The sequence below is a fragment of the Acidithiobacillus albertensis genome (assembly GCF_001931655.1).
In the GTDB taxonomy this organism is placed as follows: Bacteria; Pseudomonadota; Gammaproteobacteria; order Acidithiobacillales; family Acidithiobacillaceae; genus Acidithiobacillus; species Acidithiobacillus thiooxidans.
Genome location: NZ_MOAD01000001.1, coordinates 1701870 through 1750695, shown reverse-complemented (window position 1 = coordinate 1750695; position 48826 = coordinate 1701870). Strand labels below are relative to the sequence as shown.

Annotated in this window: 53 protein-coding genes; 33 read left to right on the top strand and 20 right to left on the bottom strand. The window is 53.1% G+C overall.

The genetic code is table 11. The features are described 5' to 3' along the window. Positions 1-19: 19 nt before the first annotated feature. The 7 genes from BLW97_RS09140 to BLW97_RS18725 all read right to left on the bottom strand — a co-directional run bounded on the left by BLW97_RS09140 (position 20) and on the right by BLW97_RS18725 (position 3874). Positions 20-253: a hypothetical protein gene (locus BLW97_RS09140; RefSeq protein ID WP_139110713.1), complete on the bottom strand. Its 234-nt coding sequence runs from the start codon at positions 251-253 to the stop codon at positions 20-22. A gap of 131 nt (positions 254-384) precedes the next feature. Next, positions 385-1035 (bottom strand): HpnM family protein, encoded by a 651-nt coding sequence (locus tag BLW97_RS09135; protein ID WP_024894960.1) that lies wholly within the window; start codon positions 1033-1035, stop codon positions 385-387. A 908-nt stretch (positions 1036-1943) separates the two neighbouring features. After that, positions 1944-2225, bottom strand: coding sequence for a hypothetical protein (locus BLW97_RS09125; protein WP_024894959.1), 282 nt, complete (start codon positions 2223-2225; stop codon positions 1944-1946). An 81-nt stretch (positions 2226-2306) separates the two neighbouring features. Then, positions 2307-2615: a hypothetical protein gene (locus tag BLW97_RS09120; protein WP_024894958.1), complete on the bottom strand. Its 309-nt coding sequence runs from the start codon at positions 2613-2615 to the stop codon at positions 2307-2309. Next, positions 2596-2772: a hypothetical protein gene (locus tag BLW97_RS19450; protein WP_158006064.1), complete on the bottom strand. Its 177-nt coding sequence runs from the start codon at positions 2770-2772 to the stop codon at positions 2596-2598. Before BLW97_RS19450 ends, BLW97_RS09120 begins: the two co-directional genes overlap by 20 nt. After that, entirely contained in the window at positions 2762-3016 is a 255-nt protein-coding gene (locus BLW97_RS09115; protein WP_024894957.1) for a hypothetical protein, read from the bottom strand. Before BLW97_RS09115 ends, BLW97_RS19450 begins: the two co-directional genes overlap by 11 nt. Before the next feature lie 171 nt (positions 3017-3187). Further along, a complete protein-coding gene (locus tag BLW97_RS18725) occupies positions 3188-3874 on the bottom strand; it encodes a LexA family protein (protein WP_024894956.1) in 687 nt (228 codons plus the stop codon). A gap of 71 nt (positions 3875-3945) precedes the next feature. Here BLW97_RS18725 and BLW97_RS09105 point away from each other — a divergent pair, with 71 nt between their 5' ends. Both BLW97_RS09105 and BLW97_RS09100 read left to right on the top strand, forming a co-directional pair. Then, positions 3946-4173 carry a transcriptional regulator gene (locus BLW97_RS09105; RefSeq protein ID WP_075322965.1) on the top strand — a complete coding sequence of 76 codons (228 nt, stop codon included), beginning with the start codon at positions 3946-3948 and terminating at the stop codon, positions 4171-4173. A 6-nt stretch (positions 4174-4179) separates the two neighbouring features. Continuing rightward, on the top strand, positions 4180-4488 hold the full coding sequence (locus BLW97_RS09100; RefSeq protein ID WP_024894954.1) for a hypothetical protein: 309 nt from the start codon (positions 4180-4182) through the stop codon (positions 4486-4488). A 229-nt stretch (positions 4489-4717) separates the two neighbouring features. On the opposite strand, the gene BLW97_RS09095 is transcribed toward BLW97_RS09100, so the two are convergent. Continuing rightward, positions 4718-5059: an HVO_A0114 family putative DNA-binding protein gene (locus tag BLW97_RS09095; RefSeq protein WP_024894953.1), complete on the bottom strand. Its 342-nt coding sequence runs from the start codon at positions 5057-5059 to the stop codon at positions 4718-4720. After that, positions 5040-5336, bottom strand: coding sequence for a toxin-antitoxin system TumE family protein (locus BLW97_RS09090; RefSeq protein WP_024894952.1), 297 nt, complete (start codon positions 5334-5336; stop codon positions 5040-5042). Before BLW97_RS09090 ends, BLW97_RS09095 begins: the two co-directional genes overlap by 20 nt. 346 nt (positions 5337-5682) lie before the next feature. Here BLW97_RS09090 and BLW97_RS09085 point away from each other — a divergent pair, with 346 nt between their 5' ends. The 14 genes from BLW97_RS09085 to BLW97_RS09020 all read left to right on the top strand — a co-directional run bounded on the left by BLW97_RS09085 (position 5683) and on the right by BLW97_RS09020 (position 18590). Continuing rightward, the gene (locus BLW97_RS09085) at positions 5683-6378 is read left to right on the top strand and encodes a BRO-N domain-containing protein (RefSeq protein WP_051488135.1); all 696 of its coding nucleotides are present in this window, start codon (positions 5683-5685) and stop codon (positions 6376-6378) included. 18 nt (positions 6379-6396) lie between these two features. Next, complete coding sequence (locus BLW97_RS09080; RefSeq protein WP_024894950.1) at positions 6397-7266, top strand: ATP-binding protein; 870 nt, start codon at positions 6397-6399, stop codon at positions 7264-7266. Between the two features lie 89 nt (positions 7267-7355). Next, positions 7356-7952 (top strand): DUF669 domain-containing protein, encoded by a 597-nt coding sequence (locus BLW97_RS09075; RefSeq protein WP_024894949.1) that lies wholly within the window; start codon positions 7356-7358, stop codon positions 7950-7952. A 140-nt stretch (positions 7953-8092) separates the two neighbouring features. Next, entirely contained in the window at positions 8093-11662 is a 3570-nt protein-coding gene (locus BLW97_RS09070; RefSeq protein ID WP_075322964.1) for a toprim domain-containing protein, read from the top strand. Beyond that, the gene (locus BLW97_RS09065) at positions 11652-11984 is read left to right on the top strand and encodes a hypothetical protein (protein ID WP_024894947.1); all 333 of its coding nucleotides are present in this window, start codon (positions 11652-11654) and stop codon (positions 11982-11984) included. The genes BLW97_RS09070 and BLW97_RS09065 overlap by 11 nt, the downstream gene beginning before the upstream one ends. Then, a complete protein-coding gene (locus BLW97_RS09060) occupies positions 11974-12732 on the top strand; it encodes a thioredoxin domain-containing protein (RefSeq protein ID WP_024894946.1) in 759 nt (252 codons plus the stop codon). The genes BLW97_RS09065 and BLW97_RS09060 overlap by 11 nt, the downstream gene beginning before the upstream one ends. Next, positions 12725-13201, top strand: a complete 477-nt coding sequence (locus BLW97_RS09055) for a hypothetical protein (protein WP_075322963.1) — start codon at positions 12725-12727, stop codon at positions 13199-13201. Before BLW97_RS09060 ends, BLW97_RS09055 begins: the two co-directional genes overlap by 8 nt. Continuing rightward, a complete protein-coding gene (locus BLW97_RS09050) occupies positions 13173-13865 on the top strand; it encodes a DotI/IcmL/TraM family protein (protein ID WP_024894944.1) in 693 nt (230 codons plus the stop codon). Before BLW97_RS09055 ends, BLW97_RS09050 begins: the two co-directional genes overlap by 29 nt. Then, complete coding sequence (locus BLW97_RS09045) at positions 13862-14974, top strand: DotH/IcmK family type IV secretion protein (RefSeq protein ID WP_024894943.1); 1113 nt, start codon at positions 13862-13864, stop codon at positions 14972-14974. The genes BLW97_RS09050 and BLW97_RS09045 overlap by 4 nt, the downstream gene beginning before the upstream one ends. Then, complete coding sequence (locus BLW97_RS09040) at positions 14971-16194, top strand: DotG/IcmE/VirB10 family type IV secretion system protein (RefSeq protein ID WP_024894942.1); 1224 nt, start codon at positions 14971-14973, stop codon at positions 16192-16194. The genes BLW97_RS09045 and BLW97_RS09040 overlap by 4 nt, the downstream gene beginning before the upstream one ends. A 27-nt stretch (positions 16195-16221) precedes the next feature. Continuing rightward, complete coding sequence (locus tag BLW97_RS09035; protein WP_065973448.1) at positions 16222-16743, top strand: sigma-70 RNA polymerase sigma factor region 4 domain-containing protein; 522 nt, start codon at positions 16222-16224, stop codon at positions 16741-16743. Then, positions 16740-17588, top strand: a complete 849-nt coding sequence (locus tag BLW97_RS09030) for a DNA adenine methylase (protein ID WP_024893732.1) — start codon at positions 16740-16742, stop codon at positions 17586-17588. Before BLW97_RS09035 ends, BLW97_RS09030 begins: the two co-directional genes overlap by 4 nt. Then, positions 17588-18055, top strand: a complete 468-nt coding sequence (locus BLW97_RS09025; protein WP_024893731.1) for a hypothetical protein — start codon at positions 17588-17590, stop codon at positions 18053-18055. Before BLW97_RS09030 ends, BLW97_RS09025 begins: the two co-directional genes overlap by 1 nt. 25 nt (positions 18056-18080) lie before the next feature. Then, positions 18081-18590, top strand: a complete 510-nt coding sequence (locus tag BLW97_RS09020) for a hypothetical protein (RefSeq protein WP_024893730.1) — start codon at positions 18081-18083, stop codon at positions 18588-18590. A 58-nt stretch (positions 18591-18648) separates the two neighbouring features. Here the strand turns inward: BLW97_RS09020 and BLW97_RS09015 are convergent, their stop codons facing one another. Together BLW97_RS09015 and BLW97_RS09010 are read right to left on the bottom strand one after the other, a co-directional pair. Continuing rightward, a complete protein-coding gene (locus tag BLW97_RS09015) occupies positions 18649-19170 on the bottom strand; it encodes a GNAT family N-acetyltransferase (protein WP_226831150.1) in 522 nt (173 codons plus the stop codon). Between the two features lie 68 nt (positions 19171-19238). Next, on the bottom strand, positions 19239-19559 hold the full coding sequence (locus tag BLW97_RS09010; RefSeq protein WP_024893728.1) for an isochorismate lyase: 321 nt from the start codon (positions 19557-19559) through the stop codon (positions 19239-19241). Positions 19560-19654: 95 nt separating this feature from the next. Here BLW97_RS09010 and BLW97_RS09005 point away from each other — a divergent pair, with 95 nt between their 5' ends. Beyond that, on the top strand, positions 19655-19801 hold the full coding sequence (locus BLW97_RS09005) for a hypothetical protein (protein ID WP_226831152.1): 147 nt from the start codon (positions 19655-19657) through the stop codon (positions 19799-19801). 218 nt (positions 19802-20019) lie between these two features. On the opposite strand, the gene BLW97_RS09000 is transcribed toward BLW97_RS09005, so the two are convergent. The 5 genes from BLW97_RS09000 to BLW97_RS08980 all read right to left on the bottom strand — a co-directional run bounded on the left by BLW97_RS09000 (position 20020) and on the right by BLW97_RS08980 (position 25181). Further along, a complete protein-coding gene (locus tag BLW97_RS09000) occupies positions 20020-20313 on the bottom strand; it encodes a hypothetical protein (RefSeq protein WP_024893727.1) in 294 nt (97 codons plus the stop codon). A gap of 59 nt (positions 20314-20372) precedes the next feature. After that, a complete protein-coding gene (locus BLW97_RS08995; protein WP_024893726.1) occupies positions 20373-21182 on the bottom strand; it encodes an alpha/beta fold hydrolase in 810 nt (269 codons plus the stop codon). Between the two features lie 156 nt (positions 21183-21338). Then, positions 21339-21887: an SCP2 sterol-binding domain-containing protein gene (locus tag BLW97_RS08990; protein ID WP_226826112.1), complete on the bottom strand. Its 549-nt coding sequence runs from the start codon at positions 21885-21887 to the stop codon at positions 21339-21341. 316 nt (positions 21888-22203) lie between these two features. Then, positions 22204-24432, bottom strand: a complete 2229-nt coding sequence (locus tag BLW97_RS08985) for a putative bifunctional diguanylate cyclase/phosphodiesterase (RefSeq protein WP_024893725.1) — start codon at positions 24430-24432, stop codon at positions 22204-22206. A 266-nt stretch (positions 24433-24698) separates the two neighbouring features. Further along, entirely contained in the window at positions 24699-25181 is a 483-nt protein-coding gene (locus BLW97_RS08980) for a transposase (RefSeq protein ID WP_139112054.1), read from the bottom strand. Positions 25182-25422: 241 nt separating this feature from the next. Here BLW97_RS08980 and BLW97_RS08975 point away from each other — a divergent pair, with 241 nt between their 5' ends. The 10 genes from BLW97_RS08975 to BLW97_RS08930 all read left to right on the top strand — a co-directional run bounded on the left by BLW97_RS08975 (position 25423) and on the right by BLW97_RS08930 (position 35647). Beyond that, the gene (locus tag BLW97_RS08975; protein ID WP_024893723.1) at positions 25423-25806 is read left to right on the top strand and encodes a DUF6750 family protein; all 384 of its coding nucleotides are present in this window, start codon (positions 25423-25425) and stop codon (positions 25804-25806) included. A gap of 109 nt (positions 25807-25915) precedes the next feature. Next, positions 25916-28945 carry a hypothetical protein gene (locus BLW97_RS08970; RefSeq protein ID WP_075322961.1) on the top strand — a complete coding sequence of 1010 codons (3030 nt, stop codon included), beginning with the start codon at positions 25916-25918 and terminating at the stop codon, positions 28943-28945. Positions 28946-28996: 51 nt separating this feature from the next. Continuing rightward, on the top strand, positions 28997-29887 hold the full coding sequence (locus BLW97_RS08965) for an antA/AntB antirepressor family protein (RefSeq protein ID WP_075322960.1): 891 nt from the start codon (positions 28997-28999) through the stop codon (positions 29885-29887). 139 nt (positions 29888-30026) lie between these two features. Beyond that, positions 30027-31325: a hypothetical protein gene (locus BLW97_RS08960; RefSeq protein ID WP_143214868.1), complete on the top strand. Its 1299-nt coding sequence runs from the start codon at positions 30027-30029 to the stop codon at positions 31323-31325. Continuing rightward, complete coding sequence (locus tag BLW97_RS08955; RefSeq protein WP_024893719.1) at positions 31322-31591, top strand: hypothetical protein; 270 nt, start codon at positions 31322-31324, stop codon at positions 31589-31591. The genes BLW97_RS08960 and BLW97_RS08955 overlap by 4 nt, the downstream gene beginning before the upstream one ends. A 2-nt stretch (positions 31592-31593) precedes the next feature. Then, positions 31594-31986 carry a hypothetical protein gene (locus BLW97_RS08950; RefSeq protein WP_024893718.1) on the top strand — a complete coding sequence of 131 codons (393 nt, stop codon included), beginning with the start codon at positions 31594-31596 and terminating at the stop codon, positions 31984-31986. A gap of 3 nt (positions 31987-31989) precedes the next feature. After that, a complete protein-coding gene (locus tag BLW97_RS08945; RefSeq protein ID WP_024893717.1) occupies positions 31990-32457 on the top strand; it encodes a lytic transglycosylase domain-containing protein in 468 nt (155 codons plus the stop codon). Then, positions 32454-33479: a secretion/conjugation apparatus DotM-related subunit gene (locus tag BLW97_RS08940; protein ID WP_139110735.1), complete on the top strand. Its 1026-nt coding sequence runs from the start codon at positions 32454-32456 to the stop codon at positions 33477-33479. Before BLW97_RS08945 ends, BLW97_RS08940 begins: the two co-directional genes overlap by 4 nt. Next, a complete protein-coding gene (locus tag BLW97_RS19445; protein ID WP_024893715.1) occupies positions 33469-33675 on the top strand; it encodes a hypothetical protein in 207 nt (68 codons plus the stop codon). The genes BLW97_RS08940 and BLW97_RS19445 overlap by 11 nt, the downstream gene beginning before the upstream one ends. Further along, a complete protein-coding gene (locus BLW97_RS08930) occupies positions 33665-35647 on the top strand; it encodes a type IV secretory system conjugative DNA transfer family protein (protein WP_024893714.1) in 1983 nt (660 codons plus the stop codon). Before BLW97_RS19445 ends, BLW97_RS08930 begins: the two co-directional genes overlap by 11 nt. A 61-nt stretch (positions 35648-35708) precedes the next feature. Here BLW97_RS08930 and BLW97_RS08925 read toward each other — a convergent pair whose 3' ends face one another. The 4 genes from BLW97_RS08925 to BLW97_RS08915 all read right to left on the bottom strand — a co-directional run bounded on the left by BLW97_RS08925 (position 35709) and on the right by BLW97_RS08915 (position 39309). After that, complete coding sequence (locus BLW97_RS08925) at positions 35709-36002, bottom strand: integration host factor subunit alpha (RefSeq protein WP_024893713.1); 294 nt, start codon at positions 36000-36002, stop codon at positions 35709-35711. A 48-nt stretch (positions 36003-36050) separates the two neighbouring features. Next, positions 36051-36680 carry a hypothetical protein gene (locus BLW97_RS08920; RefSeq protein ID WP_226831156.1) on the bottom strand — a complete coding sequence of 210 codons (630 nt, stop codon included), beginning with the start codon at positions 36678-36680 and terminating at the stop codon, positions 36051-36053. Between the two features lie 634 nt (positions 36681-37314). Then, positions 37315-37551: a hypothetical protein gene (locus tag BLW97_RS19080; RefSeq protein WP_143214867.1), complete on the bottom strand. Its 237-nt coding sequence runs from the start codon at positions 37549-37551 to the stop codon at positions 37315-37317. Between the two features lie 1068 nt (positions 37552-38619). Next, the gene (locus BLW97_RS08915) at positions 38620-39309 is read right to left on the bottom strand and encodes a Crp/Fnr family transcriptional regulator (RefSeq protein ID WP_075322958.1); all 690 of its coding nucleotides are present in this window, start codon (positions 39307-39309) and stop codon (positions 38620-38622) included. 215 nt (positions 39310-39524) lie between these two features. On the opposite strand from BLW97_RS08915, the gene BLW97_RS08910 reads away from it, so the two are divergent. From BLW97_RS08910 to BLW97_RS08885, 6 genes are all read left to right on the top strand, one after another. Next, complete coding sequence (locus BLW97_RS08910) at positions 39525-40685, top strand: CmpA/NrtA family ABC transporter substrate-binding protein (RefSeq protein WP_075322957.1); 1161 nt, start codon at positions 39525-39527, stop codon at positions 40683-40685. Between the two features lie 265 nt (positions 40686-40950). Further along, the gene (locus tag BLW97_RS08905) at positions 40951-42357 is read left to right on the top strand and encodes an MFS transporter (RefSeq protein ID WP_024893709.1); all 1407 of its coding nucleotides are present in this window, start codon (positions 40951-40953) and stop codon (positions 42355-42357) included. Positions 42358-42475: 118 nt separating this feature from the next. After that, complete coding sequence (locus BLW97_RS08900) at positions 42476-43720, top strand: alginate export family protein (protein ID WP_075322956.1); 1245 nt, start codon at positions 42476-42478, stop codon at positions 43718-43720. A gap of 241 nt (positions 43721-43961) precedes the next feature. Further along, positions 43962-46406 carry a nitrite reductase large subunit NirB gene (gene nirB, locus BLW97_RS08895; RefSeq protein WP_075322955.1) on the top strand — a complete coding sequence of 815 codons (2445 nt, stop codon included), beginning with the start codon at positions 43962-43964 and terminating at the stop codon, positions 46404-46406. Between the two features lie 10 nt (positions 46407-46416). Further along, positions 46417-46737: a nitrite reductase small subunit NirD gene (gene nirD / locus BLW97_RS08890; protein ID WP_024893706.1), complete on the top strand. Its 321-nt coding sequence runs from the start codon at positions 46417-46419 to the stop codon at positions 46735-46737. After that, positions 46734-48826 (top strand): molybdopterin oxidoreductase family protein (locus tag BLW97_RS08885; protein ID WP_242947831.1); only part of this gene is annotated, 2093 nt, incomplete at its 3' end. The genes nirD and BLW97_RS08885, both read left to right, overlap by 4 nt.

The following is a 48826-nucleotide window of genomic DNA, read 5'->3' as shown; positions in this document are numbered from 1 at the left end:
AACCGCCGTGTTGGCAATACTAGCAATAAGCAGCGTGATCCGCATGGTGGGGGTAACCACTGAGCTTCATCTGATGGCGGATCACCACCCCTCCGGTGGGGCGGGACAAGGTCACATACCGGAACTTGACCAGTTCCCCCTGCATCCAGCGGTAGCAAGTATCCTTTTCGCCCATGAACGAAAAGGTCACCGCCTGAGTGCCGGACAAGAAAGTGTCGAGTTGATCAATCGTCTTTAACTCTTCAAGTTTCATGAAGATCTTCATTCCTCCATCATGAACGGTACCCGATCACGTTGCAGCTCACTCCAGACGCATTTCATATCGGACAAGGCTCAAGTACAGAATCGGCAAAGACGCTCCCGAGCAGCCAGCCCAATGTGCCATCAATGTTTCCCCTTCGCGTATTGAGCGATTTGCGCTTTTAAATGCGCAATCAAGGCTGAAAAACCCTTGGTTTCAATGGTTTTGTCATATTCAGAACGTTTCAGGGAAAGATCACTGACCCCGTCTGCGACAACATTCACAATGCGCCACTGTCCATCCTGCTGCTGGAGCAGGTAGTCAAAACGATGGATTTTACCATTGCGCATGGTCAGTGTGCTGAACACGCCCACGGTCCCAGGTTGCATGGTTTTACTGCTGACCACGGCAAAATGCTCGCCTTCATAATTATCAAAACGCGCCGCATAAGTGGCTACAGTATATTCTGCCAGCACGCCTACAAATTCTTTTCGTTGCGCGGGAGTCAGTTTAGACCAGCGGCTTCCCAGAGTCAGGCTGGCAATTCGATCAAAATTATAAACCTTCCGGACTACAGGAGACACTATGGCATAGCGGCCACTGTAACCTATCCTGTTACCGCCCCGCATGGCTTTCAATAAGGCTGCATCGAGCGTATCAATCGTGGCTTTTGGTGTCACAGCTTTGGCCGGCGCAACGGCCGAAGATGGCGCGGCAGCGGCTACGGCCGGAATCATCGGGGACACGGACAAAGCCGCCACCACCGAAAGCAACACAGCATTTTTCATAAGCATAAATCTCCCTCCTCCTCACTTGTTGGTCCAACTTTTGACAGTCAATCGCTTACTAAGGTTCCACCCGTAACTGATGCGCAAAGGTATTATTGACGGCTGTCAGCTCAAGACCCGAAGGCGTTAATCAGCGTCATGTGTTTGCATCCTGCATTTACCGCACACTTTTATGAAATGTAGATAGTTAAAAAACAGATAAAATGAAATGATCTACGGAATTAGGAGCCAGGTCATGGACAAACCATTTTTGTGCTATTTTCTGTTAAAAAAGGCACGAGAACACATAACCCGCACAACTATTTTGATCTATGACAGCTATGATTTACGGGTTTTTGGCTTCCAGAATAGAATCCGTTTAGATAGACGAACCGTTTGCGGTATAACTCTCCATTACAAAATATACATTGCGAGTTGATATAAAAAGAAAAACTCTGCAAATATCCCCAAGTCGAGTATAACCAGCACATGCACCAGATCCCCAAAAAGCCGGGAGAAGTCGATTTGCAGGCGAATGATCTGCTTAAAATCTTTCGCCGCAGAAAAGTACAGCAAAGCACTACCAGAAACGGGATGCCAATGATACCGAGTGGCCAGATCATATATCCTCCTTTTTTAACGGACATTGCGATAATTGGCAGGCCTCAAACACCAGACCCAACCCACCGCCCCCAATCCAGCGCGAGGCTCCCACTTTTTTTTGCGAACAAACTCCAATGCTCAGGCACTTCCAATATACAAGAAACAAAAGGTGAAACAACCTCAACCCGCAAAACGTTTGACTGCCTGGGTATGCTTTTTGGTTCTATCTGGTAATTCATCTTGTTTTCGATATACTGGCCTCATTTTTTCTAAAAAAGCCCGCCCATCAGACGGGCAATACAACCACCACAGGAGATTGTGGCACCGCAAAACTAATGCACGGAAAAGGCTCCTGGCTTCGCCTGGTCTGAAGCGCAAATCACCCGACTCCAGAGATCCCAGATAGCAGGCTTTGCACACAACAGCCAGTATCCCCGGAAATACAGTTCTTCGGGCGTTGCCCAGAAGTCCACAACAGAGCCCTGGATATGCAGCTTCGTGAATCCATCCACCATATCTATTTTCAGAATCGGCAGGATGATTCCCTCGTGACGACGCACGATGCCCGCAAACTGTTTGAGTTTGTGCGCGTTGATGCTTTTAGAAATTTGCATATCCAGTTCCCCCTAAAAAAGCCCGTCCCGTAAAAAAGACGGGCAATAGCCGCAAAACAACCGCTTTACAACACTTGAAACTTAAACAATCTGGCAGATTGAATTTGCATATTTATGGAGCGATTTTGTTTCGTTACCCTGAAAAAATTCGCTCCATACACGATCCGCAACATGGGTGGGAATTGCCATAACCCGGTCACGAACAGGTGAAAAAACCTTTTCAGCCATCCACCGGATCACCCGCAAATCCCTGATGGTCGCAAAAAGTGCGATGCTTGCACGAGTGCGCTCAACGCCCTCGCTGGACTCGCCCTGCGCATGCAGGGCATCAAACAGAGCGCGGGGATGTCCGGTAAGAGCGACCGCCAGCTTAACGGTCAGTACCATCATCAAAATCATCATTTTCATAACCATAACGATCCCCCTCGCGCACCTGAAACTTCTCGCCATCCCAATGCGCTTCCCAACCCAACTCATCCGCCATGCGACGCACTACCCGGGTCACTTCCACCAGCGGAAGGTCCGCACCCACAATCTCAATGTGCATGCTGCTCCTCCCTTTCAGGCTGCGAGCCTTTCGCAGGCTGCAAGCCCTCCTGATAGACGTGCCCCGGAAAAACCCGAATCTGCCCGGGAGCCAATTTCTCACCCATCATGGGACCAATATAAAAATAGACGCGACCGAAACGGTCCTGCATCCGCTCCGGTACGGGCGTTGCCATGGATAAATGCGGACGTACTGCAGGAAAATGTTCATGAGGCAGCGGAGAGAAAGCGTGAAAGTCGTACATAGTTTGCTCCATATCTATTGCTATGGAGCATAGATTACTATAATAACCGCCTTTGTCAATAGCTGATGCTATGCTTAGGGCGCAACGGTATCCATTCAGGAATCACAAAGCGTTATTTGACTCCATATAGGAACCAATCAATTCCAAAGCGGATACTTGAATGAGGGCGACTTAATGAAATTGCTGAACAGAAAGGACCACAACGCCGACAATGGTTGAGTCCGCCAGCGGTTGAACCGGATAGCGTGCGTTTTCAGGAACCAGAAACCATTGCCCGCCATCATTTTTGAGGCGTTTGACGCTGCCTTCATCGGCGTGATTCCTGACTACGACAACATCGTTATGTTTCGGTGACCAGTCAGGGTCCACCAAAACCAGCATACCTTCCGATAACAGGGGGCTCATACTGTCACCGACCACACGAAGATAGAAAGAGTTTTCTCCATACTTCTTGGATACCGCTATATATTCAGTATCTTTGGATAGTCTGGCATTTTCTATGCACAATCGAGGTTCACCTCCTGGAACGCGCCCCAAAATAGGATAATAAACTACAATATCCGGGCCAATCGTAACAGAATCAGTCGCACCCGAACCGATTTTGTACCGTTCAATCTCAAAATCTTCCCGATCTAACGAATAAGCCTGCAAACTGGAATTTCTCTCTATTTTCCTTGCGCTTTGCTCCCCTATCCCGCGTCGGCTGGTTTTCCACTGGCTGACCTGCGCATCGGCCACTTCCCATTTTTTAGCCATATCACTATCGGAATAACCTTGCGCAGACGCTTCGCGCAACAAGATCATCAAATTTTTTCGTCTTACTTGCTTTAGTCGGCTCTTATCCATACGCATCATCATAGCAAATGCTCTCTATTTAGGTATGCACACAAGATATTTACAAACTGCATAGCCTGAGCTATTCTGATCGCATGGACCTTAAAACTTATTGCAAGCAGCATACACAACGTGCGCTGGCGCGCGAACTCAGGATGACGCCCGGCATGGTGTATCAATGGCTCACTGGCCGACGCCCAATCAGTGCTGAGCAGGCCATCAAAATAGAAAAGGCGACTCACGGCGAAGTTCCGCGTTGGGCATTGCGGCCCGATCTTTGGGATGATCCGCAACATAATAAAACGACCTCCAGGTGTGGGTGATGATGCGTGTCCCTACTGTCGGCCTCACCACAGGAAAAGGCGAGAAAAGCCCACGCCCAGGTTTTGCAGGCATTGCGGGAACCGGGACGGCAGGCAGCCCTCGCCGCCTGTCTGGGCACGTCCGAATCAACCGTCTCCCGGATCAAGAACGAGCGGCTGGAGGACGTACTGGCTTTTCTCTATGCGGCGGGCTTCGAGATATGCCCCGCCGGAAGCCTCACCATCAAGGCAGAGGCCTGGGAGTTCATCCGCAGCACCCTGGCAGAAACTTTTGCGGACCCCGACATCGCCCGAAAAATGCTGCTCGAATCATGAAACAGACCCAAAAAACAGAAAATTTATTTATTGAAAAACCAGAGGCTTACAGCGTTTTAAAAAACTTTCAAAGCAAATGGCGGCTTTCGGTGCTTCAAAAACGGCATCACTACAGTATGGAAAGCCATTTTCAAAATTCGCATTCAGTATTACGCCTGTTCCAGCAGGTCAGCGATCCATTGATTGATGCTTTTTCCGGCCAGTTGCGCGGAAGCGGAATGAAACCGATTTATCCCGCCTTAAGCAGAAAATCTACATGCACGGCATCGTATGGGAAGATGAACCCATTCTCGCGCCGGTCAATGAGCCCGGCGTTAAGCAAGGCATGGACATCCGCGTGGACGGATTTTACATCGCGTTCCACGCGCCGGGCGATCTCGCGTAGTGCCAGCGGACCGGTCCCGGTCATGGCTTTCAGAATCCCCCATCGCCTGGCAGTAAGCACCTTCCAGAGCAATTCCGGCGATTCAAAACTGATGCGGGGCGCGGACGCTTCCCCGGTTTCCCATGCCTGGGTGAAGTCAGTCAGGGAATCCGCCAGGGTACGGACATCAATCGTCACAGTGCGCATCCATCCACCTCTTTGCGTCATGAAAAAAATCCGCCACCAAGTCCTCTACTGTTCTGAATGTATAGGGCAGTTCGGACTCGCCAATATGCCGATGGTCACCTTTGCCACGCTCGTTGTCGTAACGCACTACACACCGTCCGCCAAAGACCAGTGCAAGACGGTATTTGTAAGAGTGGTCACTGGGCGGCACCGGACCATCGAGTTGCCAAAGCACCATTTCAGCGAAAGCATTGTCACCTACGGGAATCCGCCGTCGTATCAGTTCTCTGGCCTGCATGGTTCGAAGAGTAACCCCATCTGCACATGTTGGCAAATATACCAACCAACACTCTTATTTGTCAGCCATTGGCTTGACAATATCCGCCGCACGGGTCTACGCTCAATTCGTCATCGGGGTTCCGATGATCGGGTTTGAGAGCCCGGAAAGTAGGCGGATAGCCGCCATCCCCTTGCGGGAAAGCGGTATTTTTATGTCCGTGGTTCGGTACTGCTCCTATGGGCGGGCCGGACGGGGAGCCGCAAGGCTCGCCGGTGCCTACTGCCGGTCTCTCAACCCGTCCGGTTCCGCCCACCCTTGTGAGAGGGGGTTGGCGGTAATACTGCCGATCAGTAGGAGTTTGACCATGGACACCCATACCCCAGGCGCGTCCGCGCCCTTGCAGGCTGTGAAGCCCGCTGTCTTTCAATTCCACTCTACCGAAGTCCGCACCATCGACCGCGACGGGCAAATCTGGTTCATTGCTGGCGACATCGCCAAGGCGTTGAACTATGCCGACGCCGTGCAAATGACCCGCGTTCTGGATGATGACGAAGCTGCTCTGCATAGTGTGCAGATCAGGTCCGAGAACGGCACTATTCAAACCCGCGAAGTCACCATCATTTCCGAGTCCGGCCTCTATCACGCCCTCTTAAAAAGCCGCAAGCCCGAAGCCCGGGCGTTCCGCCGTTGGGTAACGCAGGAAGTCCTGCCCGCCATTCGCCGGGGTAGTCTGCGAGAGGTTGCACCCCGGCAAGGGCTTGGCACCCGGCAAGGGCTTGCACCCCGGCACGAGTCTGGGGCCCTCTCCTTCTTGCAGGGGCGGTTCCTGCTGACCTTCGACCTGGACGGCAAAGCCTGCCTGCAACCGTTACCGGAAGATGCCTGCATCCTGTCGCCCTCTGATCCGCTCAGTATGGCCACCCTGATCCGGGAAATCCTGCCCCGCGATCGCCTGGCGGATTGCCTGCAAATCGGCATTGAACGGCTCGCACAGCAAAAAATGCCAAAAAATTCTGAACCGACCCTTTCAAATCGGCACCACCCTGGTAGGGAAGCATAGGACAGGAGCAAAAAAACGATGGGTATTCTCGACAACATTCAGGCCAACAGCGGTCCCCGTGCCCTCAAGGTCGTGATTCATGGCGAAAACGGCATCGGCAAAACGACCTTCGCGGCGGGCGCGCCACGGCCCTTGATCCTGGCCGTAGAAGACGGCATCGGCGTTCTGAACGTGCCCTTTCTCCGTATCCGGAGCAGCGACGAGCTGCAAAACGCCCTCATGGAACTCCTGCAGGGGTTCCGCTCCGGGGTTGGCACCCCGCAGGGAGTGCGACCCTTTGATTCCGTGATTGTCGATTCCCTGGATGCCCTGGAAGCGATGGTCTGGAAAAAAGTCTGTGAAACCGGCCACAAGAAAAACATTGAGGATTTTGGTTACGGCAAGGGCTATATCTTCGCGCTCCAAAAATGGGCGGAAATCCGCGATCAGATTCAGGCCATCAATGATTGCGGGATTCATACCATCGCCATTGCCCAGAGCAACAACAAGACCAATAACGATCCCGTCTATGGCAGCTATAACCGCACGATCCTGCGCCTGCACGAAAAAACAGCGGGCCTCTGGCGGGATTGGGCCGACATTATGGGCTTTGCCACCCAGAGACTGACCCTGAAAGGCGACGACAAGGGCGCACCCCGCGCCATCGCCATGGGCGAGCGCGTCCTGGAAATCGGGGCCAGTCCCGCCTACTGGAGCAAAAACCGCTTCAACATGCCGGGCACCTTACCTCTGTCCTGGAACGCCCTGACGCAAAACTATCTCGCCGCCTTTCAGCAGAAACTTTCACATGCTGCAAGTCTTTCGCAGAGTGCGAATCCAGTACAAGCGGGAAACCTTCACGCGGAATCGGCACCACCCGTAAACAATTTACCTTTCCTGCGCCACTGATGGTGTCAGGAACGGACGGGGAACCGGGCACCTTTCCCGTCTGACCTCTTTCCCAGGTGTCCTGCTTTGCAAAGTAAAGGAGCAATACAATGGGTAATCTCAGTGGTTTTTATCAAAATTACGGCAACATCAAGGAAAGCAGCGGCTCTTTGCCGCCCGGTGATTACAATGTCGGGATCGAATCGGCGGAAGCGAAACCGACCAAGAACGACCCCAATCAGGGCTACCTCGAACTCAAGCTCAAGGTCCTGGACGGTCAGCATCAGGGCATGTATGCCCCAAGTATCCGCCTCAACCTCTGGAACGCTTCGGACAAGGCGCGGGAAATCGCCGAGGAATCGCTGAAAAGCATTACCCTGGCGACCAACGCCGGGGCCATTGACGACAGCTCGCAACTCGTCGGGAAAACCATGCAGGTCACCGTGCGGCCGCAGAAAAACGCCCCCGAATACAACGAGTCCGTCAACCCCAAGCAAATCGGCTCCGCACCCGCCATCCAGAACCAGTTCAACCCTCAGGGAGGGTTCAACCCCAATGGCGGCAATCAGGGCGGTTTTAATCCCAACGGGGGGAATCAGGGGGGTGGCAATCAGGGCGGCGGCGCAGTGCCCGCTTTCATGCCTTCCCAGGCAGCACCCGCTCCCCAGGAACAGCAACCGGCTTATCAGCCATCGTTCCGGCCTTGATGCGTTTGTCCTTTTTTCCCTCATGACCTTGCGGGGCTTTGCGCCCTGCAAGGGGGAAAAGCGGACAAAAAAATACCGCTCAAAAATGCCTTTTGAGCGGGTACCCAATATCGCTTAACAACCTTAACCGAGAGCATTATATGTCTATTGTTGCATTGAAATCAACCCCAAAATCTTTTAACGATGTCGCTACCGAAATTGAACCCCTGGTACAGAAATTCCGGCGGTCCGGAAATTCCAAGGCCACTTTCCTCTGTCCGAATCATGACGACAAAAATGCGTCTGCCTGGATCGCACAAACGGAAAGCGGCTGGACCCATGCCCATTGTTCCGTATGCGGAAACCTGCGCGAACATTTCAACCAGCAAGGCGTGTTTTTTTCGCAGTCCGGCTCCCGTGGGAAGCGGCGTAGCGCCCCGGATCGCAGCGGCGCATATTACGACCGCCTCAAAAGCAAGACACCGGAAAACAAGAACTACAAGCAGCGACAACTGGAAGTGCTGTATTATGGAGAACCGGAAGGCACCCTGACCCATGACGTGTATCCGCTTGATAGCGGCCTGTCGCGGGGAATAAATCCGCAACACGCCATGTTTGCAGAAAACCTCTGGCGTTATACACCGGAAGCCGTTGAACAGGCCCACAAGCTGACCCTGCATTATCTGCAATCCGAAAGAAAACTCGAAGGCCCGTTCCATGACCTGCTGTTTTCAGCCAATACCCTGGATAACCATCTGGGACAGGATAAACGCGCCCTGTTCGACAGCCGGGTAAAAGCCGTACTCATCACGCCGCTGAAAAATCCGGCGCACTTCCATGAACGCGCCTGGCAGGAAACCTGGCTGGACGCCAAAGGCCGCAAGATCGCCCGCCATTTCCCCGCAGGTGTCCCCCAGAGTGGCCACGTTTTTTACAGGAAGCAGGCCGCTGCGAAAACGCTGATCATCGGCGAAGGACTGGAAAGCACCCTGTCCGTACCCGATCACTTCGGCAAGACCGACCGGATCGCCGTCATGAGTCTGGCGAATTTTCCCCGGCTGGAACTCATCAAAAGATACGAAAACGTCCTCTTTGTGCCCGACCTGGAAGTACACGGCAAGGGACTAAAAGCTGTATTGAACCTGGCTGCCCAATGGCTCTCCACGTCACCGGCCCGTCTGTACCTGATGCGTCCCGATGGGAAACCTCTGCTGGACCCGATCACGGACAAGCTGGATGCCAATGACCTGACCCGCGAACAACTTCAAGCCTTGCGCCCGGTTTTTCTGGATGCGGATAACCTGCTCCCGAAAGACCATCCCATGCGGCATTGGAGCAAGGAATCGACAGATAAAATCTACAATGACCTAAAAAAACAACTGAAACACGATCTGAACCAGCCCGGCTCCGGCAAAAAAAACCTGATCGCCGTAGGCACCGGCGTCGGCAAAAGTCACGCCCTGGGCGAAATCCTGCCCCGTCTCGACAAAACCGCCATCGCCTGCACGACCACCCGCGAGGGACGCTGCAATCTCGCCCGCAACCTGACCCCCGAACAGGAACATCACGGTCGTGCCGAACCCCTTGCAGGGTGCGAACCCCTTGCAAATGACTCAGAAAAACCTGCCAGCCCTGAACAAATCGTGGAAAACCCGCAGACCTGGTGCAAGATGTATTTTCATCGCTTTGAAAATGCCACTTACATAGGCCGTGGGCATATCACCATCGACGCCGATACCGTACCGGCCCCTGCCATCATAAGTCCCCTGGGCTTTCCGATTGCGCCCGTCTGCAACCATGAATGTCCACATGGACTCACTACGCTCCATCACCTGACCGACGGACAGAAAGGTGCGAATACCGGCGCTGACCTCTGCCCGCACCTGCTGAAACGCCTCGAACACTGGTATCAGGAAGATCATCTGGTCAGTACCCATGCCGGACTGAATGGCGATCCCCTGCTCCTGAAAAGCGCAAACCATCTGCGCGATCAGGTCATCATCGACGAGGCCCCGGCACTGACCGACAAGTTCACCTGGGTCCGCGAAACCCTGGATCACCTTCGACATGGCGTTTTCTGCAATCACCAGACCGATCAGCGCTTTTATTCCGGCGCTGACCGCGAAGAGCGGTTGAACGCCTACCATCAAATAACGGCCTGGGTCGTTCATATCCAGAACTGTCTGCAAACAGGGTGGGAAAACGGCGATATTCCTCCCCTTTCGGGGCATGGTGACTGGCAGGAATTTTACGATCTGGTCAAAAAACACAAACACTTCGGCTTCGTCACCATTTTCGAGCGCATGTACCGGGACGCCACCGAAAGAAAAAAACCGGGCGAACCGCTCAAAAAACATTACGGCCCCGTCCTGCTGGACCGCCTTTCCCAGGCCATCCAGCAACACACCCTTTTTTATCAGCCATCCGAAGGCGCATCAGGCGCCATGACTTCCGTACTTCATACGGAAATTGGTCAACGACTCAAGACAGCAACGAGGAAACAGGACATGATGATTATGACCGCTACTCCATCCAGAGCCTTAAAAACCCTTTGTCCGAATATCATCGAAAAATATCCGGCGACGCCCAATCTTCATATCAACTGGACACGCGGACGCGCTTTTTCGGCAACCGCCCTGGCGCGTAACCCGGAGGAAACTATCCGGGATGCGGTGGACATCCTGGAAGCCCTGCCGGAAAAAGGCGCCGCGCTGATGACAAAGGCTCACGAGGAAGCCATCGGCACGGAAACCTTCCCGAATCTCATGATAGGACACTGGAACAGGGACCACGAAGGGCAAAATCGCTGGAAAGCAGCCAAACACCTGGAAATCATCGGACTGCAATACAAGTCCTGCTTTGACTTGTGGATGGAATACGAGGCGCTACGCCGACTCTACAACCTGCCCTGGCAGCCCGCGAAGCAAAATGACCCCTGGGAAAACCAGAATGTCGGTATCAGCTATCTGCCCGGCTCAGAAAATACCGTCTATCTGCCCAAGGACAATCCCGATTTTGCCTTCTTTGTACGGGAACAGTACACCATAGAGGTCGCCCAGGCCGTAGGCCGTCTGCGGGCCTCGCGCCGCCTGGACGAAACCCTGACTGTCAATCTGCGGACCAATATTCCGCTCCTGCCCCTGTTCGGCCTGGTCGTGAACAGCTTTGACGGTCACGCCCACAAGCAGCTTATCATCCACGAGCGAGCTGTCGATCATGTCGCCGAACTCGTCAAGGCCGCCCTGGACGCCGGATTAAAACCCACTTTCCGCCAGATCGACCAGCTTGCAAAAACGCAAAGCGGTAAGGGAATCCGTTACACAAACTGGAAAAAAGTTGTTGACTACTATGTAAATGGCGATAAGAGCCTGACTGTCAACGCCGTACAGGCTGATCCCGATACCTTCATAGACATTGAGCAACTCTGGCTGCTCAAATCCCAACCCTTTATCGACGCCGAGGCGCGACGACGCGGCGACCGGATACGACGCCGGGAAGCAGCCCTGCCGGGACGCGGCGACGGACCGGAAGGACAGGCCCTGCTCAATGTCATGGCCATTATGGACCGGGAACACTGCGATTCTGCAAAAGCTGCCCTGAAACTTTTGCAAAGTGGTTCGCAAAATCGGCATCACCCTGGTGATGAATACGAAAAAGCACTGGAGAGGATCATTGCACATCCCATACCGGATTATTACTGGCTCGATGAGGACAACACCCATGTTGGCTGATACGCCCAAAGGAGGGATTTTCTACTTTAGTGTAGCTCTTGTAGCCATTATCGGCCTGATAACGGCGGCGATCTGGCAGTATGTATCCCATACAGTCAATCACCACTGGCAACAGGAACTGATCCAGGACACGCATCATACCGTCACCATCCAGGGTTCGCTCCGGCACGACGGAATCGCCATTGTGCGCCTGAAAACGCCGCGAGGTCCTGAAATCGCTTATCTGGTCGACCACGGAAAATATCTGGCTATTGGTCCGCTCATGGACCTGAAAAACGGGAAAAATGTGACCCCCATCTGGGAGAGGAAATATGTTTCTTGAAAAAATGGCCCCATGCCGGGGTGCAGCCGCCCTGCTCATTGCGTTCCTGTTCGCTCCGGTCAGCGCCTGGGCAGAAGTACCCGTACCGCCGATACATCGGGTGATTATTCCCAAAGTACCGCCGGTTTCCTGGCACACAGTGACGGGCGACTTGACCGTCCGCCCATCGGACATTCCCCATGCCGAAACCGTTCCACAATCTGCCCGGGTTTCGCCCCGCGCCCTGCAAGGGGTTAGCACCCTGCAAGGGACAACTCCGTCATTGACGCCGCTGACCGCAAGGCAACAAGCCCTTCTGCAGAAAGTCCATGGTTTTCTTTGGGGAGCGCCCTCTGCCCCGGAAAAGGCGATCATCTTTTTCGATCCGAACTGCATCTGGTGTCATCGCTTTTTCGGGCAGGTCCAGGCCGGAGTCGCCCAGGGCAAGGCCCGTTATCTGATGATTCCGGTCGCCATCCTCAAAAAGAGTTCCGTACCCAAGGCCGAACGTATTTTAAGCGCCCAAAATCCACAAGCGGCTTTTTTGACGAACGAACAGCATTTCAGCGTGGTGAATGAATCCGGTGGATTGTCCGGCAAGCCTTTTCAGGCATCGAAAACCATTCAGGACATTCTGGCCATCAATACGGCGGTTTTGTCCGACCTGGAAAACCATGCCCCGGAAACCCCCACCATCATCGTCCATACCCCGGGCGGCATGGCGCTTCATGCGGGTTTTATCGGAACAGGAGCCCGTTCCAATGGGTAAGATGCAACGCGACAAAGGCGCTCGAGCCGAACGCGAATTATTTGCCTTACTCTCCGACGAATTGGGCACCATCGTCCAGCGCAATCTCGTACAGACCCGCGATTCCGGTGCCGATTCCCTGAGTATTCCGGGCTTTGCCATCGAGGTAAAACGCCATGAAACCCCGTTCCGGCAAGCCTGGTGGGATCAGGTCAATGCTACCCGCCATCAGAACGGGTTCGCACCCTGCAAGGGGCTCGCACCCTGCAAGGGGCTCGCGCCCTGCAAGGGGTTCGCACCCGGCAAGGGCGGCCTGACACCTCTGCTGTTTTATCGGCAATCGCGGCATCCCTGGACGGCGGTTTTCGATCTGGCCGACTTTCTGCCCAACGTCGATGCCGACTCACTCTGCCATACCAATTTATCCACCATCTGCCAATTGATCCGGGAGGAATTGCCCTATGTTTGGCAAAAAGAAAAAAGCGCCTGAGAAAAATGAAGCCCCAACCCGCAAGGCGGTTGAGCAGGAAATGGACGCGGCACAAGCCCATTGGGAAAGTAATGTGACCCTGTTCCGGCTGTATAGTCTGGCATCCCGGATCAACTGGACGCTGCTGGTCTATTCCGCCGTCCTGACCCTGGCGCTGGTCTGGGTCGAAACCCATCCACCGCTGCCGACCTATTTTGCGACCTCCAAGACGGGCCGGATCATCCCTCTGGTGCCTCTGGACAGGCCGTATGTCACCGATCATACCGTCATAGCCTGGGCGATGCAGAAAATCCCCGACGCCCTGAGTTTTTCGGCGCTCAACTATCGGCGCGACCTGCAACGGGCCAGGGCTTATTTCACGGAAAACGGTTATCAGGGATTCCTGGCGGGCCTGAAAGCCCACGGTGAACTGAAAGCGATCCGTAACCGGAATCTGATGGTGTCCACCATTCCCACCGGACCCGGCGTAGTCGTCTGGCAAGGGCATCTGCCCAATGGCATTTTTGCCTGGAAAGTGCAGTTTCCGGTCAAGATGATTTTCCGCTCATCCAGCGAGATCAACGAACATGCCTATGACGCCACCGTACTGATCCAGCGGGCCGTCACCCTGAAAAATCCTGCCGCCATCAGCATTCAGACTTTCTATCTGGGAGAACCCCAATGAGCATCAAAAAAACGGTTTTACTGGCCCTTGCCTTCCCCGTTCCGGCGCTTGCCGGTGTGGTCGTACCACAAGTACCGGTCCCACCCGTACGACCTGTCACCACACCCACCGTGCCGACCTTGCCACAAACGCATCAAGAGTTGCACGCGGCTCCCGCTGTCATGCCGAGCCCAGCGCAAAACGGGCAAAATACAGAGGATGCGCAAACCGAAGAGAGTTCGCCGTCCGCAGAGAATTCGCCGTCCGCAGGACTGCCGCCCTTGCCGCCGGAGAAAAGTCTGTATGCGTCAGCTGCACAATCCTTGTTGCCTTTGCAACCCCGGGACCTGATGCGCTTCCGTAAAAAGTTGCAGGCGACACAAAAAGCCTCGGAAATGCCGATGACGCCGCCGCTGGCGAAAACCGAAGTCATCACCATTCATCCCAACCGAGGCGGTATCCCGGTCATTCCCATGTCGGCGGGTTATGTTACCGATGTGTCCTTCGTGAATGAGTGGGGCCAGCCCTGGCCTGTAGCCGATGCCACGGTCGGCAATGGCGCGGCTTTCCAGGTCATGAATCCGATCGTTCCGGGCAGCATCCAGGCGCAAACAGCTCTGGGCGACAAGACGGGAAAAGCCAGCGGCGGCAATGCCCCTCTGAAAACCAGCACCCTTATCGTCGCCGCCAAGCAGAAATATCGGGATTCCAACCTGTCCGTACTACTCTACCGTCTGCCCACCCCGTTACTGTTCAGTCTGCAAACGGGCGTTAAAAAGGTGGATTACCGGATCATTGTGCGCGTCGATGCCCTGTCACCCAATGCCATGCCACCCATTGGCGGTCTGGGCAGAGCCCATGATGCCGCAGACGCCCTGCTGATGCGGGCCCTGTACGACACCATGCCGCAATCAGCCAAAAGCATCCCTTTCGGTTACGGGGAAGCCTGGACCCTGAACGGCAAAATCTGGCTGCGCACCCGGCACAGCATCCTGGCTCCCGCCTGGCTCGCTACCATGCAGTCCCCGGACGGCATCCATGCCTATGAAATTCCCGCCACGGAAAGCGTCATGCTAACCCTCAACGGCGAACCCCGGACGATTGTTTTTGAGAAGGAACACCAATCATGAGCGACGAAATCCAGAATGATTCCGAGAACCAGACTCCAGCCAATCTGCAGGGTGCAGACCCTTCGCAGAGTGCAGACCCCACCCAGGATCAGGAACCGCCTGTCCGGAAAAAGGTGACCTTCGCGGGGAATCTGAAACGGTTTTATACCAGTCCGGAAACCCGTTTCAATGCCATTTTACTCACGGCCATTGCCGGGGCGATGATCGCCTTTGGCCTGTATAGCCTGACAGGTGACAGCGGAAAAGCAGTCATAAGCCGTCCGGGGTCCGCCCATCACGTCAAAAATCTGCCCGGCGGCGATCAGGGTGGTGCGCTCTACGACCAGAACCTGAACAAGCTGAACGCAGAGCGCGCCAAAGAGGCGGCCCAAAACCATCAGACCTTCATCCCGACCCTGGGCGCTTTGCATCCCGTAGCCCCGGTACAAAGTGCTGCCGTTCCCAAACCAGCGGCAAAAAAACCCGCACCAGCGCCTGCACCGGCTGCACCCGCTGCGCCCAAGGAAACCGCCTGGCAAAAAACCGAAGCCAAAGATGCCCAACTGGAATTGATGCGTTTTGTCCATGCGCCTGTTCCTGTCCCACTGACGACCAGTTTGCGCGTTGCCCCCGCCAATACCCACTTCTCTCATGATGCACAAAATACCGGGCCCTTGCGGGGTGCCAACCCCTTGCCGGGTGCGAACCCAATCCTGGCAAATCCGGGGCATATCGCTTTCGGGGAACTGCTGACCGCGCTGAACAGTAATGAACCCGGACCCGTCGAGGCGGAAATTGTCTCTGGCCGCTTCAAGGGCGCGAAAGTGCTTGGCAATTTCAAACGCGAAAAAGACCGTCTGGTGGTCGCGTTTGATGAAATGACCTGGAATCGTCAAAGCTATCCCATATCCGCGTATGCCATCAACGCCAAAACCGCCCGTACTTATGTCGCTACCAGCGTCAATCATCATACCCTCGCCCGATGGGGATCACTCATTGCGGCATCCTTTTTAGGCGGCGTCGATAATGCCCTCGATATGGCCAATGAATCCGAAACATTTGGCAATGGTTATGCCGTAGTCGCCAATCAGATGTCCGACGGTCAAATCCCACTTTATGCAGCGGGAAATGTCGGTAATGTCCTGACGCCCATTCTTGCCAAACGCTTTAACGAACCGCCGACCGTCCGCGAGGCACAAGGCGCAGCCATTGGACTTTTGTTCATGAAACCAGTAAGATAACTGCATAAAAAGAAAGGAGACAGCGCATTGGCTAATGCACCTTTAACCTGGGCTACCATTCTCGCGGACGAAGTGATCGCAGCGCGCTCTTCGCCGGAAATACTGCAGGAATTACTGCAAAGGGCGGACCCGTTTTTATACCGTCTGGCTGAAAAACATCACCGTTATCATCCCTGGGATGAAGTCGAGGATATTTATCAGGAACATCGGGAAACTTTTATCCGGTGTATTCATAAATATGATGTTTCGCGGTCATTTGAGGGACGCGGATTTATTATTTACCTGAACTGGCAAATTCGTACGGATTATCGCAGTCATTACCGGCGCATTGATGCTGAATTTTCCCTGCGTGAACCGGATGCGGATACGGATAATACGGCGGGATTCTGTGCGGATATGGAACCCTATCTGCAAAAAGCCCTGCTCTCCCTGACCCCCGAAGATCAGGATATCTTCCTGCGCTATCTGAACGGCGAACATTATCCACTGCGCATGATGGACCGGATTCAGCGGGAAATCCGTTATTTTATGCTGGAGGAAATCGCATGAGCGTAACACCCGCTTTTGCCTGGTTGGGTGGAAAGAACCGCCTGCGTGACCGGATTGTGTCTTATACCGTCGATGCGCCCCTGTATGTGGAACCGTTTGCCGGGGCCTTGAATGTCCTGCTGGCACGGCCCGCCAAAAACCGGGAAGTCGTCAACGATCAGGACCGCCGGATCGTGAATTTTTATCGGGTGTTGCAGGATGACACCCTGCGCGGGCATTTGCTGCAAAAACTCAAATACACCCCGTATGCCCGCGCGGAGTTCGGGCGGGCGCTGCAAATCCTGCGCACATCGGACGAAAAAAACAGTGTGGACCGCGCCTGGGCTTTTTTCGTGGCCCAGAATCAGGGGCTTTCCGGTAATGGTTGCAATGCCTCCAATGAAAATAATTGGGGGATTTCCAAAGAGCGTGACATCGCGGCCCGTTTTCGCTGGCATGTGGCGGAACTGGAAAAACTCGCAGAACGGCTTTCCGGCGTGATTATTGAAAACCGGGACGCTCTGGCGCTCATCCAGACCTGGGATGCGCCCTATGCCGTTTTCTATTGTGATCCACCCTATGTGCCCGATACCCGTAAAATGGGGCACCGCTCCCGCTATCAGGCCGAAATGACGCGGGAAGCGCATCACCAGCTCATTGATATCCTGCTGAACCTGAAAGGTGAGGCCATCCTGTCCGGGTATCGGGACAAACACATCCATCAACCGCTGGAAAATGCCGGCTGGCAACGCCTGGATATGCAAGTGTCCCTGCATGCCGCCGTGCAGGACAAAACTCAGAAGCGCATAGAATGTCTCTGGCTGTCTCCGGGTATTCAGCGGCAGCAAATGGGGTTGTTTGCCTGATGGATTATCGTAAGGCTGCCTGGGAACTGGCGCAAAACGGCCAGATCGATGAGGCCATCACCGCCTGGACCCTGGCGCAACGTAATGGCGATACCAGCGCTGTTCTCCGGGAAAACCTGGAACTGGCCCAGGCCTGGTTAAGCGGCACCCCCAAAGACGGTTTTTTGCGGAAAGACGGCGATACGCGCCTGTTGGATCATTTGCTGCATCTGCAAAAAGAGATCGGCAACCAGGACGATTTGGATATTGCCATTCAGGCCGCACTCAATGAATGGCGGATCTCCCCGAACAGCAACCTGTATGACTGGACTCTGAACCAGATACGCAGCGGCGTAGGTTCTCCGGCAAAAATCCTGGTGCTTTCGGCTATCGGGGAATACCTGGAACAATCCGTCGAAAAAGCCTGTTCTGCGCAACTCGTCCTACCTTCCGCAAAAAACGGCACCACCCTCAGATCAAAGTGCTGATCGGAAAATCTGAAAGGGGGTCGCCGTGAATCTCATTACCATGTTTGCCCATCTGGGCGGCAGTCTGCCACCCGTACTGAAAATGGTATTTGGTCTGTCCTATGTCATCGGGGGCGCGTATGTGTTCATCGCACTGCGCCGTCTCTGGAAAATGGGAAGCGGTGATCCGCATATCCATACAGAAAGCATTGTTATGGGCATGGCGATTGCCGGTTGTCTGATTGCTGCACCGACCGCCGTAGGTGCGGACATCGGTACCTTTTTTGTGACCAATACCCCGTCTCCCCTGCAATACACCGGACCCGGCGGAACAGAAATGACCACAGCCGTCAAAGCCATTGTCCTGTTCATCCAGATTGTCGGCGTCATTGCCATTATTCGCGGATTCATGATCCTGCGGGCCACCGCGCACGGCAATTCCCGAAGCACAGTAAGCAAGGGGGCTATACATATTATCGGCGGCGCCTTTGCCGCCAATGTAGTCGGCGCCGCCCTGATGCTAGGCAATACGGTCGGCATCATTCTGCCTTTCTGAAAAAATATTCAGAGACAAAAAAGTATCATCCTGACGTTTGAGGGCCTACCTGTTCGCGCTACATTTCCTGTGACGACAACCGCATGTGAATAAGAGCAACTCGAACTCCTTTCCTGTCTTTCCGCTCCTCAACCGCATATGGATGAAACCCCAATTGCGTGTAAAGCAGGAGGCCGGCAACGTTTTGATTGAAGCACGACACCGTAACCTCGGTGGCCTGATGCTTTTCGAAAGCAAGTCCAATCATCTGTTCGATGAGATAGCGGCCTACGACGCGCTCACGAGTTGCAGGTGACACGATGACATTACCGATGGAACAACAACCGCCAAACTCCCAGCGGTAGAAATTTGCAAAAGCAATGACTTCACCATCAAGCTCGGCTACGGATGAATCTGAACGTTGCGCTACGGCGTCCCACAACTGCGAAAAAGACAACGGGAATTTCGCCTTGGGGAACATGAAAAATAGTTCGTCTTCACTTTGTGGAAATCCGCAAATGAAATGAATGTCTTTCTTGTCAACGGGTCGATGCGTCAGTGACATGCGCTTAAGCCCTTCACCGGGATAGCCAGTAAACAAACCCTCACCACCCCAACACCGCTGTACTCAGCCCGTAGATCATCAAACTCGGCCACTGTGGCAATTTGCTATATCGTCCGTTGATGAATCTTCCATCGTTTCATCTCCTCTTCGATAAAGTGGCTCACCAAATCACTGTATAGCCTTGCGATTGCATCCGGATTCAGGCCTTCCAATTGTGCCCATTCACGGCGCAGCTCCAGCATGGCCTTAAAGCGTTCTGGTGAACGAACCGATATTTCGGAGGTTTTGAACTTTGATGCCTCGACAACATATTTGAACCGTTTCCCGAGCATCGCAATAATTGCGCGATCAATGCGGTCTATCTCTCGGCGAATATCATCCATCCCGGAACAATCCTCTGGCTCTACTTGATTTTGAAAATCCATTCATTCAGCTCCATAGTTGTTTGGCCGATAAATCAGCTATCCTGATACCTTGTATACAGTGCATCCATTGGATCACAGATCCTACCACGGTAAATTTGTTCTCAGCCACTCCGCATACAGTCAGCACCATTGTCGCCAATCTGGAACGCGCCGGGGCCATCTTGCGCCATCCGCATCATTACCATGGTCGTATCCAGCAAATTGATCTCAGCGAGACAGGCAAGTCCTTATTGGGGATGTAAGCCCAAACCGCCGAAATTTCCGTCTGTATCGCCTTAAGGTGTTATCTACCGTAAGACAAGTCCGCAGTGTATCTGTGTTTACATCTATTTGGCACTCACACCCTGATTGTGTCTTAATGAATGTCAAAATCATACAGTAGGATTTTCATTGGGTTACGCTGTAGGCGGAAATTTCGGCGGTTTGGACTTACATCCCCTACATGCTTCAGGATGAAACTTTATTGACGGATGATACTCCATTGTCCTTTAACAGCGAGCTTGGGATATTCCTTGGCCAACGCCGATCCCGGACCCGCATTCTTCCGCCAGAAACCTTTGTTGTCGAGATTAAAACTGTAGAGCATATACTGATCATCTACGCAATAAATATGCGTTCTGGCCTGACCCCGGACTTCGTAGGCAGCCCCCCGCTGCTCGGCCCCTAACAAGGGGCCGGGCCGATAGAAGCGGTTAAACCGGCCTGGACTACGATTGGGACCCGGATCGGGATCGCCACCCGCTGTGGCGTCCACCTCGCGGCTTAATTGGGAGGTCCTCAAACGTCAGGATGATTTTTTTGTCGCTGAACAAGTTAAGTGAAATAATCTTCGACTACTCCCTTCAATTGTCTTGCAACATATTTGTCTTCCATGGCCATAAAATGGCCGCAATCGATCTCAATCTTGTCACTTTTTTCGATGTGAATGCAGGCTTCGTCAACGGAAGGAGATGACGTATACCGGTCTTTTCTGCCATTAATAAACAGCGTTTCGGTATCAATATTGGAAATCGCCCGAATAGCTTCGTCCTTGTCGATAGACAAGGTTCGCTGGAAATGCTCGTGCAAATAGGTAACCTCGCTGTCGGTCAACGCGGACAGGTATTTCTTGTTGGCTATTTTGAGTCGATCAGGCAGGAATTCCCCCAATGTTTCATTCACCAGGTCGGAAAATTCATGCATTTCGCCCGCGTTCAGGCGATGAGCCATTCTGTGGATGAGTGATTCCATGTCGTTTGAGACACCGAAAGAAAATGCTCCGACAATGGCCTTTTTGACAGCAGCCGGGCGATTCGCCAATGCGAGCAAGGTGGAGGCCCCGCCCCATGACATGGAACAAAGATATTCCGGTTGGTAGCGTTCACACAGATCCAACAGGATGTCCGACTCGGTTTGTCGTGTCGGACAATCGGCCTCAATGTTGTATTGGCGAGACCGCCCAATGCAGGGAGAGTCGAATAAAATCAGATTAAAATCGTCCAACGCGGAAATGGCCCATGAGAAAGAGGCCGTAGTCGACATGGCACCGTTCACCATCATGATGGTTTTGCGCACGACAGGAACACGTTGGACCTGGGTGACGTGAATCGTGTAGCCACAGGAAGCGAAGGTGCTGCTGGTCATCACTCGTTTTCTTTTCATCAGTATATTTACTCTTGAATTCACTTCAAAACATAGTGGCATCTTAAATCGAGTGCGGACGGTTTTTAAGCCATGCCGGTCTCGGCATCCACGACTTAAGATGCCCCTTTATTGGTACAACGATTGTAGTTTTTGGGTTCAGGATGCAGGAACAGTGGCAGGCACTTTCTTGATCAGTTTCAGAAACTCAGAAAAAGGTCCCATGTTTTCCATGGCTTCCATTTTCGGACCCTTGAAGTTGAGGCGCCCAAACATCATGGCCATTGCAGGTGAGCCCATGTGATGCCAGTCATGCGTCGTTGCCCACATTTTGTAGTCATAGTTGTAATTCAGGTCTGCAACCTTGATTGCACCACCATAGGTACACTCGGCCTTGCCATCTTTAGCAGCGATTTCTAACTGAACAGGAGGCGTACTCTTCATGCTGGAGTCATATATTTCCATGACTTTATAGCCTTTGCCACCATTGTTTTTGATCCATGAACCTGCAAGTTTTTCTGTAAGGGTTTGGTTATTGTTCCAAGCCGTACAAAGCTCCTTAGCCCAAGCCGGTGACATGAAAGCTGGTGTTGCTGTTGTGGTACTACTAGCCTTTGTGGAACCACTCGAATCTGCAGCAATAGCTAATGTAGAACCAGTGAGTCCCAATCCCAAAGCAGACACAATCATCATTTTTTTAAACATCATCTCTCCTTCTTAATAAATCATGAAATGCTTACATTGAGCATCAATTCAAGTGTATCTCTGATGTTTCATAGCCGAAACCAAGGTATTTTAATTTGGCGATAAATAATTATAAATTAATCAAATGCTGATTTATAAATGCGATGACGCGACTGGCCACACGTTTCAAAACCCGTCCTGCAGCACCTGGAATCGAGAAGCTGAATCAAGAGGAATTATCGAGAAAGACAACGGATTGATTGCCGGTGTTACCGTAACGGACACATCTGGCACCTCAAAACGGCTGTTTGGGGAAATCAGAAAGATTCCGATTCTATCCTCATGATATCTGCCGCTTTTTGCTTTTTTCTTCAAAATAAGTCTCCACTATAGCCTGTTCAAAATCCTCTACAGCTTGATCTACTGCGCTCCAGTCCGCTCCGCTTGGAGTGGCCAGCAAAAGAGCATCCATTACGGCAATGGCGCGATGGTACTCTCGATGCAGATGATCCAGTTTGTCCGAATTATCACATCCCAAGCGTTGGATATCTTTATGAAGGGGGCAGGCAGCGGCATCCGCCAGCGTTAAGTAATTTACTGCGCACGGAGATCGGCTAATGGTTTTTTTCAGTGCCTCGTGTTGCGCAAGGCGTGCAGCATATAGTCCAAGCAAGCTGAGCGGTCGATGTCGGTGCGGAAAAATGGTGTTTTTGAGGAATGCCTGCAATTCCGCGAACGGCATAGGCTTGGCAATGGCGTAACCCTGCATAAGCGTGCTTCCCATAACGGTGACTGCATCCAAAACATCTTCAGTCTCTACACCCTCTACCACGAGATCTACCTTCATGCCAGTGGCCAGGTCCTGAATGGCGCCTAAAAAATGAAGATCCTGCGGGCGCTGTTCAAGGGTGCGAACAAAACCCTGGTCGAGCTTGATTTCGTCAATAGGCAGGTCTTTCATGCGGAGCAGAGAGCTGTAGGCGCTTCCCACATCATCGAGCGCCAGGCGAAAGCCTAGTGCTTTTATTTCCAGGAGCAGATCCAACACGGTCTGGTGTTCCAGAAAATCCTCTCCCTCCAGAATTTCCAGCGTGATGCGCGATGCATCTACCGTGCTCTCGCCGAGTATTTCACGTAAGTAAGAGATGCAGTATCCCGACAGAGAGCGTGGATTGAGGTTGACAGACACCCATAAAGGCCATCCTTGGGCATCCAGCATCGAAATATCCTTCAATGCTTGGGTTAATACCAGTTTGTTGAGTTCAGAAAAGTCTTCACCGTGTAATTCCGGCAAAAACCGGGCTGGAGGCCAAACAGCCCCGTCTTTATCCCGCAGGCGTGCCAAAGCTTCGATGCCGACTATCTTGCCAGTGCGGCTATCCAGGATGGGTTGATACCAGACCGCCAATGCGCCCTGATCCAACAGAATCTGTGCGGGATTACGCCGATCTGCAAGGATTTCCTCGCCGAAAAGTGCCCAGCAACTTTTTCGCTCCGCTTTGTGGGCTTTGATTGCGTAGAGCGCCTGATCAGACCAGCGCAGCAGCTGATCCGCTTGGTCCGCGTCGGCAAAAGGATAAAGCGTTACACCCATGCTTGTCCCAATCTGAACGCTTTCACCATTACTCAAGAGGATGGGTGCGGGGATAATTTTTTCGATCTTTTGCAGGACGCGCGTGAGGTCGGCATGATCTGCCAAATCTTCCAGCAGGAGCACGAATTCATCGCCTCCGTAACGGGCAATAAAATCGGATTGACGTAACACGTTGGACAAACGTCTTCCCAGGATCACCAACACTTCATCGCCTATCTCATGACCGTAGGTATCATTGATGAGCTTAAAATCGTCCAGATCCAGCATGCAGACCGCCAGCAGACGATTGTGACGAATGGCGCGGAGCATGGCTTGCTCCATTTGCGTTTCCAGCGCCCGCCGATTGGGAAGATCGGTTAAAGCATCAGTATGCGCCAGACTTTTGAGAGTTTCCCGATACTGCTGTTCATTCCGACGTGTTTCCAGATGTTCCATGGCGTCAGCCATGAACACAGCCATCTTTTCCGCACTTTCAATCATGAGTTCTGGCGGTTCATGTTGTAAGCCGCTCAGAATAAATACCCCCCAGACAGAGGCATGTCGATGGATCGGCGTAGCCAAAAGCCACTGGATACCAGCGGTTTCAATCATCTGTCGCCATTCAGTCTGATTGGGATGTTGCAAATATTCGCTATGCGCATAATCAGCTACGAGCAAGGTGCGATTCTCAATCTGAGCACGGGTCGTAATGCTGCGCGCATGCGGATGGTCTGGCGGAAATAGGATTGCCACATTCTGTAGAACTATTTGTTGCAATGGACCGGAAACCGCCAAAGGCCGCAACATGTGATCGGCATCGGCCCGAGCGATGGCACAAGTATGAAACAGCCCGCTTTGATCCAGGCTGGCCAAAATCTGATCCAGAAGTACCTTTTGGGCTTGGTTCCAGGGCAGGTTTATACTCACTGTTAATGGGGCCTTGCTCATGCTGGAAAAAATATCCAACCAGATTTTTAGGGGGGATTGATTATCCATCTACTCAGGCCCTCTGCGAGTTTCTCAAGAATGTTACCCACTATATTCGTAAAAACGCTGCAAACAACAAAACTTCTCTTTAGGACGGGTTCACGCAGAACTAGGCACCTGCACTTTATTTCGTTTTCTAAAGGCGCCCTTATATTACGATTATGCCTCAATTTAATCAGTAAAAATACCTGACTATGAATTTTGCTGTCAGGGGGCAGAAATTTGTCTCGTGGATGCTACCGGTCAGGTCCGTCGGGTTTTGATTGGACTCGACCCTACTGCTGGATAAATGGGGCCTTTATAAGACAAAAAGCCGGGGCCGCACATTTTGTACTTGCCCAGGACAATTTCAAGCGCCATCGCCGCATGCATTGCCAAGGAACCGTCACGAAGCTCACATCAACGATTTGCCCGACCCTGGCCGCGTAGCCCGCTTCCCGCAGAAACGTATGAAAGGTCGTGAACAAGCGCTCTGTCAGTCGGGTCTCGGCGAGGGATTCACGGAATAGGCATAAGCCCGTGTGATCGGGGACCGCTACTTCTAACCCAATCCCCAGAAAAGGTTGAAAGCTGAGACGATCCCGAATCTGGTAGTCAGTCTGCTCATCACTGAGATTATGCAGCTGCTGCAGAACCATCATCTTGAAGAACCGTATCCGGTCATAGGGCTTCCTGCCACCCAGCCCTTTGGTCTTTGCCTTCGGCATGATCTCCAGAGTCGAGCGGAAGCGTTCCCGGGAAATCAGTCGATTCAGCAAGGGCAGACCATCACCCTATAAATCCCGTTCTCTCAACCGGCGATCTCCGGAGAAGATCCTGTTTGCCCAACCAATCCTGCCATGGCCGCTCTCCAGTTCAATCAACCACCTATATTTTACCAGTAAAAGTTTTTCGAGCTGCCCTATTTTGTCTGTTAACAAAAAAACTGAAAAAAAATTTCAGACCGTTTGTGAAAATCGGCACCACCCGGGTGGTTCAATCCCACAAGGAAGGTGTTCTATGAAGAAAATCGCAGCAAACAAATCGCGTCTCGTTACGCTCGCGGTCGGTACGGTCGCCCTGGCGTCTCCCTTACTGGCTTTTGCGGGCAACCAGGACCTTGCAACGGTTGTCAACCACGTCTCCAGCAACTATTCGGCCACATCGAAATTCATAACTGGCGGCGCTTATGTGATTGGCGCGGGTGCCATCCTGCATGGTATCCATCGCTGGTGGCAGAAGGCGCACGATAATAACGGCCAGATCAAGATGCACAGCATCGCTGTTCCCATTCTGGCCGGGGGTGCAGCCATTGCCATTGCTTATACAGCGGGCGTCCCGGTCGCTACCCTGTTCGGATCGGGAGCATCCAACGGGTCCGATTCGGGTACGACCAGCTATTAAGGCCCACACCACGATCCTGTTCAGGCTCTACCGGGTCTGGACAGGTTTTTTTGTCCGACAACCGGAATCGGCATCACCCGGATAGGTGAACCCGATAGAGGAAAAAATCATGAGTCTTGCCAAAGGTCTTTTCCGGGCGCTGAATCTGCCCCTTGAATCTCTGAGTGATCTCCATGCCCCCGATTATGCAGGGGCACAGAATCTCCAGAACGTGCCGCTGGATGCGGTTCTGGACAGTGGCGGACTGATCCGCTTCGGCATCATTCAGGGGGATTATTCCACCCCCGATCCCGAATTGTATCAGGCCATGCTCCACAAACTGCAAATCGGTCTGGTCACCCTGTTCCGTCAGCCGGGGCATACCCTGGACATCAGCTTTCATGTGGACCCTTCCCGATCCGCCGAATTTCTGGAAAGTCATCTGGCACCCTATCGCCAACAGGCAGAAAAGCATGGGTTGGATTTTGGCGCCATTTTTGACGCCCGCGTTCGGGACTTTCCCCGACACATCGCCCCGGAAGCCGTCATAGTCGCTTTGCGCACCGATCCATCCATACTGCTCCCGAATGAACAGAAACGCGCCAATGCCGCCCGCACCAGGCGCCGTGCACAGGCCCGGATGGGCGACTGGATACGCAACGGACAGGATGTGACTGCCGTTCTGCCGGAACTCCGGCATATCCATGACCAGGCGTGGAATACCCTCCTGAAAAGTCTGGATACCTGCGGCAATGTGATTATGGATGAGAAAAGCCGGAATAACGGGCTGCGCCTGGATACCCTGAGCATCGACCAGGCTATCGACTGGATGCGCAATGTCCAGCGCTCCGGTTTTCCCACCCTACCCGTTCAGGCACCCCTCTGGAAAAGCGCACTGGCGCGGCCCTCTCTGGGCAGCAATGGCACCCTGACCGCTACCGCGCCTCGTCTCGGCCTTTCCGCCATCCCTGAAGAACTGGAAATCCGCAAAGACGGCATCGTCCAGTCGGCACAAGGCATGTGCTTTGCGCCGGTCGTCATGAACCTGGGACCCGTCCATTCCTTGCCTTTTGCAGACCTGCTGGAAAATCTGGTCAAGGCGAATATTCCGGCGCGCCTCAATTTCCGGCTCATGCCCGGCAACTCCGGTGGTCTGGGTCTCAAAAAACTCGGTGCTGAAATGCTTTTTTTGACCACCAAGGTCACCGACAACGGGAACAGCCTGATCAAAGAGGCGATCCACGAAATGCAGCGTCACGCCAATCATGATCCGGTGGTTTTAATGCGCTCGGTAGCCGTCACCTGGGCATCAGGCACCAATGCAAAAGGTGAAAGTGCCGAAGAACAGGCGCAAATGCAGCAACAGACCCTGTTGCGCATGATCGAAACCTGGGGCAACCAGGAAGCCACTACCCGTTGTGGCGATCCGGTACATACCGTGCTGTCCAGCATACCGGGCCTTGTGGAAAAAATGGCCGCACCCGTCTGGCCCGCCAACCTGTCTGATGTATTGCCCCTGATGCCCCTGGATCGCCCGGCTTCACCCTGGAACCATGGCCCGTTTTTCCTGCGCGATCCCTTGCGGAAAATGCTGTCGGTCGGACACGACCTGAAAACCCCGATTATCAGTTTTACCGGAGCACCCGGGAACGGTAAATCCATGAGTATGGGCCTTCAACTTCTGAGTTTTTTATGGGATGCGGGCCAGGCGGAATTACCGTATATCTCTATCATCGACGTGGGTTATTCCAGTATCGAGTTCATCAAGGCCGTGCGGCAGGCTTTGGGCGAAAAGGCTTATCTGGCCCAGGGTTTTACCCTGTCTCTGCATGGCAGGACCATCAATCCTTTCGATACGCCTCTGGGCTTCCGCTTCCCAACCGCCAATCATCTGTCCTTCCTGAAAAACCTGATCAGCATAGTTTGTGGCGAAACCAGAGAGCGGCCCATCCTGAAACTGGCTGAGGCGATTACGGCGGCGGTCAACGCCTGTTATCTGTCCGTGGCAGATATGGGCCAGGGAAAACCCAAATTGTATCAGCCTGGCGTGGATGATCAGGTGGATGAAGCGATTGCCGCCTACAGAATCGGTATCGACAAGGCGACATCCTGGTGGGAGATCACCGACGCCCTGTTTGCGAAAGGCGATCTGACCATGGCCGGACGTGCCCAACGCTACGCAGTACCCGTTTTTCTGGATTTCATCAGCACCTGCACATCTGACAAGGATTTGTTTGCCAAGTACGGCGACCTGAAAGTCGAAAACCAGATGTCGCTGATTCCTTTTATCAACCTCAGCGTCAATGAAGCCGTCAGGAACTGGCCGGTCATGGCGGCGCCATCCACATTCGATTTCGGACAGGCCCGCATTATTTCCCTGGACCTCGCGGAAGTGACCCAGGGGCAGGATGACGCCTCCATTCGTCAGGCGACTGCCATGTATCTGCTGGCCCGCTTCAAAACATCCCAGAGTTTCCTTTTTACGAAAGAGGACGTGGAAACGGCCATCCTGACGCCTGAATACCGGACGTATCATGAAAAACGCGCCGAACAAATCAAAAGGGATGTCAAAATCAGCGTATGGGATGAATTGCACCGGACTGGCGGTTTACCGCAAATCCCGGATCAGATTGAACGGGATGGCCGCGAAGGCCGCAAAAGTGGACTGCGTATTCTTCTGGGCTCCCAATCTTTCCGGGATATCCCCCCTACCATTCAGGACATTCTCGGAGCCGCCTATATTATGGGGCTTGATGGAAAAGAAATTCAGACCGTGGTGGAGCGTACCGGCGTGGATCCGATTCTGGCGGCAAAAGCCGTCGATCACTGTATCGGGCCCGGCGAAAAAGGCGCGGGTGCACTGGTGTACTGGAAACGCGAAGATCGCCGCTATACCAGCCTGTCTTATGTGATTGCCGGTTCGGTCGAGCTTTGGGCGCTGACCACCCATCCGGAATCCCGCACCGTCAAGGAAATGATCCTCAAGGAAGTCCCCTATAGCGATACCCTCAACCTGCTTTCTGCCCGTTATCCTTCGGGCACTATCAAAAAAGAACTGGCCCGCCGCAAAGGGCTGGCAACGGGCGGAGAAGATTTTCTGACCGAAATCGCACAGGAGATCATCCGCATGTACCAGACATCCTTGTTGGAAAGGCGCTGAAAAAATCGGCATCACCCTGGTGTCAGTTACTCATCAGGAGATTTTTTTACCATGCCCCATCAGACCATCGGAACCTTGTTGCCTCTGCACACCCGTCAAATAGACGACAACGCGATCCAGACCGTCAATGCCCGCGACCTGCATACCTTTCTGGAAGTGGGCAAGGACTTCTCCACCTGGATCAAGGACCGTATCGATAAGTACGATTTCATTGAAAACGTAGACTATGTTCCCCACTCCCCAAAATTGGGGAGTGGGGAAAATCAACAAGTTACAGGATTTACTCCCGGCATTCTGCGCAAAGACTATTACCTTTCTCTGGATATGGCGAAAGAACTGGCCATGATCGAGCGTACCCCCAAGGGCAAGGAAGCCCGGCGCTATTTCATCGCTTGCGAGAAGCAGCTACGGGCACAATCTCTGGCCGGTGAGCAAGGCTCTGGCCTTGGCACGGTGCAGTCCGGCGGCATCCCCTTCCATGAACAAGCAGACCAGAATCGGTTAAAGGCAAACTGGAACCGTTCGGTAGCGGAACTTGCGAAATCCTATTCGGCCATCTATGTGGCTCTGGGTATTCGTGGCCCGCAGCGTCTTTTGGCTGTTGAAAACGCCATGCGCGAAAAGGAAAACATCGAAATCGGCCAGATCGCGCCGCTTCCCGGCCCCGCCCAGACCAGCAACAACAGTTATGCCGCTATCGTCGAGGATCGGTTAATTTCCCCTACACAAATTGGGCAGGCCATCGGCAAGAATGCCCGTCAGGTCAATCTGCTGCTGGAAGATTTGGGCTTGCAGGTCCGCGAGGGCAAGGACTGGATACCGACACCGGACGCGAAAGGTTTTTATGAGTGGGTGGAAACCGGTAAGCGCCACCATTCCGGCGCACCCGTTACCTGCCTGCGCTGGCGCGAAACCGCCATCCTGGAAAAATTCCCGCATTAGAAAAAGCACCATCGAAAAACGGCATCACCCTTACAGATGCTGAGCTTTTTCGGGCTGAAAGCCCTATGCAGGCTGCAGGCCCTTTCAGGCTAAAAGCTCTTCAAGGGACATGGTAAAAAAACGGAAAAAGGGAAAAAAGATGGACTATAAACAGCATATCCGGGAGAACTTCCCCCAAGGGGCTTTTCTGCCCGAAGAACGCATCGACGCTTTTTTGAGTTATGCCAAAGACAGCGCCGCGCAGGAACTGGAACGGCTGGCCGAAGCCATTCAACGGCAACCCTGGCTGGCCCAATGGTATCATCCCAGAGACGATATACAGTTTCAGATCGACCACATGCTCCGCATTACCGGCTCCCAGGCCATCACCCTTACTTCGGAACAGGGGATGTGGGAAAAATCCCGGCAAATGCTCCTGCTGGAAGCACCGGGAACCGGCAGCGATGATACGGTACGGGGTACGTTGTACGAGGGCTGGATTCTGGCCCAGGCCGACCAGATGCTGCGTTCAGCAGAGCTGGCCATAACGGCACTCCCCAATATCATGGAAAAAATGGGTGAGCCGATCAATGGCCTCTCAGCGGCCCCGGATAACCTCTATTGGGCGAAAGACCATTTTGTCATCCTGGACGCCAAATGTCCCCGTACTCCGCACGTCTCACCGCCCGACGCCTATGTCGCCCAACTACATTTTTATGAGGCCGCCTTGCGTGATCTCATGAAGAAAAACTATCCGGAATGGGCGGATGCACCCATTCACAAGGTGCTGGCACAAGGCAATATACTCAATGGCAGAGTCACTTTTCTGGACATCCCGACCGTACCCGGCATGAGCAACACCCTCTGGAACAATGCCCAGGTCCTGTTCCAGCATGTCATCCAGAACCAGGCACTTTGGCCCATGCCGCCGCAACCCGTTTTCGACGCACAAAAGATGCCGGAAGTGGAAAGTCTGACGCAGCAACTCCTGGAAATCCGCGATCGCAAGAACGATCTGGACGTCCAGGAAAGCGCCCTGAAAGAACGCCTGCAGGCCTGTCTGGGGAATGATCCCGAACAATGGCCCAAACTGCCCAAAGCCATAGGCGGCGCGATGCGCCCCAACTGGCCGCGCACAGCAGACGACAAACTGCTGAACGCTTTACGGGAAAACGGTATCTCCATACCGGAAAAGACCGTGTATGACGTGGACGGCATGGCCTTGGCCTTGGGCGAACGCGCTACACCCTTTATCCGGGATCGCATTGTGGACGTGTCCACCGCAGTCAAGGCACTGGAAATCGCCGGGGTTCCCCGTTCCGAATTTCAGACGCCGACCATCACACTGCTGGATAAACGGCCTGCCAAACCGAAACCCGCTCTTGACGCACCCCTTGCAGAGTGCGAGCCCCTTGCCGGGTGCGAACCCGCTCCAGTACAGGCGAGGGCGCGGCCATGATGAACAAGCAGGATATGCTGGATATAGCTAAAAAAGCCTTTCCGGTTGAAATTACACGCGGAGAAGCCTTGCTGGATGCGGCCATCTGGACGCTCAGCGAGCGGTTCATTCGCTGCATGGACCCATCCTTTCCTTTACCGGACCCTGCAAACGTCCCGGAAGACCCCTGGTTTACGGTGGTCATGGCCGTGACGGAAATGCTGTTAAAAAACCGCCATGGCCGTCTGTATTTCACCCAAAACAGTTTTCCTTTTTTGAGGGATTAAGCATGGGCCTTTGGAAATGGATCAAAAAAGATGTGGGCTATTTCAAGACAATTGTTCACACAGAAAGACAGTTTCATCAATTTTTATGGCTGTTGGTGCACGATCATGCGTACTGGCAGGATACCAAAGCGAGACGCCGCCCCTTGTCGCAACTGACGGATGCCGTCAAATCCAGACGAAAAAAACAGGAAGAAAAAATCCTTACGGTTTTGCTGCTCATGTGGCTCGCGCTGACAGTCTGGCTGATACAAACGGAAAACTGGCAAGGGTTTGCCGTCTGGCTGCTTTTCGCGGTGCTGGTCCTGCGCTCCATTGTCATTATCCGGGGGTTAGCACCCGGCAAGGGGTTAGCACCCGGCTTGTCCTCTGATTCGCCATTCACCGGGGAGAAATAAAAAATGCATTGTTACGATGCGGCTGCGCAATATTATCAGGTGCCCGCGATTATTCTGAAAGCCATTCATCGCGTGGAAGGTGGTAAACGCGGAGATCGCATAGCGGACGCCAATGGGACTTTCGATCACGGATTCATGCAGATCAACACCTGCTGGAAACCGCTTTTGCATCAGGAAGGCTGGACCATGCGCTTTATCACTCAAAACGATTGCGCGAACATTTTTGCCGCCGCCTGGATACTCAGACAACACTGGAACCAGACCCATAATCTCTGGCTGAGCGTGGCCGACTATCACTCGGAAAATGCGGCGTATGGGTATCCTTATGCCCAAAAAGTCTATCAACAGGCGCTTTCCATCGCACAGAAAAAAGTCGGGTCAGCGCAATTTTCAGGGCGCAAGGGGTTATTACCAACGGCTCCATTGAAAAAGAACGTATTGGCTCCACAAAACGTGAGGTTCGTCCCATGAGTAGTCAAGGAAACGGTGGGGATGACGCGTCAGGTGTCATCACTATGGTCATTCTAGCCGGATTGCTGGTCTATTTTTACAAGTACGCCATATTTTTTATCTGGATACCGACCAAAATCGTGGAACTCTGGATATGGTCCCAATTCCATCCCCATTACACACAAAATTTGCGGCATTTCGTCGATACGGTCACCGTCCTGAACCTGCACTGGCGCGATGCCGAGTATATCAATGGGCAGGTTTTATCCATCGGCGGCAAGGGCTGGATGAAACCGGTCGCCTTTCTGCAAACCGGCCTGTCGCTTCTGCTGGCCGGGCTGGTCTGGCACAAGGTCCGGCAACATGGCATGAAACGGGTAGCGAACGTGCCCGAACTGGTGGCTTTGCAAAAACAGCAATTCCCCTGGGGCTGGTACTGGCTGCAAAAACCCCGAAACCGGGACACCATGCGCCGTCCCCATGAGGTATTCGGAAGCAATCCCGCTTTTGGAAAAACTTTTGAAGTCCTGAAAAAACAGTGTGGCCGACGCCATATTGATTTTCACGATCTCCCCTCCAGGCTGCAAGCCCTGTATGGCGCTTTTGTCCTGCAGAACCAGGGAAAAATCGAGGAAGCCCAGGCCCTGCTTCGCGCACTGGCTTTAGGCAAAGCCCAGACCAGCGTTCCTGCAAGCGCGGAAAAGGATTGGGAAACCCGGCAGAAAAAATTTCATTTTGAGCGAAGCATCTTTGCGGATGCCCTGTTTCATGCCCGCGCCCAGAATCTTCTGCCCTCTTCCTGGTTTACCTGGCTCAAGATCGAGGACCGCGCCTTGTGGATGACGCTGAACAGTACGCCGCCCTACCGGAAAGTCATCAAACCCTTCCGGGTAGCGGCAGAAGCCATGGGGCCGCTGTCCTGGTGGGTTTATACGCAATATCGCAGGGTTGACCCGGACCGCCTGGATACCACCCTGGAAACCGCATTTGGCAGCATTACGACGCTCGAAGAAACCTTAAAGGAGGTCGATTATGCGGGGTAACCTGAAAAAGGAACACCGCCTGTTCCCTATTGTGGAATTTCACGCACCCGACACCCTGATCCTCAAGGGCAGTCTGGTCCTGTTTGAGACTTCCCTGAAAAAAAGCTACGACAATGGTTACCTTCTGGAAAACTGTGATGATTCAGAATTGCTCCACATCTGGAAATCCCTGGAGGAAAACCGTCATGACCGATAATGTCGCCATGGAACGGGACAGCCAGTTTGTCTCCCAGAATACCGGCTTTTTTGCTTCCCTCAGCCATTCGTGGACGCGCCCCAGTTTGTACACCTTTCTGGTATTCGGGATCATTCCGGTCATCACCAGTCTGCTGATTCCGCAATGGGATGATATGATGGTCTGGTTATCCTGGCTGCTGGCCATCCCGATCTTTTTTCAAAAACCGCTGTGGCCCGCCTGCAAGCCCGCTTATCTGGGGGGACTGGATTACAATATGACCGATACCAACGACCAGCCGACGCCAGCCAAGGGTATTTTTTATCTGGGCTATCTGCGTTCCCCGTTCAACCAGTTTGGTCGCCCCGTCTGGCTCAGTGACACCATGGCCCGGTCCCATTTTTACTTCATGGGGACCACCGGCGCGGGAAAAACCACCGCCCTACTCTCTACCATCGTCGTCAATGCCCTCACCCAGGGGTCCGGGCTGGTGTATATTGACGGCAAGGCCGATATCAAGACCTTTCATGAACTTTATACGTTTGCGGCCCTGTATGGCCGGGAAGATGACATCCGGATCATCAACTATGTGACCGGCAACCGGGACGTGTTTGATGCACCGACCTTCAAGATTTCCAGTACCTACAATCCCTTTGCCCAGGAATCGGCAGGCACCATTCAGGAAATGCTCAAGAGCATGATTGATTCCGGCGAACGCGGAGACAAGATGTGGGAAGGTCAGGCGGGCGCCCTGGTTTCCGGTGCGACCCCGGTTTTTGTCTATATGCGCGACAAATTCAATTTCCCCTTGTCGCCCCGGACCTATCGGCGCGGACTGGATTTGAATGTGCTGTTTGATCTGGCCTTTCGCGGCAAGGTGTTCAACAGCGAAGGCAATCTGGTCGATGGCACCATTCCCGCGTCCATTCTCGGCCCCCTGCGCGGTTTCCTGTCCCTGATACCGGGCTTCATTGATGAAAGCATGGACTTGAAAAAATTGCCGCCCGGCAATGATTACGTCAATCAGTACGGCTATCGCGTCATGCAGTTGACGGATGTTTTAGGACTGCTGGCAGATCAGTTCGGTTATATCTCCGGGGCGGATGTCGGAGAAATCGACTGGCAGGACGTGATGATGAATCGCCGCATTGTCTGGGTCGCCCTACCCGCCCTGGAAAAATCCGAGGCATCCATCCAAAGCTTAGGAAAAATCGTGACCGCCAATATCAAGGGCATGATCGCGGGCATTCTGGGGTCCAGCATCGAGCGCGACAGTGGTGCCCAGGAAGAACGGCGCCCTACTGAAGCCGATCACCCGTTTTATCTGGTCATGGATGAAAAAGCCTCCTATATCGTCTCCGGCGAGGACGCCATCCTTTCCCAGGCGCGATCTCTTGGTATCTGTACCAGTATCGCCACCCAGGATCATGACCGGATCGAATATTCCGACCAGAAATATGCGGCTGCTGTGGAATCCAACACGACAAATAAAATCGGCATGTTCCTGGAGTCCAAAAAAACCATCGACCTGCTCATCAACCGGGCGGGCAAGGCGTTTTTTCAGCGGCCATCCAGCTTCCGCAAATCCGAAGGCGGCAGTGCCATCGACAGCATGATGGATGGCAATACCCCCTATACCGATTCCTGGACCAATGAATATCTGGATAAGGTCGATATTTCCGACTTTACCCGTCTGAAAGAAGGTCAGGCGGTCGTTCTGATTAAACACCATGTGCTGAAACTGAATCTGTTTTACGCACAAATTCCCAAAAAACAGAAACCCGTCCTGAAACATCTGGGACGACGCATACCGCATGGTGTGCCCCTGCTGATTCCCGCCGCGCAAAGTGCCGCCATGCCAGCCATGCCGGACGATGGCCGCCTGCAACCCTTGCAGGCGCCTGCGTACCAGCCGCCGCCACCAACCCCGCTCAGTATGGCCGATCTCAAAAAGCTGTTTGACAGCCTGGACGAAACCCGTAATGCGGCATAGCATCGACTTATATGGACAGAATGCATCCCCTAATGGGGATAGCAGGAACTACCAAAGGGGTTTATCCCTCAATAGGGACGTTTCTGCGTTCCTTGAGTTTCGGGCTGAACTTAAACGTCACCACCCGTCTGGCCGTGATGACATGGGGTACGCCGGTCTTGGGGTTCCGGCCCTCTCTGGCAACTTTATCCCGTAACGTGAAATTCCCGAAGCCGGACAACTTCACGTCTTCACCGGACGCCAGCGTTTCCCGTATCGTATCAAATAGACCGTTTACCAGTTCCAAACTGGTTAGACGAGTCAGACCCATTTCATCCATCAAAAAATAAGCTATTTCTGCTTTTGTAACGGTCATAGTTCTTTCATCACCTTATTCATTGCGCGTTGTGCCGAGGCCAGTTCTTTACAACAGATAGTCGTGGGCGTTTATGTGTATTTGGCAATCCTGAATCACTTCCCGATAGGCATCCCGAAAGTCGATCATCATCGTTTTGCGCCGGTCCTTCTTGGTCTGAATGAAATTTTCGTCATAGTAAACCAGAAGGTCTTCCGCAAAATAACTGACCACCAGCATGGCGGCATTGGTGGCATATTCCGCCATGAAGTCTGGTCCATAACTATTTGAAGAAAGAATAAATTCATCCGTTGGAAGCATTTCATCCAGCTTACGCATCACCTTGTGCGTGGACTTGGCTCGTTGAACCAGCCAGTTTACCTTTTCCTGATCCGTTAATTCCGGATATCTCTGGGCTTCATAGATCAGCACATTGGCCGCTTCCGTCAGGGCATTCATGCCTTGAATGGTCCGCAGGAACTGGGCACAGGGAGAAGCTAATTCATCCGCAGTAGGTTCCTGACCGTCCTGTGCAAGGTACAGGCTACCCGCCTGAATAATGGCGTCGAGCACATCTACTGGTTGGCTATCAATGTCTTGCAGCAACAGAGCCGGACCATAGGCGGTCAGGCGTTTACGTTTCTTGCGCGAGGGTCTGGCGGATTTACCGCCTGCGGGGAATGGGTGAACATTGCTCATTGCCGGAATTTAGCATATTGAGGGCACCCAGAAAATAAGTGCTTTGGGTTGCCATCACGGATTAACAGATTTCGTCATATATCTTTTTTAAGGTAAAGTACGGGCCATAGATGAGTGCGCCATCATTATCTTTTTTCACTTCGACGATTCCCGTTGTGCCAGAAAATAACGTTACTTTTTCAATCATGCTTTTATAAAAGCTGTCATCTGTCCCATACAGTTTCCCAACAGGGATGAATGATACGCTACTATCCCCATTTTCGACTTTTTTATAGCCGTGGGAAAAACCGTAAAAATTTCTTTCCTGTCCAATAATGACGGGTAATCCTTCAATAACAGATTCTACATTCCTGACGACATAAAAATAATTATGGGGGGTGAATAGATATTCTGGTAGGCTTGTATCTCTGCAATATCCAAAATCCGCCTACAAAAGAACTCATGGTGACCCATGTCACCCACAATGTTGGGCGATTGTCCGCGTAATGGAATGCTAAGACCTCAAAGATCAGGATAATTAAAGCGATAGAACCGTAAGCATAGAAAAATCTAAAGGTTATATTTGGCGAATAAAACGCTTTGATATCACTGCCTGCCATTGATTCGCACCAGAATAAGCAGTTTTAAAATAAATTTAATTTGTTTTTTTATGAAAATCGGTATAGTTTTCTTCATCTTTTGTCTTTATGCGGGTTGCGTGCTGAGACAGTAATATCACTATGCTAAGAAGTAAAAATAATCCATATGCAGATACTTGCATAATGGTTTTCATTGAAAATAGCGCGACAAGAGCGATTGTATCCACTGTTATAAATTGAATAATTTTACTCAATTGGTATTCATAATTTGGACCAAACAACGCTGGAAGCACGATTTTTCTTTTTTTTGAATAACAGAGAGAACGGCGATATCAGCAAGCCAGCAGAGACCACATAAAACAAAGGGGTTACTGAACCGTAAACAATGCCAATAGCAAGAACCACCAATGATACCATGAACAATAGCCCTGCCGTAAATGTCGCAGAAAGAAAAAATTCTCGTGTAGTCATGTTTTGCCGTCTCACATTTTGAAGGATTCACAAGGTCTTTTATGCAAGGCTACAACTGATTGAGTTCTAGTCCAACCCTGCACCTAATTCCAGTCATGACCACTCACCCCATCCCATCTTTTTATGATATAACAACACAAAAGTAAAAGAGACACCAGCAGCTCTGGGCCACCGCCGACTACAAGCATGCGGTACTGGGTCAGACAATGATTCCGCCGTATAGGGAATGGGCAACGAAGCCCTTAAAATAATAGCCAGGAAATTAGCCAATATCGTGTGCCAAAACACATGCATCGACTGATCTATCCGTACAAGTCTTACAGAAACGCGGTTATACGCCCGACATGCAGGAAGTGTTAACGGACAATAGAGTATCATCCTAGCGTCTCCCCTAAATTGCGGGGGGCTGGATCTGCTTGACAGACGCACCCGGCTCTACCGCGAATAATGCAGGCATAGTCAGGGGGGGGTGGTACTCGGCGAGGCCATTGCTCACGGACGACTTGTTGCCATAGTATTCTCTATGATCTGATGACTGATAAAGACTGATAGCGGTCATTCATTCCCGGATATCCGCAAAGAAGCCATCACCAGTCGCCCATTGCTGTTGTCCGCCATCGGCCGGAGCACCAAACACGCGGGACAGACCCATCTGTATTTGATCCCGATGCACGCCGCACAAAAAAGATCGAACGCGGAATCGAAAATATTTGCAATGGGTTAATGACCATCCAGCAGACTGCGGAGCGGTTGCTGGGAGCAAATCCTTGGGACCTTCTTGTCAGCTACATCTTCGCCCAAATTACCCAAAAACCATGGGTGCCACCCGGGGCTTTCCCAGCCCTTGTCGGGACCGTAACTGCTTTTTCTAGGTTGATGGCTTTGCCCGCCTAATGCCCGGCGGCCCAACACTGCAGGGCACGTGGATCGGGAATATCCAGCACGCGGCGATTGACTGTAATCAGCCCGGCTTTGCGCATGCGCGATAGCAAGCGGGACAAGGTTTCCGGGGTCAAGCCCAGACGGGCAGCTACTGCTGACTTTTTGGCGGGAAGCTCCACAACGGCTGCAGCATCCAGAGCAGGACACAAATCCAGCAGATAACTCACCAGACGTTGCTCTGCCGACTCAACACTGAGCTGGCGGAGCTCCTTGACCAGAAAATGCAAGCGCATACTCAGTCGTGCCAGCATCTGCCGCATCGACTGGGGCCTTTGCTCCAGAATTTCCAGAAACAAGGCGAGGGGTATTTCCAGAACCGTTGTGGAACCTTCAGCAGCAGCCGTTACTGGATAACATCCCCCCAGAAAAGCAACGGCTTCGGCAAATAGATCGTTTTCCCGAATAATTTCAACGATTTTTTCCTGACCAGTGGCGGCAGCAGCAATCAGATGAATACGACCGGAGAGGACCAGATAAAAAGCATTTGCGGTCGCCTTTTCGACAAACAGAATATCGCCTGATCCCAAATGGACTGTTTTGCTGTGCTTCAGCAAGGAATCCAGCAACGCTTCGGGCCAGGCCGAAAAAAGCGATGTTTCGCGCAGGAGTGAGAATACATTATCCGCGATGGCTTCCATCAAAATAGATGCTCACTGGAGAAAAAGGCAGGATAGCCATCGCAAGACAGTACCGCAAGCACAAAACCACCCCAGCAAGTATGATCCACCCTGGTCGGACCAAAAGCTGGCCCATGAATTGCTTTATGAAATGGCAGTCTGGACAATGAAGTCCTCGCGCACCCACTATGGGGCGCGAGGTTTTTTTGTAATGGGGTCGGGTAGTGGGAGGAAAAATGAGCGGTGAAAATCTCAACATTGGTTTTGTTGCACTAACAGATAGCGCACCCTTGATTGTGGCGCGTGAGTTGGGTTTTTTTGCGGCTGAAGGGCTCGCTGTCACCCTGCAAAAGGAGCCTTCCTGGGCCAGCTTGCGCGATCACCTGCTCTTTGGGGATCTGGTAGCTGCCCATGCCCTGGCGCCACTACCCATGGCCGCAACGCTGGGAATTGCTTCCCCGAAAATACCGGTGAGCACTGCGCTGACACTTTCCCTGAACGGGAATGCCATTACAGTCAGTCATGCTTTACACCAACGGCTCCGCGATACCGGATTTACAGGAGCGGAACCTGCCATCGCCACCGCCCAGGCATTGCGCCGCATTATCGAGACAGAATCTGCCAAAAAATTGCGTTTTGCCGTCGTTTCTCCCGTATCCAACCATCATTATCAACTGCGACACTGGCTGCGTGCAGCTAGTATTGATCCGGATCAGGATATTCAAATCACCGTGGTTCCACCTCGCCATATGGTTGCCGCATTGCGCGCAGGAGAAATAGATGGTTATTGCGTAGGAGAGCCCTGGGGTAGTCTGGCGGCTGCAGAAAACGTCGGCATTCCGATTATCAGTAGTTACGAACTCTGGAACAACCTGATGGAAAAGGTATTAGCCGTACGGAATGACTGGTCACAGCGCGAACCCGACTTATATCTGGCGATGATTCGCGCCATCCTGACAGCCAGTCAATGGCTGGATAACCCTCAACACCGTTTAGAAGCAGCCCCCTGGGTTGCCGCCGCCATTGGGGTTCCTCGGGAAGTTGTGGCCATGGCATTAACGGGTAACGTCCCCGGTCTGGCTCAGCAGGAGGATTTTCATGTATTTGCCCGTTACTCGGCCAATTTTCCCTGGCATTCCCATGCGTTGTGGCTGGCTCGCCAAATGCAGACGGCGGGTCAATGGCCCCAAGGCGTGTACAGCGAGACATTGATTCCACAGGTATATCGTTGCGATATCTATCGGCAGGCGGCAAAGGCGCTGCGCCTTCCCGTTCCCAATACGGATTTTGTCGACTGGGGAAATCACACCCAATCCTGGCAGGTTCAGAGTGATGATGGGCATCCTGTTACCATGGGACCCAACCTGATTTTTGATGGAAGCACTGTCACCCGCTGAGCGGTGATGCACCATCATTGGGCCCCGTCTCGGGGAATATGCACCAGCTTAGTACAACCCGTGCCCGCAGAATGCCCGGTAAAATCCTCGTGTACGGCCTAAAAACAACGATTCAGAGCAACTTCGCAATCATGGCATGGAAAATGCTGTAGCTTGCTCAGCACTGTTCACCGATGAACAGCGTTTTGGGACGAAGGCGTTCCTGGCTCATACGGGCCGGGAGCGCCTTTTTCTTTGGCTTTTATCCGCTTTAGAGGGACGCTCCATGAAAGAACTTTTAACCATGCTCCGAAGTGGAAACTGGCGCGCTTTGGTCGCCAGCTTCCTCTATTTCGACACGGGGTTTACCGTCTGGTTGCTGTATGGCCCGCTGGCCCCCTACATGATTCACTCTTTACATCTGAGCGATGCGAAACAAGGCTTTTTAGTCGCAGTACCGATCCTCTCTGCGGCAATTTTACGCGTGGGCATGGGCAACCTTTACCAAAGCATGAATGGCCGCTGGCTGGCGCTGGGTGGTGTCGCACTATCCGCTATTCCGCCGCTTTTCCTGCTACTTTATCCGGGTGTACCCGGCTACTCACTGCTCATCGTGCTCGGTGTGCTACTGGGTGTTGGCGGAGCCAGTTTTGCGGTTGCCCTGCCCATGGCCGGAAGTAATTATCCTGCCCAAGTGCAGGGAACCGTCTTGGGCATAGCCGCTGCTGGAAACATTGGAGCGGTACTGGATGGTTTTCTCTTTCCACCCCTGGCCGCCCATTTTGGCTGGGCGCACGCAACCGCTGCCGCCCTGCCCTTGCTGGCTCTGGCCGGTGTGAGCCTGTTTTTCTGGGGCAAGGATAGCGCCCCCAAAAGCGGTCGGGTAAAACCCGCATTACTGGGCTTTGTGGTAACTCTGGCCGGTTTGGCAGTTCTGGCTGTAGCAACACCCATGGGTTGGTTGGGATTGCAGGGTAAATCAGCCCTCCTGATGCTACCCGTATACGGCGTCCTGCTGACAGGGATTTTTCTCCCGCAACGCTATCGACTGGCCCTCCGAGAACGCGATACCTGGGTGATTATTCTGATATACGCCATCACCTTCGGCGGCTTTGTCGGCATGTCTGCCTATGTCAGCCTGCTCATGGTTACTCTATACCATTTGCCCAAAGTGGACGCTGGCATGCTGATGGCACTGTTTGCTTTTACCGGAGCCATGTTGCGACCTTTGGGCGGTATGATTGCTGACCGGATCTCGGGTGCTGCCGCACTACGCTGGTTTTTAGGTGGTATCGCGCTGATGGATATGTTGTTTGCAACCTGGACCCCGCCTCTGGATCTGGCCATTGGCTTTTTACTTATTCTGTATGCCTGCTTCGGTCTGGGAAATGGTGCCACGTTTCAACTGGTTCCCCTGCGTTGGCCTGAAAAAACCGGCATCATGACCGGTATTATTGGTGCTGCAGGTGGAATAGGCGGCTTTTATCTGCCCGTTATTCTGGGCATCACCAAGCAGGAAACCGGCACCTATCATCTAGGCTTTGCCTTCTTCGCCGTACTGACGAGCATCGCACTGGGGCTGGTACTTGTCCTGCGCCAGCAGTGGTTAAGCTGGTCTCATCATGGAACGATGGCTGTAGCCATGGAGGAAGCACCCTCCCCTCTATCCAAAGCCAGCGCCGTTACTGACTGAGTTTTCACTAAAATCCCACCTCACAACTTGCGGTTCTTCCAGATGCGTTTGCTGACGCATCGGGAGTTCTGCGCTCTTTATCCATGATTTGATGGCTAAATATTCTGGAGACCCAATCATGCCTTCTCTGAAAAAAACTGCTGCGCATCTCGCCGTTATGAACGCTCTACTGGTCACTTTGGCAGGAACTTGGGCCAATGCAGACACTCTGAGCGATGCCATTACCCAGGGACAGGTTCATCTGGATTTTCGTCCTCGCTATGAATTCATGTCGCAAGACGGAAAAAAAGATGCAAATGCCTTTACCGTACAAACGCTGCTGGGCCTCAACAGTAAACCCATTTCCGGTTTCAGTGCTGATCTGCAATTCATCAACGTAGCGGGCATCATCAACCAGTACAACAGCTTACGCAATGGCAAAACGGCGTACTCTGTTATTCCCGATCCGGATGAAAGCAACGTCAATCAGGCCTATCTGCAGTTTGCTGGCATTCCCGGATGGAAACTGCGTGCGGGCCGGCAGGAAATCAATCTGGATGATGAACGTTTTGTGGGTGCTGTGGGTTTCCGCCAGACCCCGCAGACTTTTGATTCCGTATCCATCTCCGGAAAACCGCTGAAGGATCTATCCATTTATGGCGCCTATATATGGCGCATCAAGAATATACTGAATGAAAATGTACCCTCACAAACCATACTCAGCGAAATCAACTGGTCACCGTCTTCATTCATTCATGCTCAGGGCTTTGGCTATTGGTATGGCAACCAGGCACATAGCGCCATACCCGGTGCCGCCGCCTGTTTTTTGTCGGGAAACGCCCAGGTCTGCAACAGCCAGACGCTGGGACTGCGTGTCGGGGGAGTTATTCCCCTCACCCATACACTGAAACTGCCCTACGATCTGAGTTATGCCCGCCAACTGCCCTATGACGGCGGCAGCGCGGCCATCAATGCCTCCTACTACCACCTGAGTGCTGGACTGGCGCTGCCATCTGTTGCGCTCCATGCCAATTACATGGTGATGGGGGCCAACAATCAGGGAAGCTACGGCTTTCAGACCCCATTGGCTACCAAGCATGCCTTTAACGGTTGGGCAGAAGTGTTTCTTACCACCCCCCCAAAGGGGCTGCGTAGCCTTTACTTTACGGCTACTGGAAAAATCATGAAAACCCAACTGATGGCTACCTATTACGATTTTCAGGCTGATCATGGCGCTGCCCATTATGGGAATGAGCTGGATCTATCCGTAACCCATGGTTTCTCCAGACATTGGAGTGCCGGGGTGCAATATGCGGACTACCGGCGGAGCAGCTATGGGGTCAATACCGAAGGGGCCTGGGTGTTTGTCGATGCAAAATTCTAGTCAGGTAGCGGGAATTTTTTGCACCATTTTGATGCGGTTGCACCAGGCCTTGCACTGATTTCTGACAATCCGATCGGGGCATAAAATTTACCCTTCTGTTTTTATTACGATCCATCTCAGGCACATCTATTGCTTAATATATTGTGAAGCGATTCGCGAGGATCGCCGGTATGCAAAACGGCAAAGGCGTCGTCAGCAATTCAGCTGACTGACGCCTTTTTTCTATTTTGGGAGCCCAGCAATGCACATTACAGTTCCACAAAAACCCCGTCTGGTCGTTGTCGGCAATGGCATGGCAGGGATCCGTGCGGTCGAAGAACTTTTGAAAATGGAACCGGATCTTTATGAGATCAGCGTATTCGGTGCCGAACCCCATCCCAACTACAACCGGATCCTCCTGACTCCAGTGCTGGCCGGCGAAATGGCTCTGGAAGAAACCATTCTCAACCCCCTGGAGTGGTATGCCGAGCATGGAATCCAGTTATTTACCGGCAATTCAGTGACACGCATTGATCGGGTCAAACGCCAGGTTATTACCGCCGACGGCAAAGCAACCCCCTATGACCGCTTGCTACTGGCAACTGGCGCAGCCGCCGCTATGGCGCCCGTACCGGGCAATCATTTGCCGGGCGTTCTGAGTTATCGGGATATGGCGGATGTGGAAGCACTGACCAAAAGCAGCGCGCTCGGCGGTCAGGCTGTGGTCATCGGTGGCGGCCTGTTGGGACTGGAAGTTGCCCATGGTCTGCGGGCCAGGGGAATGGAGGTCACGGTCATTCATCGTCGGGCCTGGCCCTTGGACAAGCAACTGGATCAACGGGGTGGTGTGCTTTTGCAAAAAGCCATGGAAGCCCGGGGTGTCCGGTTTTTGCTGGGTAAGGAAACCGCAGAAATTCTCGGTACGACGCATGTCACCGGACTGCGTTTCAGCGATGGCACGGAAATTCCGGCGGATGTGCTGGTTATGACCATTGGTATCAAACCGCGCATCGAACTGGCCCAGGCTGCAGGCTTACAGTGTGAAACCGGCATTCTGGTCAATGATACCCTGCAAACCTACGATCCACGCATTTATGCCGTCGGAGAATGTGTCCAGCATCGCGGTCAGACCTATGGTCTGGTAGCCCCTCTGTTTGAGCAGGCCAAAGTAGCCGCCAATCACCTGGCAGAATATGGACGGATGCGCTATCAGGGTTCCGTCACCAGCACCAAGCTCAAGGTTACCGGCATCGAACTGTTTTCCGCCGGGAATTTCATGGGCGGAGAAGAATGCGAAGAAGTCACTCTGCTGGACGGCAGCCAAGGAGTTTACAAAAAAGTCATCCTCCAGGAAAACAAGGTAGTGGGTGGCCTACTCTACGGCGATACCAGCATCGGTCCGTGGCTGTTTCAACTCATGCGTGACGGCACCGACGTATCGGCCTTTCGGGATAATATTGTTTTTGGTGAAACCCATCTGGGGGATGCTGGTCATTCCGGAGAAAATCAGGCGGCGCGCCTGCCGGACAACGCCGAAATTTGTGGCTGCAATGGCGTGGCCAAAGGCAGTATTGTCAAAGCTATCCGCGAACAGGGCTTGTTCACTCTGGACGATGTCCGCAAATGTACCAAGGCCAGTGCTTCCTGCGGTTCCTGTACCGGTTTGGTGGAGCAGTTATTGTCCAGCACCCTCGGCGGATTTTATGACAGCACCCCGAAGAAAAAGGCCCTGTGTGGCTGTACTGAGCTCAGTCATCAGGAAGTTCGTAACGCCATCATCAAGGAAAAGCTCCTCTCGGTTCACCAGGTCTTTGCTTTTCTGGAATGGCGCCATCCCGCCGGCTGCGCCACCTGCCGTCCGGCCGTCAATTACTATGTGCGGACCGCCTGGCCCATGGAAGGTCTGGACGATCCGCAATCCCGCTTCATCAATGAACGGGCCCATGCCAATATTCAGAAAGACGGCACCTATTCGGTCATTCCCCGCATTTATGGAGGGGTCACCAGTCCTGCGGAACTGAAACGTATTGCGGAAGTCGCCGAGCGCCATCACGTCCCCATGGTGAAATTTACCGGCGGACAGCGTCTCGATCTGCTTGGGGTAAAAAAAGTGGATCTGCCCAAAATCTGGGCGGAGCTGGATATGCCCTCGGGTCACGCTTACGGAAAAGCTTTACGTACCGTCAAATCCTGTGTGGGTAGCGAATTTTGTCGTTTTGGTGTGCAGGATAGTACCCGCCTTGCCATTGAACTGGAAAAAAATCTTGAACGCATGTGGGCACCCCATAAGGTCAAGCTCGCCGCATCGGGTTGTCCACGTAACTGCGCCGAAAGCACCATCAAGGATGTGGGGATTATTGGCGTGGATTCGGGCTGGGAAATCTATGTGGGTGGAAATGGCGGCATGAAAGTGCGCGCTGCTGATCTACTTTGCAAGGTAAAAACCCACGAGGAAGTTCTGGAAATGGCCAAGGCATTTTTGCAGATGTATCGCGAAGATGCCCAATATCTGGAGCGCACCGCGCCCTGGGTAGAACGGATCGGACTGGAAAAAATCAGGGCCACGATAGTCGACGACGCCAACACCCGAAAAACCCTGGCAGAACGCATGGATTTTGCCCTGGCTCAGGAAAAGGATCCCTGGAAGGAAGCTGTATCCGGCCGGCTGGATATTCACGCAGCCCCCATACGCCGTATTCCGGCCTGAGGAGAACAACATGGAATGGATGGCATTAGGTACTCTTGAAGAAATTCCCGCTCGGGGTGGTCGTTATGTAGAGACACCATTTGGCGAAATTGCCGTTCTGCGCAATGAAAATGATGAAGTTTTCGCAGTCAGTAACCATTGTCCCCATCGCGGCGGGCCTCTATCCGAGGGGTTTGTTTCCGGCAAACTCGTTTTTTGCCCCTTGCACAACTGGCAAATTGATCTGGAAAAAGGCGAAGCTATGGCACCGGACTCCGGCTGCGTCAAAAGATTTCCCATCCGGATGGAGGGCGGGCAGATCTGGCTGGGCTTGCAGGAAATAGCGCCATGAGCCTGCTTCGCACCCAACAATCCGTCCCCTTGCAACGTCTGGAAAGCAAATCAGTTTGCCCTTACTGCGGAACCGGCTGCGGCGTCATCATCGAACATGATGGTCAGCAGATTACCGGCGTACGCGGCGATCCCGATCATCCGGCCAATTTTGGTCAGCTCTGCAGCAAGGGCAGCACCCTGCATCTCAGTTGTCATGGCAGTGATCGGGCCAGTGAACCGCTTCGGCGTGACCGCAGCAGTGGCGACTGGACAGCGCTCAACTGGACTGCGGCACTCACCCAAATGGCGGAGAGCTGGGCGGAAATCATCCACCGGCAGGGACCCCAGGCCGTTGCCCTCTATGTTTCCGGGCAACTCCCCACAGAAGACTATTATGTGGCCAACAAACTGGCCAAAGGCTTTATTGGCACCAATCATATTGATACCAATTCGCGGCTCTGCATGGCTTCTGCTGTCACCGGTTACAAACGCAGCCTAGGGATGGATTCCGTCCCCTGTGCTTATGAAGATCTGGAAGAAACCGATTGTCTGTTTATTGTCGGTGCCAATGTGGCCTATGCCCACCCCATTCTGTTTCGGCGCATTGAAGCCGCCAAACTGCGCCGCCCGGAACTCAAAATTATCGTTGCTGATCCACGTCGCACCCCCACAGCATCCATCGCTGACATTTTTTTACCCCTGCAACCCGGTACGGATGTCGCGCTGTTCCACGGCATGCTCCATATCCTGATCTGGGAAGATCTCATTGATCGGGAATATATCGTAACTCATACCGAAGGCTGGGATGAACTCAAGGCGCGGGTTCAGAATTATACCCCGCAGCGGGTCGCCGAAATCTGCCATATTCCCGAAGCGGAGCTCCGCGCTGCTGCCCAGACCTTTGGAACGGCGCCCAGCGTTCTTTCCCTTTGGTGTCAGGGGCTCAACCAGTCCAGTCACGGCACCGACAAAAATAGCAGCCTCATCAATTTGCATCTGGCGACCGGGCAAATTGGCCGTCCCGGGGCCGGGCCTTTCAGTCTCACCGGACAACCCAACGCCATGGGTGGCCGGGAAACCGGAGGCATGCCCGCCCTGCTTCCCGGTCATCGGGAAGTTGCCAATCCCGAGCACCGTTCTGAAATGGCTGCCCTTTGGGAGATTTCCAACATTCATCCCCAACCCGGATATACGGCGGTCCCCCTGTTTCAGGCAGTGGAGCGGGGCGAAATTGAAAGTATCTGGATCAGCTGTACCAATCCGGTATTATCCATGCCCGATCAACAGCAGGTTCAAAGAGCGCTTAACCGGTCCCGGCTGGTCGTTTTGCAGGACAGTTACCTCGGCACCGAAACCGCCGACTACAGTGACCTGCTCCTGCCCGCAGCCAGCTGGGGAGAACGGGAAGCATTGGTCACCAATTCCGAACGGCGCATCAGTCATCTGCACAAAGCCGTACCCGCACCCGGAGAAGCGCGTCCTGACTGGATGATTTATCGGGATTTTGCTTTTGCCCTGGGAGCAGCGTTGGATCAACTCCAGCATCCCCTCCCCGATCATCGGGATAGCAGTTGGCATGATCGGGCACAGCGTCTGTTCAATTTTCCGGACTCTGCCAGTATTTTCCGCGAATATCAGCTCTGTACCCGGGGGCGGGATCTGGACATCAGCGGTCTGGACTTTGCGCTTCTGGATAACCAGGGACCACAGCAATGGCCCTTCCCGACGGGAGCCAGGAGCGGGCAAAAACGCCTTTATAGTGATGGCATTTTCCCTACGCCCAGCGGTCGTGCCCGGTTTCATGCGCCAGAATTTCAGGGGGTCGCCGAAGAAATTGATGCCCGTTATCCCCTCCGGCTGACTACCGGCCGCTTGCGCGATCAATGGCACTCCATGAGTCGTACCGGCAAAGTCCCTGCACTGTTTGCCAGCGACGAGGAGGCTTTTCTGGAAATACATCCCGAAGATGCACATCGCCTGAAACTCAAAAACGAGGATCTGGCCCGGGTCATCAGTCGGCGTGGCGAAAATATATTTCGCGTGCGCATTCAAAAAGACCTGCAGCCAGGGCTGGTATTTGCTCCCATGCATTTTGGCCGGCGCTTTGC

Excerpts from the sequence above, each read along its gene's own strand:
- BLW97_RS09140 (WP_139110713.1), bottom strand. The coding sequence starts at position 253 with ATGAAACTTGAAGAGTTAAAGACGATTGATCAACTCGACACTTTCTTG.
- BLW97_RS09135 (WP_024894960.1), bottom strand. The coding sequence starts at position 1,035 with ATGCTTATGAAAAATGCTGTGTTGCTTTCGGTGGTGGCGGCTTTGTCC.
- BLW97_RS09125 (WP_024894959.1), bottom strand. The coding sequence starts at position 2,225 with ATGCAAATTTCTAAAAGCATCAACGCGCACAAACTCAAACAGTTTGCG.
- BLW97_RS09120 (WP_024894958.1), bottom strand. The coding sequence starts at position 2,615 with ATGATGGTACTGACCGTTAAGCTGGCGGTCGCTCTTACCGGACATCCC.
- BLW97_RS19450 (WP_158006064.1), bottom strand. The coding sequence starts at position 2,772 with ATGCACATTGAGATTGTGGGTGCGGACCTTCCGCTGGTGGAAGTGACC.
- BLW97_RS09115 (WP_024894957.1), bottom strand. The coding sequence starts at position 3,016 with ATGTACGACTTTCACGCTTTCTCTCCGCTGCCTCATGAACATTTTCCT.
- BLW97_RS18725 (WP_024894956.1), bottom strand. The coding sequence starts at position 3,874 with ATGATGATGCGTATGGATAAGAGCCGACTAAAGCAAGTAAGACGAAAA.
- BLW97_RS09105 (WP_075322965.1), top strand. The coding sequence starts at position 3,946 with ATGGACCTTAAAACTTATTGCAAGCAGCATACACAACGTGCGCTGGCG.
- BLW97_RS09095 (WP_024894953.1), bottom strand. The coding sequence starts at position 5,059 with ATGCGCACTGTGACGATTGATGTCCGTACCCTGGCGGATTCCCTGACT.
- BLW97_RS09090 (WP_024894952.1), bottom strand. The coding sequence starts at position 5,336 with ATGCAGGCCAGAGAACTGATACGACGGCGGATTCCCGTAGGTGACAAT.
- BLW97_RS09085 (WP_051488135.1), top strand. The coding sequence starts at position 5,683 with ATGGACACCCATACCCCAGGCGCGTCCGCGCCCTTGCAGGCTGTGAAG.
- BLW97_RS09080 (WP_024894950.1), top strand. The coding sequence starts at position 6,397 with ATGGGTATTCTCGACAACATTCAGGCCAACAGCGGTCCCCGTGCCCTC.
- BLW97_RS09075 (WP_024894949.1), top strand. The coding sequence starts at position 7,356 with ATGGGTAATCTCAGTGGTTTTTATCAAAATTACGGCAACATCAAGGAA.
- BLW97_RS09070 (WP_075322964.1), top strand. The coding sequence starts at position 8,093 with ATGTCTATTGTTGCATTGAAATCAACCCCAAAATCTTTTAACGATGTC.
- BLW97_RS09065 (WP_024894947.1), top strand. The coding sequence starts at position 11,652 with ATGTTGGCTGATACGCCCAAAGGAGGGATTTTCTACTTTAGTGTAGCT.
- BLW97_RS09060 (WP_024894946.1), top strand. The coding sequence starts at position 11,974 with ATGTTTCTTGAAAAAATGGCCCCATGCCGGGGTGCAGCCGCCCTGCTC.
- BLW97_RS09055 (WP_075322963.1), top strand. The coding sequence starts at position 12,725 with ATGGGTAAGATGCAACGCGACAAAGGCGCTCGAGCCGAACGCGAATTA.
- BLW97_RS09050 (WP_024894944.1), top strand. The coding sequence starts at position 13,173 with ATGTTTGGCAAAAAGAAAAAAGCGCCTGAGAAAAATGAAGCCCCAACC.
- BLW97_RS09045 (WP_024894943.1), top strand. The coding sequence starts at position 13,862 with ATGAGCATCAAAAAAACGGTTTTACTGGCCCTTGCCTTCCCCGTTCCG.
- BLW97_RS09040 (WP_024894942.1), top strand. The coding sequence starts at position 14,971 with ATGAGCGACGAAATCCAGAATGATTCCGAGAACCAGACTCCAGCCAAT.
- BLW97_RS09030 (WP_024893732.1), top strand. The coding sequence starts at position 16,740 with ATGAGCGTAACACCCGCTTTTGCCTGGTTGGGTGGAAAGAACCGCCTG.
- BLW97_RS09025 (WP_024893731.1), top strand. The coding sequence starts at position 17,588 with ATGGATTATCGTAAGGCTGCCTGGGAACTGGCGCAAAACGGCCAGATC.
- BLW97_RS09010 (WP_024893728.1), bottom strand. The coding sequence starts at position 19,559 with ATGGATTTTCAAAATCAAGTAGAGCCAGAGGATTGTTCCGGGATGGAT.
- BLW97_RS08995 (WP_024893726.1), bottom strand. The coding sequence starts at position 21,182 with ATGACCAGCAGCACCTTCGCTTCCTGTGGCTACACGATTCACGTCACC.
- BLW97_RS08990 (WP_226826112.1), bottom strand. The coding sequence starts at position 21,887 with ATGATGTTTAAAAAAATGATGATTGTGTCTGCTTTGGGATTGGGACTC.
- BLW97_RS08985 (WP_024893725.1), bottom strand. The coding sequence starts at position 24,432 with ATGGATAATCAATCCCCCCTAAAAATCTGGTTGGATATTTTTTCCAGC.
- BLW97_RS08975 (WP_024893723.1), top strand. The coding sequence starts at position 25,423 with ATGAAGAAAATCGCAGCAAACAAATCGCGTCTCGTTACGCTCGCGGTC.
- BLW97_RS08970 (WP_075322961.1), top strand. The coding sequence starts at position 25,916 with ATGAGTCTTGCCAAAGGTCTTTTCCGGGCGCTGAATCTGCCCCTTGAA.
- BLW97_RS08965 (WP_075322960.1), top strand. The coding sequence starts at position 28,997 with ATGCCCCATCAGACCATCGGAACCTTGTTGCCTCTGCACACCCGTCAA.
- BLW97_RS08960 (WP_143214868.1), top strand. The coding sequence starts at position 30,027 with ATGGACTATAAACAGCATATCCGGGAGAACTTCCCCCAAGGGGCTTTT.
- BLW97_RS08955 (WP_024893719.1), top strand. The coding sequence starts at position 31,322 with ATGATGAACAAGCAGGATATGCTGGATATAGCTAAAAAAGCCTTTCCG.
- BLW97_RS08950 (WP_024893718.1), top strand. The coding sequence starts at position 31,594 with ATGGGCCTTTGGAAATGGATCAAAAAAGATGTGGGCTATTTCAAGACA.
- BLW97_RS08945 (WP_024893717.1), top strand. The coding sequence starts at position 31,990 with ATGCATTGTTACGATGCGGCTGCGCAATATTATCAGGTGCCCGCGATT.
- BLW97_RS08940 (WP_139110735.1), top strand. The coding sequence starts at position 32,454 with ATGAGTAGTCAAGGAAACGGTGGGGATGACGCGTCAGGTGTCATCACT.
- BLW97_RS19445 (WP_024893715.1), top strand. The coding sequence starts at position 33,469 with ATGCGGGGTAACCTGAAAAAGGAACACCGCCTGTTCCCTATTGTGGAA.
- BLW97_RS08930 (WP_024893714.1), top strand. The coding sequence starts at position 33,665 with ATGACCGATAATGTCGCCATGGAACGGGACAGCCAGTTTGTCTCCCAG.
- BLW97_RS08925 (WP_024893713.1), bottom strand. The coding sequence starts at position 36,002 with ATGACCGTTACAAAAGCAGAAATAGCTTATTTTTTGATGGATGAAATG.
- BLW97_RS08920 (WP_226831156.1), bottom strand. The coding sequence starts at position 36,680 with ATGAGCAATGTTCACCCATTCCCCGCAGGCGGTAAATCCGCCAGACCC.
- BLW97_RS08915 (WP_075322958.1), bottom strand. The coding sequence starts at position 39,309 with ATGGAAGCCATCGCGGATAATGTATTCTCACTCCTGCGCGAAACATCG.
- BLW97_RS08910 (WP_075322957.1), top strand. The coding sequence starts at position 39,525 with ATGAGCGGTGAAAATCTCAACATTGGTTTTGTTGCACTAACAGATAGC.
- BLW97_RS08905 (WP_024893709.1), top strand. The coding sequence starts at position 40,951 with ATGAAAGAACTTTTAACCATGCTCCGAAGTGGAAACTGGCGCGCTTTG.
- BLW97_RS08900 (WP_075322956.1), top strand. The coding sequence starts at position 42,476 with ATGCCTTCTCTGAAAAAAACTGCTGCGCATCTCGCCGTTATGAACGCT.
- nirB (WP_075322955.1), top strand. The coding sequence starts at position 43,962 with ATGCACATTACAGTTCCACAAAAACCCCGTCTGGTCGTTGTCGGCAAT.
- nirD (WP_024893706.1), top strand. The coding sequence starts at position 46,417 with ATGGAATGGATGGCATTAGGTACTCTTGAAGAAATTCCCGCTCGGGGT.